48 protein-coding genes, 1 tRNA gene and 1 pseudogene are annotated in these 55,975 nt (G+C 62.8%); 18 read left to right on the forward strand and 32 right to left on the reverse strand.

Translation table 11 applies throughout. The annotated features are described in order from the left end of the window. Positions 1-8,207 precede the first annotated feature (8,207 nt). Both ACFSQT_RS32330 and ACFSQT_RS32335 read right to left on the reverse strand, forming a co-directional pair. Positions 8,208-8,486, reverse strand: coding sequence for a hypothetical protein (locus ACFSQT_RS32330; RefSeq protein WP_379025720.1), 279 nt, complete (start codon positions 8,484-8,486; stop codon positions 8,208-8,210). A 3,055-nt stretch (positions 8,487-11,541) separates the two neighbouring features. Then, positions 11,542-11,751, reverse strand: coding sequence for a hypothetical protein (locus ACFSQT_RS32335; protein WP_379025722.1), 210 nt, complete (start codon positions 11,749-11,751; stop codon positions 11,542-11,544). 663 nt (positions 11,752-12,414) lie between these two features. On the opposite strand from ACFSQT_RS32335, the gene ACFSQT_RS32345 reads away from it, so the two are divergent. After that, positions 12,415-13,602, forward strand: a complete 1,188-nt coding sequence (locus ACFSQT_RS32345) for an aminomethyl transferase family protein (RefSeq protein ID WP_379025726.1) — start codon at positions 12,415-12,417, stop codon at positions 13,600-13,602. A gap of 2 nt (positions 13,603-13,604) precedes the next feature. Continuing rightward, positions 13,605-13,865 carry a hypothetical protein gene (locus ACFSQT_RS32350; RefSeq protein WP_379025728.1) on the forward strand — a complete coding sequence of 87 codons (261 nt, stop codon included), beginning with the start codon at positions 13,605-13,607 and terminating at the stop codon, positions 13,863-13,865. Positions 13,866-13,871: 6 nt separating this feature from the next. Here the strand turns inward: ACFSQT_RS32350 and ACFSQT_RS32355 are convergent, their stop codons facing one another. The 4 genes from ACFSQT_RS32355 to ACFSQT_RS32370 all read right to left on the reverse strand — a co-directional run bounded on the left by ACFSQT_RS32355 (position 13,872) and on the right by ACFSQT_RS32370 (position 16,941). Next, the gene (locus ACFSQT_RS32355) at positions 13,872-14,930 is read right to left on the reverse strand and encodes a dipeptidase (RefSeq protein ID WP_379025730.1); all 1,059 of its coding nucleotides are present in this window, start codon (positions 14,928-14,930) and stop codon (positions 13,872-13,874) included. A gap of 151 nt (positions 14,931-15,081) precedes the next feature. Beyond that, complete coding sequence (locus ACFSQT_RS32360) at positions 15,082-15,381, reverse strand: GNAT family N-acetyltransferase (protein WP_013892679.1); 300 nt, start codon at positions 15,379-15,381, stop codon at positions 15,082-15,084. Further along, positions 15,381-16,004 (reverse strand): alpha/beta hydrolase, encoded by a 624-nt coding sequence (locus ACFSQT_RS32365; RefSeq protein WP_379025732.1) that lies wholly within the window; start codon positions 16,002-16,004, stop codon positions 15,381-15,383. The genes ACFSQT_RS32360 and ACFSQT_RS32365 overlap by 1 nt, the downstream gene beginning before the upstream one ends. Before the next feature lie 4 nt (positions 16,005-16,008). Then, positions 16,009-16,941: a VOC family protein gene (locus ACFSQT_RS32370; RefSeq protein WP_379025734.1), complete on the reverse strand. Its 933-nt coding sequence runs from the start codon at positions 16,939-16,941 to the stop codon at positions 16,009-16,011. 225 nt (positions 16,942-17,166) lie between these two features. On the opposite strand from ACFSQT_RS32370, the gene ACFSQT_RS32375 reads away from it, so the two are divergent. Then, on the forward strand, positions 17,167-18,756 hold the full coding sequence (locus ACFSQT_RS32375) for an alkaline phosphatase family protein (protein WP_379025736.1): 1,590 nt from the start codon (positions 17,167-17,169) through the stop codon (positions 18,754-18,756). An 85-nt stretch (positions 18,757-18,841) separates the two neighbouring features. Here the strand turns inward: ACFSQT_RS32375 and ACFSQT_RS32380 are convergent, their stop codons facing one another. After that, entirely contained in the window at positions 18,842-20,167 is a 1,326-nt protein-coding gene (locus ACFSQT_RS32380; RefSeq protein ID WP_379025738.1) for a PRC-barrel domain-containing protein, read from the reverse strand. A gap of 279 nt (positions 20,168-20,446) precedes the next feature. Between ACFSQT_RS32380 and ACFSQT_RS32385 the strand changes: the two genes are divergently transcribed. Beyond that, positions 20,447-21,367, forward strand: coding sequence for a diacylglycerol/lipid kinase family protein (locus ACFSQT_RS32385; protein WP_379025740.1), 921 nt, complete (start codon positions 20,447-20,449; stop codon positions 21,365-21,367). Positions 21,368-21,396: 29 nt separating this feature from the next. On the opposite strand, the gene ACFSQT_RS32390 is transcribed toward ACFSQT_RS32385, so the two are convergent. Then, positions 21,397-21,570 carry a hypothetical protein gene (locus ACFSQT_RS32390; protein ID WP_379025742.1) on the reverse strand — a complete coding sequence of 58 codons (174 nt, stop codon included), beginning with the start codon at positions 21,568-21,570 and terminating at the stop codon, positions 21,397-21,399. Positions 21,571-21,740: 170 nt separating this feature from the next. Between ACFSQT_RS32390 and ACFSQT_RS32395 the strand changes: the two genes are divergently transcribed. After that, positions 21,741-23,252 (forward strand): sensor histidine kinase, encoded by a 1,512-nt coding sequence (locus ACFSQT_RS32395; protein WP_379025806.1) that lies wholly within the window; start codon positions 21,741-21,743, stop codon positions 23,250-23,252. A gap of 79 nt (positions 23,253-23,331) precedes the next feature. Here ACFSQT_RS32395 and ACFSQT_RS32400 read toward each other — a convergent pair whose 3' ends face one another. The 3 genes from ACFSQT_RS32400 to ACFSQT_RS32410 all read right to left on the reverse strand — a co-directional run bounded on the left by ACFSQT_RS32400 (position 23,332) and on the right by ACFSQT_RS32410 (position 25,019). Next, positions 23,332-23,790 carry a hypothetical protein gene (locus tag ACFSQT_RS32400; protein ID WP_379025744.1) on the reverse strand — a complete coding sequence of 153 codons (459 nt, stop codon included), beginning with the start codon at positions 23,788-23,790 and terminating at the stop codon, positions 23,332-23,334. A gap of 11 nt (positions 23,791-23,801) precedes the next feature. Continuing rightward, positions 23,802-24,128, reverse strand: coding sequence for an ElaB/YgaM/YqjD family protein (locus ACFSQT_RS32405; RefSeq protein WP_379025746.1), 327 nt, complete (start codon positions 24,126-24,128; stop codon positions 23,802-23,804). A 129-nt stretch (positions 24,129-24,257) separates the two neighbouring features. Beyond that, positions 24,258-25,019, reverse strand: coding sequence for a Crp/Fnr family transcriptional regulator (locus ACFSQT_RS32410; protein WP_379025748.1), 762 nt, complete (start codon positions 25,017-25,019; stop codon positions 24,258-24,260). A 130-nt stretch (positions 25,020-25,149) separates the two neighbouring features. Here ACFSQT_RS32410 and ACFSQT_RS32415 point away from each other — a divergent pair, with 130 nt between their 5' ends. After that, positions 25,150-25,662, forward strand: a complete 513-nt coding sequence (locus ACFSQT_RS32415) for a response regulator (RefSeq protein ID WP_379025750.1) — start codon at positions 25,150-25,152, stop codon at positions 25,660-25,662. A gap of 42 nt (positions 25,663-25,704) precedes the next feature. Here ACFSQT_RS32415 and ACFSQT_RS32420 read toward each other — a convergent pair whose 3' ends face one another. Both ACFSQT_RS32420 and ACFSQT_RS32425 read right to left on the reverse strand, forming a co-directional pair. Next, positions 25,705-26,256 (reverse strand): RNA polymerase sigma factor, encoded by a 552-nt coding sequence (locus ACFSQT_RS32420; protein WP_379025752.1) that lies wholly within the window; start codon positions 26,254-26,256, stop codon positions 25,705-25,707. Positions 26,257-26,259: 3 nt separating this feature from the next. After that, positions 26,260-26,463, reverse strand: coding sequence for a NepR family anti-sigma factor (locus ACFSQT_RS32425; protein WP_379025754.1), 204 nt, complete (start codon positions 26,461-26,463; stop codon positions 26,260-26,262). Positions 26,464-26,685: 222 nt separating this feature from the next. Here ACFSQT_RS32425 and ACFSQT_RS32430 point away from each other — a divergent pair, with 222 nt between their 5' ends. The 6 genes from ACFSQT_RS32430 to ACFSQT_RS32455 all read left to right on the forward strand — a co-directional run bounded on the left by ACFSQT_RS32430 (position 26,686) and on the right by ACFSQT_RS32455 (position 30,166). Next, positions 26,686-27,480 (forward strand): response regulator, encoded by a 795-nt coding sequence (locus ACFSQT_RS32430; RefSeq protein WP_379025756.1) that lies wholly within the window; start codon positions 26,686-26,688, stop codon positions 27,478-27,480. A gap of 199 nt (positions 27,481-27,679) precedes the next feature. Next, the gene (locus ACFSQT_RS32435; protein ID WP_010911886.1) at positions 27,680-27,844 is read left to right on the forward strand and encodes a DUF1328 domain-containing protein; all 165 of its coding nucleotides are present in this window, start codon (positions 27,680-27,682) and stop codon (positions 27,842-27,844) included. 185 nt (positions 27,845-28,029) lie between these two features. Then, positions 28,030-29,067 carry a sensor histidine kinase gene (locus tag ACFSQT_RS32440; RefSeq protein ID WP_379025759.1) on the forward strand — a complete coding sequence of 346 codons (1,038 nt, stop codon included), beginning with the start codon at positions 28,030-28,032 and terminating at the stop codon, positions 29,065-29,067. A 143-nt stretch (positions 29,068-29,210) separates the two neighbouring features. Further along, positions 29,211-29,387 (forward strand): hypothetical protein, encoded by a 177-nt coding sequence (locus tag ACFSQT_RS32445; RefSeq protein WP_379025761.1) that lies wholly within the window; start codon positions 29,211-29,213, stop codon positions 29,385-29,387. A gap of 135 nt (positions 29,388-29,522) precedes the next feature. After that, positions 29,523-29,837: a hypothetical protein gene (locus tag ACFSQT_RS32450; RefSeq protein ID WP_379025763.1), complete on the forward strand. Its 315-nt coding sequence runs from the start codon at positions 29,523-29,525 to the stop codon at positions 29,835-29,837. An 83-nt stretch (positions 29,838-29,920) separates the two neighbouring features. Continuing rightward, complete coding sequence (locus tag ACFSQT_RS32455; RefSeq protein WP_258590249.1) at positions 29,921-30,166, forward strand: YMGG-like glycine zipper-containing protein; 246 nt, start codon at positions 29,921-29,923, stop codon at positions 30,164-30,166. A gap of 100 nt (positions 30,167-30,266) precedes the next feature. On the opposite strand, the gene ACFSQT_RS32460 is transcribed toward ACFSQT_RS32455, so the two are convergent. The 4 genes from ACFSQT_RS32460 to xylF all read right to left on the reverse strand — a co-directional run bounded on the left by ACFSQT_RS32460 (position 30,267) and on the right by xylF (position 35,354). Further along, positions 30,267-31,889 carry a CHASE domain-containing protein gene (locus ACFSQT_RS32460; RefSeq protein ID WP_379025765.1) on the reverse strand — a complete coding sequence of 541 codons (1,623 nt, stop codon included), beginning with the start codon at positions 31,887-31,889 and terminating at the stop codon, positions 30,267-30,269. 128 nt (positions 31,890-32,017) lie between these two features. Beyond that, complete coding sequence (locus ACFSQT_RS32465) at positions 32,018-32,818, reverse strand: ATP-binding cassette domain-containing protein (RefSeq protein WP_379025767.1); 801 nt, start codon at positions 32,816-32,818, stop codon at positions 32,018-32,020. A 15-nt stretch (positions 32,819-32,833) separates the two neighbouring features. Beyond that, complete coding sequence (locus tag ACFSQT_RS32470; RefSeq protein ID WP_379025769.1) at positions 32,834-34,165, reverse strand: sugar ABC transporter permease; 1,332 nt, start codon at positions 34,163-34,165, stop codon at positions 32,834-32,836. A gap of 148 nt (positions 34,166-34,313) precedes the next feature. Beyond that, positions 34,314-35,354: a D-xylose ABC transporter substrate-binding protein gene (xylF, locus tag ACFSQT_RS32475; RefSeq protein WP_379025771.1), complete on the reverse strand. Its 1,041-nt coding sequence runs from the start codon at positions 35,352-35,354 to the stop codon at positions 34,314-34,316. A gap of 354 nt (positions 35,355-35,708) precedes the next feature. Here xylF and ACFSQT_RS32480 point away from each other — a divergent pair, with 354 nt between their 5' ends. Next, positions 35,709-36,953, forward strand: a complete 1,245-nt coding sequence (locus ACFSQT_RS32480; protein ID WP_379025773.1) for an ROK family protein — start codon at positions 35,709-35,711, stop codon at positions 36,951-36,953. A gap of 90 nt (positions 36,954-37,043) precedes the next feature. After that, a complete protein-coding gene (locus ACFSQT_RS32485) occupies positions 37,044-37,307 on the forward strand; it encodes a hypothetical protein (RefSeq protein ID WP_379025775.1) in 264 nt (87 codons plus the stop codon). Positions 37,308-37,395: 88 nt separating this feature from the next. On the opposite strand, the gene phoB is transcribed toward ACFSQT_RS32485, so the two are convergent. The 7 genes from phoB to ACFSQT_RS32520 all read right to left on the reverse strand — a co-directional run bounded on the left by phoB (position 37,396) and on the right by ACFSQT_RS32520 (position 48,637). Then, positions 37,396-38,085: a phosphate regulon transcriptional regulator PhoB gene (gene phoB, locus ACFSQT_RS32490; protein WP_010911896.1), complete on the reverse strand. Its 690-nt coding sequence runs from the start codon at positions 38,083-38,085 to the stop codon at positions 37,396-37,398. Positions 38,086-38,104: 19 nt separating this feature from the next. Continuing rightward, positions 38,105-38,812 carry a phosphate signaling complex protein PhoU gene (gene phoU / locus ACFSQT_RS32495; RefSeq protein ID WP_379025777.1) on the reverse strand — a complete coding sequence of 236 codons (708 nt, stop codon included), beginning with the start codon at positions 38,810-38,812 and terminating at the stop codon, positions 38,105-38,107. A gap of 25 nt (positions 38,813-38,837) precedes the next feature. After that, positions 38,838-39,662, reverse strand: coding sequence for a phosphate ABC transporter ATP-binding protein PstB (gene pstB / locus ACFSQT_RS32500; RefSeq protein ID WP_379025779.1), 825 nt, complete (start codon positions 39,660-39,662; stop codon positions 38,838-38,840). 17 nt (positions 39,663-39,679) lie between these two features. Further along, complete coding sequence (pstA, locus tag ACFSQT_RS32505) at positions 39,680-40,996, reverse strand: phosphate ABC transporter permease PstA (protein WP_379025781.1); 1,317 nt, start codon at positions 40,994-40,996, stop codon at positions 39,680-39,682. Beyond that, entirely contained in the window at positions 40,993-42,459 is a 1,467-nt protein-coding gene (gene pstC, locus ACFSQT_RS32510) for a phosphate ABC transporter permease subunit PstC (protein ID WP_379025783.1), read from the reverse strand. Before pstC ends, pstA begins: the two co-directional genes overlap by 4 nt. Positions 42,460-42,558: 99 nt before the next feature. Next, entirely contained in the window at positions 42,559-43,587 is a 1,029-nt protein-coding gene (locus ACFSQT_RS32515) for a substrate-binding domain-containing protein (protein WP_379025785.1), read from the reverse strand. 508 nt (positions 43,588-44,095) lie between these two features. Continuing rightward, entirely contained in the window at positions 44,096-48,637 is a 4,542-nt protein-coding gene (locus ACFSQT_RS32520) for a PAS domain-containing protein (RefSeq protein WP_379025787.1), read from the reverse strand. A gap of 189 nt (positions 48,638-48,826) precedes the next feature. Here ACFSQT_RS32520 and ACFSQT_RS32525 point away from each other — a divergent pair, with 189 nt between their 5' ends. Beyond that, the gene (locus ACFSQT_RS32525; RefSeq protein WP_379025789.1) at positions 48,827-49,174 is read left to right on the forward strand and encodes a hypothetical protein; all 348 of its coding nucleotides are present in this window, start codon (positions 48,827-48,829) and stop codon (positions 49,172-49,174) included. Positions 49,175-49,295: 121 nt separating this feature from the next. On the opposite strand, the gene ACFSQT_RS32530 is transcribed toward ACFSQT_RS32525, so the two are convergent. Continuing rightward, on the reverse strand, positions 49,296-49,532 hold the full coding sequence (locus ACFSQT_RS32530) for a hypothetical protein (RefSeq protein WP_379025791.1): 237 nt from the start codon (positions 49,530-49,532) through the stop codon (positions 49,296-49,298). 156 nt (positions 49,533-49,688) lie between these two features. Between ACFSQT_RS32530 and ACFSQT_RS32535 the strand changes: the two genes are divergently transcribed. Further along, the gene (locus ACFSQT_RS32535; protein WP_379025793.1) at positions 49,689-49,904 is read left to right on the forward strand and encodes a hypothetical protein; all 216 of its coding nucleotides are present in this window, start codon (positions 49,689-49,691) and stop codon (positions 49,902-49,904) included. A gap of 284 nt (positions 49,905-50,188) precedes the next feature. Here the strand turns inward: ACFSQT_RS32535 and ACFSQT_RS32540 are convergent, their stop codons facing one another. The 5 genes from ACFSQT_RS32540 to ACFSQT_RS32560 all read right to left on the reverse strand — a co-directional run bounded on the left by ACFSQT_RS32540 (position 50,189) and on the right by ACFSQT_RS32560 (position 52,791). Beyond that, positions 50,189-51,022: a glutathione S-transferase family protein gene (locus ACFSQT_RS32540; RefSeq protein ID WP_379025795.1), complete on the reverse strand. Its 834-nt coding sequence runs from the start codon at positions 51,020-51,022 to the stop codon at positions 50,189-50,191. Positions 51,023-51,043: 21 nt separating this feature from the next. Further along, a complete protein-coding gene (locus ACFSQT_RS32545) occupies positions 51,044-51,625 on the reverse strand; it encodes a VOC family protein (RefSeq protein ID WP_379025797.1) in 582 nt (193 codons plus the stop codon). A 172-nt stretch (positions 51,626-51,797) separates the two neighbouring features. Next, a tRNA-Glu gene (locus ACFSQT_RS32550) sits at positions 51,798-51,872 on the reverse strand. 90 nt (positions 51,873-51,962) lie between these two features. Further along, entirely contained in the window at positions 51,963-52,370 is a 408-nt protein-coding gene (locus ACFSQT_RS32555) for a VOC family protein (protein WP_379025799.1), read from the reverse strand. 25 nt (positions 52,371-52,395) lie between these two features. Next, positions 52,396-52,791, reverse strand: coding sequence for a fimbrial protein (locus ACFSQT_RS32560; protein ID WP_379025800.1), 396 nt, complete (start codon positions 52,789-52,791; stop codon positions 52,396-52,398). Between the two features lie 26 nt (positions 52,792-52,817). Between ACFSQT_RS32560 and ACFSQT_RS32565 the strand changes: the two genes are divergently transcribed. Then, positions 52,818-53,867, forward strand: a complete 1,050-nt coding sequence (locus ACFSQT_RS32565; protein WP_379025802.1) for an RluA family pseudouridine synthase — start codon at positions 52,818-52,820, stop codon at positions 53,865-53,867. A gap of 189 nt (positions 53,868-54,056) precedes the next feature. Next, positions 54,057-54,968 (forward strand): RNA polymerase sigma factor RpoH, encoded by a 912-nt coding sequence (gene rpoH, locus ACFSQT_RS32570; protein ID WP_379025804.1) that lies wholly within the window; start codon positions 54,057-54,059, stop codon positions 54,966-54,968. A gap of 156 nt (positions 54,969-55,124) precedes the next feature. Here rpoH and ACFSQT_RS32575 read toward each other — a convergent pair whose 3' ends face one another. Both ACFSQT_RS32575 and ACFSQT_RS32580 read right to left on the reverse strand, forming a co-directional pair. Continuing rightward, complete coding sequence (locus ACFSQT_RS32575) at positions 55,125-55,709, reverse strand: MBL fold metallo-hydrolase (protein ID WP_379025808.1); 585 nt, start codon at positions 55,707-55,709, stop codon at positions 55,125-55,127. Between the two features lie 81 nt (positions 55,710-55,790). After that, positions 55,791-55,975, reverse strand: a pseudogene (locus tag ACFSQT_RS32580) (MBL fold metallo-hydrolase); the annotation flags it as partial.

Raw genomic sequence — 55,975 nt, forward strand, 5'->3', positions numbered from 1 at the left:
TCGTGCGAAAGGCGTGTTTCGGTCCTGGTAGACCGTCGCGCGGATCGATGGCGGGTGAGGATGTCGTCCGCGCACCCGCAGCCGGGCTTCGAGCCGCGGCAGGTTGAACAGCTCCGACAGGCGGACATGCATTCGATGTGATGACTCGGTGCGGATTGTCACACATGCCCAGCGGCAACGAAGGCCGCATCGAGCGCGATGTGCACGTGCGCTTTTTTTCCTCACGCACGGCAGCGCGCTGCCTGTCTCTGGCGTGATGGCGCCGCTGTAGTAGTCGCGTCCTTCAGTGTGAACAGCGGCGGGCGATACGCGCCGAGCGCCTTCAACTGGTCGAGCCTGGCGCGGGAGCGGAAGGCATTAATGCGCTTGCGGTCGAGCACGCACAGCGTGCCAATGGCGGGCGCCTGCCACCAACCATCGCGGCCGGCTGCGCCGGGTGGGTCGTCAAAGTACGGATGTGGTTCCTTTGATCTTGGAACCGGTGACCAGACGGAGTTTTGTCGCTCTCTCGGAAACGGATGTGGGATCCCGTGTGCGTTGGTGCGTCCCTGAATGCACCAACCATCGCTTCGTGGCCGGGGTGTCGTGCTATGCGGCATGGCGCCGAAAGGAGAGTGTCGATCTCCGTTTCGTCTCCTCGTCCCAGAGCACGACGCATGATTTGAACCATGCCCGTTCGCGTACGCCGAGTGTCCGACCAAGGCGAGTGTCGGCGCCTCAATCACCGGGGCCAGCTCAGTCGGTGCGCGGCAAGGCTTGGTAGCCGGATAGGGGGATGGGCGGTCGCAAGAGATCACGGATCGGCCGCCGTGTGTCGGCTAATACGACACTTCAAGAGCCCATGCAGATCACGGCCAGCCTGGGTCCTCCGGATCCCTTGAGGACCCGCTGGAGGTGCGCCGGGCAACTCGGTCCGGGTGACGAGAATCCGGCCCTGTTGTCCCGCCTTGCTATTCCACGCCGAAGTCCCCGATGCCCCGTCCCGGGGTCCTTGCCGGCTTCACGGACCGCGTCCCGCCGCGCCGGTAGCAGCCAGCGGCTTGACCCCGTGAACCTTCCTACCGTTAGGAACCGTTTACCCGACCGGTCGTCTTTTTTGCCTGCTCGCAGGCACAGTTGGCGGACAAGGATAGACGACCGGCCATCGCCAAAGATCTTCCGGAGACAAAAGCGCGTCAGGGGCCCGTCGTGCTGGCACGGCTTGCGTAGTCCTGATTGCCAGGTCGCTGGCTGTCGGTCTGGCCTTCGTTTTCCTGGGAACAAATCGCCGAAATCTATGGTAATGGCCAAGACGACCGCCGGGCGACAGAGCAAGGAGCGCGCCACAGCGGAACTAGATTTTCAGCCCTTCAAATTCATCGCCCCGACTCCATTGCATCAGCAGCCTTTGCCTCCTGGCGATGTCTGGCCGGACCCCAGTGTGACCATTCAGCGCAACGGGGGCTTCTTTGATTTGCTGAGATCGTCGTCCTCACAGGCTCAAAGTCCATGAACGCATGCTTTCACCATCCATCGACCCGGCTCGAGACCTCCTACCTCAGTATCCCGAATGGATATGCAGGACCGTCGGTCAGGTCCTGATTTGGAGTCTCCGTGTATCAGTTTAGTCCGCAGCCACTTGCCCGCGCCATCGTGTTAAAGAAGAATTTGACCAAATTCGGCAACGCTGTGCGCCACCAGTGACGATAGATACGCCGTGACAGCACGCACGCCCGCGCGGGTTGTGTCGTCGTAGGCAAGTGTGCCTTCGGCCGAACAGGTTTGTTCTATGATAGGAATTGGTGCCCGATGCCGTACAATGATTTGCGGTGCCGCCACTCACGTCCGTGCATTGCCGATGCTGAGCGTCACGTTCATTCACGCACAGTGGTGGTTGTTGATGCGTACGCCAAGCCGCCTGGCCGTCGGCGCCGGATCTCTTTCCCCGGCCGAGCCGAAAATAACGATCCCAATTTTTTTGGCCGCAGTTGCACCATTTTTCGCATGCTGCTCACCGATCGAGTAATCTGATATGCGACGAAGGTTCCCGGCCGTTGGCCGTGCCATTATCGTGAACCGCTGATGAATATTTCGCCGGTTCCCAGCAAGGATTTCAGCTGCGTCTCGAGGGTAACGTCCTTGCGGAAATCCCCAGTCCCCGCGCTGAAAAGGTTTCATGGTGCGGGGCCGGGCAATATGGCAAGCGCCTTTCCTAGGCTGCTCATAGTCGCGGTAGCGGCCAGCGGCACGAAATGGTTACCGTGTTCGCTCGTGTAACGCGCCAGCCACACGCACGACATCGACCGAGCGGCGCGATGTCAGGCCTGTCACGAGCGTCTCCAGACCTGCTCCGTTCCGCCCCAACAACATCTATTGCTGTATGTGGAGTGGCCTAGCGGTCCTCTAAGCGTCTGAGACGCATACCTGTTCGGAAAAAGTCGGGCCAGCAGCATCGTTCGTGGTTGCGCACATGTTGCCCCTTGTGCCCGATATCGCGTTTCAGCACGCCGGCTGTGCAAATTTTTCACTGGCCCCGCTTGTCGTCATATAATCGTTTGTGGGGCCGGGACAGACCGGCGCCGCGAGGCTGAAACGTGTGCGAAGCCGGTAGAACGGTTCCGTTTGTAAGAGCCAGCGAGTAAATCAGCCGGCGCATCTTGCGGCGCGCGTAATCCGCTCCGTGGTTTGCCGCGCTGCCAGGGGTATGCGCAGCGTTTTGTCGAACAACAGCATAGGTCACGACGTTGTTGAAGCGGTAGATGCCGCTCGATCATCCCTCACGACTCTGGTTCAAGCGGGCGCGGCGCTTACACGAAATCATGCATCGAGGAGAGTAACCATGAGCCCGCAACCTCTTCGCCCGGACGCCGCATTCGTTAGTGCGCTGGTCGCGACGCGGGGCCTATGGCGCAGAATGCGAACAACAGCCCCCGCGCCAGCGCAGACCCCCTGCCGCCATGAGCTCAGCCAGCCCGCCCTTGCCTGTGGCCCAAGACCAGACAGCCGAAGGCAGCATCGTCAACCAACGATATCGGTGCAAGCGCCGATAAAAGTACAGAGACATAAATAAGGAAGGGTCCGTCACAAACGTCACCGGCGCTGACGCCGAGGACATCGTGGGAGGTCAGTGATCCGTCCGGTTCGACAGAGGAGGCCAGGCGTCGCTAGATCCAGTCCAGATCATTGGCGGTCGTCTGATGGTGGGTGTTTGCATGGGTGGTGCGGAGCCGGAAGATATTGGGGTCGCGTGGTTCGTGCGCTGCTACAGCGGGAAAGGTCAATAGCCAATGGCCGAGAGAGTGGACGGCTACCGCTGGCATGGTTTCCCCGACGATACCAATCTGGACGATCGAACGTGACGGTTGCCACCGTGGAGTTCGACTGCAGTGCCTTGCGATTGGCTCCTTCGAACCATGGCCCGGCGTCGACCAAATGCAACGTGGGCCCGTCGCGGCGGCACCGCCGGCGACGACAGATACACTGCGCACAGAGCTGCGCCCGCTCGACCATGAGCGCTTAGCCGGCTGAGGCCGCTGTGAAGCGCGCTAACGCAATCTCTTCCACCACATCATCAAGTCGAAACCGTCTACACAAACGGTGTCAACAGTGATCAATGACGCGCAGAACTCGCAGGGTCAATGACAGTCGTTCTGAGCAAGGAAGGCAAGGGCCGGGGTTCTCTGATCTTGGAGTCGTTGTGCTGTTCTTGTGCCTCTGGGTCGCCAAGTATGTCGCTCTTATGAGTTCGGAGCAAGGCCTAGTGGGCGGGGTAGAAAACGTGCGAATGGAGCTTGGCTGGTGGCGCTCAGACCACCCTTGCAGGGTAGGAACTGCGGGCTCTGGCGCTCGGATTTCAACGCGCAAGCGCCTATGAGTCGCGGCAGCGCTCGGCGCGCCAGAGACGACGGTGCGTCCATGTGAGCCGTCGCGGCATTTATACGGCGCACGGCCGCCGTGGCCGGCTCCGACAGCGCGACCGCTCCTCAGCGATCGCTGCAGGCGGACAAGTACGGACGGCGGGCGAGTGCGCACGTACATCCGCAATGCCTCTGGTCTCCGACCAAACCGGCGTCAGATCGGCGGCTATCGAGGCAAGTGCGCGCACTGACCGAGTAATGCCGAGTTGGCGTGTAATAGGTCCGTAGGCGTTACGACCATGTGAGGGCTGCACGGCACGTCCGTCTACGGCTGCCAGATGAGCGGCTCTCGAGAGTCGGCGAAATGCGTGCACGTCGCTGCTGGCGCCGGTCGATACAAGCTAAGACGCGACACGCGAGTGTGTATCGTCGATGTCGGCGGCTTCGCTCGGCATCGGTGCAGAGCATAGGACAGTCGTCGGTCGGCAATGATTATACTGGCAAATTCATGACGGGCTGAGGCCATCGGATCTGCAAGAAGTACATGTACCTGTCACGCGAGCCTTGCGACCAAGAAGGAAGCAGCTCGATGGGCGGCGTCTACACTGCTACGACTAGGGCAGCTATGCCGAGAAACGGGAGATCATGGCCGTAGTGGCGCTCATGATCGTTGGTGCGGATCATACAAGGGTCATGTCGAGATTTAGGCAGTAGTGCTAGTAGGCAGTCCGGGGTTGGAGCTTCGTGTAGAAGTGCGGGCCTGACATTTCCTACTGCCGCTATTACTGCCAGCGAGGCTACATGCCTAGCTGCCTACTGCTGCTATTCGCTTCGGGTCCCTTGCACATAGCGAATAAGCGCCTGCTCGGTGTCGAGTTCGAGCAGAGCCGGCGTTCAAGGCGATCTGGTGTGCGAGATGTTGCGGCTCGCCAGGCACAGCAGCCTTTGCGGCGACTCCGAGCCGCAGCTAGATGGGCGGGATCAGGCACGGTGACGAGGTTGTTCAAGACTCGGCGCACTGTCTGTTCGGGCGCACGGTCGAAAGCAATATGCAGCGGCGTCGGCGCAGGGCTCCGCCGCCGAGACTGGGGCACTATAGTTGTATATTTTTCGTGGCGGGTAGACGGTGCTGAGGTTGCCACTGGTCGTTGAGGGCGATGGCGCTCGAAATGCCGTCGGGCATCGCCGGTTCGCTAGTCGTAGCGGGACATCGAGATTCTAATCCCATGTGTCGCTGTGTACATCTCGCCGCAGCCTGCAGTGGCTCTCGCCGACCGCTCTCGAGATACGGCTTCAGTGCGAGCATGCCGTGTCGTGATAGCGGTTGCGGGGCCTCAGCAGCTGGAACAGGTCGATGAGCCTCTGTGGCAAACTGTAGTCTACCAGCTTCGGTGAAGCGATCGACGCTGGCTCATCCGAGCCTGGCCTTGCCGTGGCTGGGGTCGCGGATTATGATGCCAGCGGATATAGATGGTAGCTGCCGTCGTAATGAGTATCGCCGCGCCTTGCCCAGCATGAAAGGTGGTCGCCCGCATCATCTCGCATGGTCGGCGTAGGTCAGCTACGATGATATGGTGTCGTCCGAGCGTCGCGCCGCGGGCCTGTTGTACCGCGTTGCCTAAGATTGCGGACCGGGGGCCTCGTGTCGTACGACGCCTCAGGAGATCTATGCGTGCGCGTAGCTAGATCGCGCGGGGCATGTCGGCGAAATGTCGTCATCGCTCCAGATCGTGCAGGCGGCTTGCCGGCGAGTCGCCGGACGGAAGTGTTGCCTTTTCTTTTCTGCCGCCGTGAGATCGATAGCAAGGTATAGGATGGCTTTTCCGCCTCGGCCTCGGCCGTTTTCGCCTCTAAAACCCCGCTACCGCTGGAAGAGCGGACCGTCGCTGATCATACAGGCTAGCGTGTTTGTACGGCGTCCCGGCGCGATGAAGGAGCGGGTGGGGGCGGATGAAGGAAGAAGCTGTCGCGAAGACCACGAGCGTGGCTTGTTCCTCGGGCTCACGCGCGAGTCGCAGCGTGCGTGAATTCGCCGTCAGGGCAAGGCCGCCGTGGCGTTTTGCGTCCTAGCTTGGAGATACGAGCGGCGGTGCGTTGCCACTGAGCGCGCCTCAACGCCTAAACGCGCGTCTCGTTCACGCGTCACTGCGCGCTGGATGTCGGGAGATCGGCGCTGATATCGCATGGCGACACGCGCTGCTTCTAGGGCCAGGACATGCTCACTGCTTGCTAGCATGCTCGGGAGCAGCTTAACTAGCTGTGCACCGTGAATACGCTGGCAGCGCTACGCGCCTCATAGCTATTGCAGCGGGCCGTGGGGTCGATCACGACTCACGGCACCTAAGGGTACTAGCGCGTCGGTCGAGCGGGAGGTATACGTTCGGTGTAGCCGCGAACTCGCGTCGTCGGATCATAGCCGAGCTGCGGGCTTGCAGCGCGATCGTATGGCCGATGTGACCGGGCATCGTCAGCGGTGCGTGCCTTGGCGGCGTACGTAACGCGGTTTGTTTGCATACACTGGTAGAGGCCGGTGTGTATGGCAGGTGGCGCGGCGGGCGGGCGAGCAGGGCTCGCGCGCACCCAAGGTAGTCTGCCTGAAGCGTCTGCCTACAACGCGACACCACGCCGTACGGTGGCCAGCGCTGTCGGCATTCGGACGTGTCTCAAACCACCGGTACCTGCGCGGCTAGCCTGTCAGCTAATCACGCGTGCGCCATTGTGGAGTCCGCGATGTGATCAGCAGAATGTTCGGGAAAGGGCGTCCTGGCTTTTCTCTGTCGATTTCTCCATGCGCGATACACACTTTGTTATCTCCTGCATGGCGCGACTTGCGCGCGCTCGCATCGGATATGCCGATTCGCCGTTGCGTGATGGCGCTAAGCCTGACGCATGTCATGTCTAAAGATCGGGATTGAATCAAATTGTCCGTTTTGTTGTTCACTTTAGCAGCAGCAGATCCGATGTCTGGTGTTTGCTCGCCTTTGCCAGCGAGGCGGATCCGTGTCCTCCTATTGGCGTGGAGGGGCAGCGCGTAGGGCCGCACATAGCACGCACAAGGTAAGGAGCATAGACAATGCGCTCGAGCGTCTAGACATTCAGGGCCTGCATCCACGTCACTCGCGATGGCAGAGGATGCCCGGCAGATCAGCATGACTTCTATCTTCATCGCAGGACACTCTGGTCAGTCGAGCGCGGCCGGTCACGTAAGACAGTCAATTCGACGCGCCAGTTTACCGTCTACGGCACCTCTATTATGGCGACGCAGGCGGCGGCGAGCGCCGGGCTCGGTGATCTCGACGCTATTACTTCCTTTCCGCTTGACATCGGCAAGGGCTCGCATGGCGTCCGCGAAGTCGCACCGCGACTGTGTGTCTATGTCGGTAGTCCGTAGTAGGCTCACATCGCCTATTGGGGAATATATGGGAGCGTTCGCTACGCATGTGAGGGCGTCACCGTGGCCTGTCGCGCGAAGTTGAGTACCTTTTGCTGTTGTGCCGGTGGCGAAAGGCGTCTGCGGCGCATCCTTTGCCGGATCGACGGCGTGATGGTTCGCCTGGTCTCGAGACAAGGCCGACAAGCAGCGCACTCGGGCGTTAAGTGTGCGGCTATCCCTGTTGACGAGGCGTATCCGCGCGACTTTCGCACGTTTCGCGTGTCGGCTCCTCTTGTGTGCGCTGAAGGTACTGCGCGCGGCCACGCGGGAGCTAGGCTGAAGCTTTCATGGGTTATCGAGGAATATCGAATAATGTGCCGGTAATCGGTCTATTGTGCTCTGGTTGTGTGATGCTTTGGAGAGAACGTGAGCATACGCGGCGCCGTGTATGTCCGAGTCGACATGCGATATCTGTTCTTTCGCTGCCGGGCGCGCGTTCTGGCTTCGCGCGTATCTCGCGGCCAGGCTCGTCGGGGCACCATGTCGTCGCTTCGTGTGCCGTCGTTAGTCAGCTCGCGCCAAGCAGACTCCGCGAAGTGCGCAGGCGTTGATGGATCACTCGTGGCTATGGGGTGTACGGGTCTGGCGGTGATCGATGTCGTGGCGACTTATACTTCTGAGGCATGTGCGTCGATAGTTTCCGCACGGAATAAGTAATGCGCGAGCAGATGTAGGTGTTCCTGTGCGTTCGTGCTGGTGGTGGTCGGAGTCGCCGCGACCGGTAGCGCTGGTGGTCGAATCAGCGCGCGATTGTGACGTGATGTAGTACGCTGCTCCTCTCGTGAGGTGGTAATTGCGTAAGTCGGGTGGCTGAGCGTGCCGACGCAGCTCATGCTAGCATCTGCGGGCTCAGCTATCTCGAACAGGGCATCTGCATGAGAGCTGGTAAGGCCATGGTTAGCGGACGTCATGAGCAAGTGTACGCTTACATCATCCTATCAGGTGCTGGCCCGTATCGGTTCGCGCCGGCGGTCGCGCTTGCTCTTCGTCTTCCATGGCACGGGGCCGATGAGAGCCAGCTTCTGTCGCGTGGCGTCGGCGATCGTCGCGCCCCAGGCACCATCATACTCGCCGCGCGCGCGATGTGTCGGAACAGGTGCTGCTGCGCGCTTCTTTCCGCCGCCTGGCGAGGCGTCTACGACATGGACGACCTGGCACGGGCCACGACCAAGATGGCGGGCTTCGTCAAGGCCCATGTCGAGGCTACGCGAAGCCATCGGCGGTGTTTGGCTTGGCTATTCCAACGGCGCCAACATCCTGGCTTCGGTGATGTTTGCGGCACCGGCGCAGTTTTGACGCCACGGTGCTGATGCATACCGCTGATCCCGTTCGACAACCGGAGATCAGGGGCAGCCTCGCCGGCCGCCATATTCTGGTTACCGCCGGCAGCGCGATCCGATCTGCCCGCCGAACCTGACCACGCGGCCTCGAAGCCTATTTTGCGTGCCGACGGCGCCGATGTAACAGTGGCGTGGCATGATGGCGGGCTCGATGTCCGAGTGACCGCTGCACGAGATCGCAGAGCGGCGCGTGCTGTCGAGTCTTTGCCTGGGTGTCGACCTCCAAGGTAGTGACATTGTGATGTTTGTCCCTGACTCACTGCCTGAAATCGTGAAGCTGGAGGATGCGCTGTTCCAAGGGTCGACTCATGTCGCTAGACGCGGAGGGACTGGGGTGGTGGCGCTCGTAGGCCGAGTGTGATGACTCTTCTGCTGCAAGATCGAGCATTGTAGTCACGCCCAGATCTTATCATCTGCGACGCCACTCGGGATCCGATAGTGGCGCCGACCAGTCTTCCAGGCGCGTCAGGGTGCGCCGGCCTTCGCTCGTCTCGTCACCGCGTCGTAGCGACGCGAGTCTTGGAGTATGTCGTCTGCGTGCTAGCGGCGGGGTCCAGAGTGAAGTTCATCGCTGCGCTCTGCCCTTTTTGTGCCTGTCGTTGCGCGCACTGCTCAGCTCCGCCGCCACAGGAACTCGTGCGAGCTGGATCGTGCTGAAGCAGGTCGGATCGGCCGCATTTGGTCTATCGAGCGGGTCGACATCAGTCGCTGTCGTCCGCTGGGCCTGGATGGCTTTGGGGGCTATTTGCACGGGTAGCGCATCTTGCCTAAGTGGATTATGATTAAAAGTCAGCAGTCCACCGCGCGCGACACAGCGAACGCGAATGATGCCGCCCAATGACGGCGACACCTGACGCTCGTTCCAGTCTTCGGGACTGACGGGCTCACAACATACGCCGTACGTGTGCTCAGACACTCTAGCGGCTAGTACAAAGAGACGATGCCGGATGTCTGCACACACGCTGTTCGTCGAGGGGGAATTGCGGCGTGTCTGTCGACTGGTCGATATATCTAGCCTGCGCGCGGTCAACAGAGCCTGCGGGTGGCTTTGCAGCGCGCCTGCGCTCTCGCGTCTGTATCTCCATCTCGCGCTGCTCTCGAGAAATCTCGGCGCAGCGTCCGGGGACGATGCCGTTGGCGCCGATCGCGCTCCACATGCTCATAAGACACGTCTGCTGTACGTGCGCCGAGGTCCGGACGCTCTTTGCGCGCGCCGATGCGTTGAACTCCAGAGAACGGTCTGCGTGCGATGCGCTCGATCGCTGTGTTTCGGGTCGGCGTGGAAGCGAGCGCGCGGGGCGCTGCGAGCGCGTCTGCGCAGTGCCGGTCGATGTGCGCGACTGCGAGCATGGCGTCAAGCATCGTATCGGCGGCGGCGTCGCATTGATCGAGAGGGTCAGCGGCGATCGAGTCCCGAGCTCACCATAGCTCGACTGGATGCTGCATCGCGCCGCGGCTGCGCGTCGCATCGCATCGTCTGGTAGCGCCAGGCCGAACGCCTATCGGCCACGTGCTCGTGCGCGTTCCGATCTTCTTCGCGTCTCGCCCGACACGCGGCCCCGGGCTGACCGATGCCTGGCACAAGGCGCTGGTGCGACGGCGTGGCAACAGCTGAAGATCAGGATGGCGAATTGCCTGTCGCATTCTCATCATCGCGATAAGAGGCTTTCGCGATGTCGTTCTGCGCTCTACAGCGATACGGTGCTGGCCGCTGGTCGCCACCCCATTTCCAGACGTGCGATTCCGATCTGTGGCCATTCGGCGCAACCTCAGCCGAAGGACTGGCTAGCGTCAGTGTGCGATCGGACGCGAGGTTCCGGTCGGCTTATGGTCGGGCTGTCAACTTGCGTCGCCAATACCAGGTATGGCGCTGTTTGCGCGAGCACGGCCGGGTGAATGCCTCAGCACACGTCTACGCTCTCGCTCACGACATCATGGTGCGTCATGTGGCGTAATTCTGTCCTACGGTTTGCTGCCAGGCGCTGGTGGAAGACGTTGCGGCGTCGGCGCTCGCGCTCTGCGAGTTTTGACAGACGGTGCCGCATGGTATCGCTCCGGCTCGTCATGCTCGTCGCGACGTCGCCGGGCGCATGCCGAGCTGATCGATGCGCTGTACATTCGGCTACGCGGTATATCTCGGCGTGCGTCGGGTTATCGAAAACGATCGCGCTAATCGCACTGGCTGAGCATGCATCTGAGAGAAGACGATAGTTAGCGAATCGACTTATTGAGATGTCCCGATGCGTGCTTGCTAGCCAGTCCTTCGCTCGGACAGCCGGAGCACGCTAGTGCGAGTCGCTGCGATGATCGCAGGGTCTCGTTATGTCCGATGTACGATCGCGTAGCCTTGTGTGTCGTCCGCATCTTAGAGTTGCCGGTAGAAGTACTGCTCGAGGTCGTCATTCGTGCGGCTCATCTCGGTCCGCGCTAGTAGATAGAAGAACTAATGGCGGCGGCATATGCGCCGTAGCGGGCCGGACCATTTTTTCGCCGAGCTGGCTGTCGTTGACGCGAGCTCCCACTGTTCGGCTGCTATCGTCCCCATCTTCCTGCTGCTTGATCGCTTCGTCCGTCGTACTGGTCCGAATGTGCCGCCGGCCGATTGGCGTGCGCGGCGTGTCGGCTGTATGAAGGGCGTGCCGCGCCACGCCACCGTATTGGCCGTCGCTTGCATCCAGCTCTGATGACTGCGCTCTCGCGCATGTGCGTATTATAGTATCTCGATCCCCGAGGTCCTGCGGACTTCGTATGTGCTATGCTATATCGACCTGTAGGGCGCGCGCCCGAGGAGCGATGGCGGATGTTGCACTTGGCCATCGGTGTACCCACATGGCGGCGCTGACTCAGCCGGTCGACGGCTCCTGGCTTTTCTTGTAGTAGTACGTATGGCGTGTCGCCGGGATGTTGCCGTTCGATCTCACGCAGTCGATGCTCATGACATGGCGCGCCTGCGTCTGGTCGCGAGCCTGGCGAGGATGTGCGCGCGCGCGTGCCGTTGTGAAATGGCCTGCTTTTCCAGGTTATCGATCATGAAGCCGAGAGCCCGATCTCGTCTGGCATGCGCATGGCGGTGCTGCGACGCGCGGATGGGCGTGCTGCCGGAGCGGTGGTGAAGTCGCAGTTCGGCTAACTCGATCAGCACGCGCCGCTCGAGGAGGCGAGCGCGGTTGAGCGCGGTGTAGCGCGATGGTGGCGGATAGCCGCGCGTGTATCGCCTGTATGTCAGTCACAGAGCCGGTGCGCGCACGAGAGCTCAGTCAGCGTCTGTCGTGCGGCGACACGAACAGTTCGTAGCCGAGATCTAGCCGTGAAGCCGGTCCGCGAAATGTTGACGGTGCCGCCTCCATGGCGGGAAGTCGGCGAGGTCGAATTATCTTCAGCCTGTCGACGCCGGCGAGCCCCGGCATCGCGCAGCACGGCGAAGGATGTCGGTCTCCCCTGCAAGGCTAGGCGAGGCGACCGCCTCTGTCTCTCTCTCTCTTTCTCTTCTTCGATCGTCACATCGAAACCGATTCGCGCTGTCAAGAAGCCTGCAGATGCCGCTCCTGCGAACACGCCGAAGCGCGTCGGCGACAGCCGGAACAGCGTGCCGTCGTCGAGAACGAACCCTCGTCGTCGCACCACGCACGCCGTATAGTGGACGCGGCCGGCCTGAGCTTGTGCAATCGCGCCAAGGTGACGCGGTTGAGGAAGGCTGTCGGCGTCCGGCACTCGATCGGTATTTGGTCATCGGCGAAATGTCGTAACAGCGCCGCTGGCTGCGGTGGCGAAATATTCGAGCTCTCCTCGTCCCACAGCGAATGCGGTGCGCGGTAGCCGGCCCAATTGTACCAGTCTGGGTCTTGGCCAGCGCATCGATGCGCTGGCCAAGACCCAGGACTGGTACAATTGGGCCGGCTACCGCGCACCGCATTCGCTGTGGGACGAGGAGCTCGAATATTTCGCCATCCGCAGCCAGGCGGCGCTGTTCGACATTTCGCCGATGACCAAATACCGGATCGAGGGGCCGGACGCCGAAGCCTTCCTCAACCGCGTCACCTTGCGCGATGTCACCAAGCTCAGGCCGGGCCGCGTCCACTATACGGCGTGGTGCGACGACGAGGGTTTCGTTCTCGACGACGGCACGCTGTTCCGGCTGTCGCCGACGCGCTTCCGGCTGTGTTCGCAGGAGCGGCATCTGCCATGGCTTCTTGACAGCGCGATCGGTTTCGATGTGACGATCGAAGAAGAGACAGAGGCGGTCGCTGGCCTCGCCTTGCAGGGGCCGACATCCTTCGCCGTGCTGCGCGATGCCGGCTTCGCCGGCGTCGACAGGCTGAAGATATTCGACCTCGCCGACTTCCCGCATGACGGCGGCACCGTCAACATTTCGCGGACCGGCTTCACCGGCGATCTCGGCTACGAACTGTTCGTGTCGGCCGACAGGGCGCTGAGCCTGTGGGACCGGCTGATGACATCAGGCGAACCGCGCGGTATCCGCACCATCGGCTACACCGCGCTCAACCGCGCTCGCCTCGAGGCCGGGCTGATCGTTGCCAATGCCGACTTCACCACCGCCGAGCACGCCATCCGCGCCGACCGCCTGCGCATGCCAGACGAGATCGGGCTCGGCTTCATGATCGATCTGGAAAAGGGCCATTTCAACGGCCGCCGCGCCATCCTCGAGGCTCGCGCCAGACGCAGGCTGCGCCATGTCCTGGTCGGACTGGAGATCGAAGGCAACATCCCGGCCGAACACGCCATCGTCTACTACAAGAAAAGCCAGGAGGTCGGGCTGGTCAGCGCCGCCATGTGGTCACCGATGGCCAAGTGCAACATCGCCATCGCCTCGCTGGCGCGGCCCTACGGTGATACCATGGTCGAGGACCTCTGGGTCGAGATCTACGCCATGCGCGAGCTGCAGTATCAGAAGCTGATGAAGCGGGCCAAGGTGGTGGCGCGGCCCTTCATCAGGCTCGACCGCCGCACCGCCAATCCGCCGGCGGACTTCTGACCATGACGGACGAAGCCGACAAGCAGCAGGAAGATGGGGAAGCAGCCGAACAGTGGGAGCTGGTCAACACGCCGCTCGGCGAAAAATGGTCCGGCCGCACGCGCTATGCCGCCGCCATGTTCTTCTACAAGCGCGGCGAGATGAGCGCCGAGACGCTCGAGGTCTACCGCATCTGCGCGCGGCTCGATTCGGAAGATCCACTGCCGATCATCCGCGATCGCGGCGTCGGCAAGGACTGGCTGAAGCGCATCGGCTTCCAATAAGTCGTTCTAACCTATCGTTTTCTCGAGCATGCTCAGCCAGTTGCGATAGGCGATCTTTTCGATAAGCGCACGGCCGAAACCGCGTGCCGCCAGCGCATCGATCAGCTTCGGCAGGCCGGCGACGTCGCCGATGACGGCCGGGATCATGGCACCGTCGAAATCGGAGCCGAGGCCGACGCCGTCTTCACCCAGCGCCTGCAGCAGGGAATCGACATGACGCACCATGATGTCGAGGCTGGTGTCGGCATTCATCCGGCCGTCCTCGCGCAGGAATCCGGTGGCGAAGTTCAGCCCGACCATGCCGCCGGACTCGCGGATCGCACCGAGCTGCCAGTCGGTGAGGTTGCGCGAATGGCCACAGATCGCATGCACGTTGGAATGGGTGGCGACCAGCGGCGCGTCGCTGAGCGCGACGACATCGCGAAAGCCCTTCTCGTTGAGATGCGACAGGTCGATCATGATCTTCAGCTGGTTGCACGCCTTGACCAGCGCCTTGCCGGCATCGGTCAGCCCGGGGCCGGTGTCGGGCGAGGACGGAAAGCGGAACGGCACGCCGTGGCCGAAGGCGTTCGGCCGGCTCCAGACGATGCCGAGCGAGCGCAGGCCGGCGGCGTGCAGCACGTCGAGCATGGTGAGCTCGGGATCGATCGCCTCGACCCCTTCGATATGGAACACCGCCGCGATCGAGCCTTGCGCCATGGCGTTGCGCACATCGCCGGCACTGCGGCAGACGGTGAGCGCCCCGGCTCGTTCCAGCCGAAACAGGATCGAGGCCATCGCGATCGTCGAGTTCAACGCATCGGCGCGCGGGACCTCGGGCGGCAGCGGCTCGGCATCGCTCGGCGCCAACGGCACGGCGCTGCGCCGGGATTTCTCGACAGGCGGCGGGAAAATGGCGAACATGCCGCCTGCAAAGCCACCGGCTTTTGCGCGCGGCAGGTCGATATGGCCGCCCGAATTCCCCTCGACGAACAGCTTTTCGACATCCGTGTCTTTTGACTGGTAGAGTCTGAGCAACGTGTCGTTGTGGCCGTCGAAGACGGGAACGAGGTCGGTTTCGGTCATTGGGGGATCATTCGGTTCGTTTGTCGGCGCGGTGGCTGCGATTTATCATAACCACTTAGGCAAGATGCGCTACCCGTGCAAATGCCAAAGCCATCCCAGCGGGACGACAGCCTGATGTCGCCCGCTCCGATAGACCAAATGCCGGCCGATCCTACTGCTTCAGCACGTCGGCCCATTCCTTGTGGCGGCGGAACTGGGCGTTGGCGAACGGGCAGAGCGGGATGATCTTCTTGCCCGCCGCGCGCGCATCCTCGACGGCGCGGGTGACGAGCCGAAGCCCGGCACCCTGACCGCGGAAGACGTCCGGCACTTCGGTGTGGTCGATGATGATCTGGTGCTCGCCGATCTTGGTGAAGGTCATCTCGGCCTCGGCGCCACCGGGTCCGCGCAGGACATAGCGACCCTTGGAACCGCGATCCTCCAGTTCGATTTCAGGCAGTTGGTCAGGCATCACTGTACTCCTTGGGTGACACCGGCAAAGAGAAGCCGCGCCGCCTCGATCTCGTTCGGCCGGACCTCGTGCCCGCCATCATGCCACGCCACTGTTACATCGGCGCCGTCGGCACGCAAATAGGCTTCGAGCCGCGTGGTCAGGTTCGGCGGGCAGATCGGATCGCGCCTGCCGGCGGTAACCAGAATATGGCGGCCGGCGAGGCTGCCCCTGATCTCCGGTTCGAACGGGATCAGCGGATGCATCAGCACCGTGGCGTCAAACTGCGCCGGTGCCGCAAACATCACCGAAGCCAGGATGTTGGCGCCGTTGGAATAGCCAAGGCCAAACACCGCCGATGGCTTCGCTGCCTCGACATGGGCCTTGACGAAGCCCGCCATCTTGGTCGTGGCCCGTGCCAGGTCGTCCATGTCGTAGACGCCCTCGCCAGTGCGGCGGAAGAAGCGCGCAGCACCTTGTTCCGACACATCGCCGCGCGGCGAGATGATGGTTGCCTGGGGCGCGAGATCGCGCCCCAGCGACAGAAGCTGGCTCTCATCGGCCCCCGTGCCATGGAAGACGAAGAGCAGCGGACCGCCCGGCGAACCGGGCAGCACCTTGTGGATGTAAGCGTCCTTGCTCATGGTCTCAGCCTTCCAGCTTCTGCAGATGCTGTTCGAGATAGGGCCGCAGATGCTGATGCTGCGTCGGCAGCTTCAGCGCCTCACCGAGATGAGCGGTATCCTCATCGCGGTCGAAACCCGGCTCGTTGGTGGCGACTTCGAACAGCACGCCACCCGGCGTGCGGAAATAGATCGCCCAGAAGTAGTCGCGATCGATCACCGGCGTCACCCCATAGCCGGTGTCCATCAATGCCTTGCGCACTTCGAGCTGCTTGGCGCGGTTCTCGACGGCGAAGGCGACATGGTGGACGGAGCCGGCGCCGAGATCGGCGAAGGCCGCGCCCGGCAGCGATTCGATGTCGACGACATCGGCGCCGTTGCCGTTCTTCAAAGCCAAACGCCTGACATTACCGGACTTTTCGATTTCCTCGTAACCCATGAACTTCAGCAGCTCCCCGGTGGCGCCGCCGTCCTTCAGCCTGAGCGACACGGAGTGAAAGCCGCGGATCGCCTCGTCAACAGGGATGCCGCCTTTCGCCCATGGCGCCCTGCTGTCGGCCTTGTCCTCGACCAGGGCGAAACCATCGCCGTCCGATCCGGCAAAGGCCAGACGCTTTTCGCCGAAGGTCTCTTCGCGCGACAGGCCGGTGACGCCCTCATCGGCGAACCGCTTTTCCCAATAGGCGAGTGTGCCTTCCGGTACCGAATAGACCGTGGTGCCGACTTCGCCGACGCCATGCCGGCCCTTGCCGATGTCGGGAAAAGGAAAATAGGTCATCACCGAGCCCGGCGTGCCGGCCTCGTCGCCATAATAGAGGTGGTAGACGTCTGGCGCGTCGAAATTGACTGTCTTCTTGACCCGGCGCTGACCGAGTTTCCTGGTGAAGAAATCATTGTTCTGCCGGGCATCCCTGGCCATCGAGGTGACGTGATGCAGGCCCTTGATCTGGTCGAGCATTTCTTGCTCCTTCCTTTGGTGCTTGTGCGGCCCTCGCCGCTGTCCACGCCAATATGAGGACACGACCGCTCGCGGCAAAGGCGGCAAACACAGAATGGACTGTGCTGTAAAAGTGAACAACAAAACGGAATTTGTTCACCGATTGACTGACATGTCAGGCTTGCGCCATCGCCGGAATTCGGTTCCATGAGCGGCGTCGGCCATGCAGGGATAAGGGTATCGCGAGTGACAGGAAAAGCCAGGCGCCCGAACATTCTGCTGATCACATGCGACCAATGGCGCGGTGATTGCCTGTCGGCTGCCGGCCATCCGGTTGTGAAGACGCCGAATGCCGACGCGCTGGCCACCGAGGGTGTGCTGTTCAGGCGGCACTACGGTGGCGCGGCGCCCTGCTCGCCGGCCCGCGCCTGCCTCTACACCGGCCTCTACCAGATGAACAACCGCGTCTGCCGCAATGGCACGCCGCTCGATGCCCGTCACGGCAACATCGCGCTGCAAGCCCGCAGCCTCGGCTATGATCCGACGCTGTTCGGCTACACCGACGTATCGCTCGACCCGCGCCTGCTGGTGCCGGGTGACCCACGGCTGCAAAGCTATGAGGGCGTGCTGCCAGGATTCACGGTGCGCCAGTTGCTGCCCGAGCATCAGAAGCAGTGGCTGTCCTGGCTGAAGCAGCGGGGCATCGATATCAGCGCCGGATCTCCCGACATCCATCGCCCGGTGAACGACGGCGGTAGGGTTGAGGCCTCAGTTGGCAACGCACCGCCCGTCTACTCCGTGGACGAAACGCCGGCGGCCTTCCTGACCGGCGAATTCACGCGCTGGCTCGGCGAGCAGGAACAAGCCACGCCGTGGTTCGCGCATCTTTCCTTCATCAGCCCCCACCCGCCCTTCATCGTGCCGGAGCCGTACAACACGCTGTATGATCCAGCCGACGGTCCGCTCTTCCAGCGTGCGGAAAACTGGCAGGCCGAGGCGGAAAGCCATCCTTACCTTGCCTATGATCTCGGCCGGCAGAAACAGGCAAACTTCCGTCCCGGCGCCGCCGGCAAGGTGCACGACTGGAGCGATGACGACTTTCGCCGCATCCGCGCGATCTACTACGGCATGATCTCCGAGGTCGACGCACAGCTCGGCCGCATCTGGCAAGCGGTCAAGGCCGCGGGCGCGTGGGACGACACCATCATCGTGCTGACCTCGGACCATGCCGAGATGATGGGCGACCATTTCATGCTGGGCAAGGGCGGCTACTTCGACGGCAGCTACCATATTCCGCTGATCATCCGCGACCCCAGCCACGGCAAGGCGGCCGGAAGCAGCGTCGATCGCTTCACCGAAGCGGTGGACATTTTGCCGACGCTTCTCGACCTGTTCGGCGAGGCCCCGCAACCGCATCTCGACGGATGCTCGCTGAAGCCGTTCCTGAGCGGTGGGAGCCCTGCAGGCTGGCGCGATGCCGCGCACTGGGAATTCGATTTCCGCTCGATTGCCGAAGGCGAGGCCGAACGGCATTTCGGCATCGCCTCACGCCAGTGCAACCTCGCCGTCATCCGCACCGAAAAATTCAAATATGTGCATTTCGGCGGCGGCCTGCCGCCGCTGCTGTTCGACCTGCGGAACGACGTGGCCGAGTTGAACAACCTCGCCGCTGATCCCGCCCATCTGGGTGTGCGGCTGGAGTTCGCCGAAAGGCTGCTTGCCTGGCGAGCCGAACATCTCGACCAGTCGCTGGCCCTGGCCGAACTGACCGAGCAAGGCGTTATTGGCTATGTGCAAGGGACCAAGGGAATAGGCAGTAGGGCAGTAGGGCAGTAGGGCAGTAGGGCAGTAGGGAAATGGCCGCACTTCTACGAAGCTCCAACCCTACTGCCTACTGCCTACTGCCTACTGCCTGCCCTTGTTACCGCACGATCATGCGCTGCTGATCCCGTTTCTCGGCATAGCTGCCCTTGTCGTAGGCAGGTTGCGCCTCGAGCTGTTCCTTGGTGAAGGTCGTGTACAGGTACTTCTTGCCGTCCTTGTCGGTCATGAATTTGAGATTATCCATGCCGACCGCGACTTCCTTCTCGCCGATGCCGAGGAAGCCGCCGACATCGACGATCACCGCGTCGGTCTTGTTGTCGGGCGCCAGCACGACGTCACCGATTTCGCCGACCTTGGCGTCATTGGCGCCGTAGACGGTGGTGCCCTTCAGGTCGTCGCCTCGGATTTCGCCAACCGGCATCTCGGTCAGTGCCGACTTGTCGATAGCCGCCGTCTGGGTTTGGTCCGGAGCCGAGGCATTGGGTGTCGTCGCCTCCGCCGTCTTGTCCGCCGGAGCGACGGCAGGAGCGGTGGTGTCGGACGGCACGGCGGCCGGCGCCGTTGCCGCCGGCTCATTGGACGCCGTCGTCGGCGGTGCCGGATCATAGGCCTTGCGGTTGAAATCCGGCAGCGCCTGCAGTTCCTCCTGGGTGGTCTGGGCCACCAGCCAGCGGTCGCCGTTTTTCTCCGCCCACTGGGCCTTGTCGAACTCATAGGCGACATTCTTGGCGCCGAGGCCAAGGAAGCCACCGACTCCGATGATCAGAGACTCGGCCTTGCCTTCCTTTGTCAGAACGATGTCATTGACGCTGCCGATGTTCTGCGCGTCATCACCGGTGCCGTTGTAGACGGTTTCGCCGATGATGTTGGTGGCGAGATTGCCGTCGGCGCGCTTCACCGGCTCAGCCGGAGCGGCATTCATGTCGACGGGCGCCTGCGCGGTATCTGTCGTCGCCGGTGCCGTCGGCCCCGTTGCATTGGTCGACGCGGCAGGCGCAGGAGAATAAGGCTTGCTGTCGAACTCCGGTTGCGCCGTCAGTTCGTCCTTGGTCGTCGGGGCAACCAGCCAGCGGTCGCCGTCCTTCTCGGCCCATTGCAGCTTGCTGTAGTCGAAAGCGACATTCTTCGCTCCCACACCCAGAAAACCACCGACGCCAATGACGACGGATTTGGCCTGGCCTTCCTTGTCGAAGACGACGTCACTGACCTTGCCGATGTCCTCGGCGTCAGCGCCGGTGCCGTTGTAGACGGATTCACCGATGATGTTGGTGACGATGCTGCCTTCGGCGCGCGGCACCGGAGCGGCGGCTGGCTCCTGGACGGCAGGGGTCTGCGCTGGCGCCGGGGCTGTCGCATTCTGCGCATAGGCCCCGGTCGCGACCAGCGCTACGAATGCGGTCGTGGCTAAGAGGTTGCGGGTCATGGTACTCTCCTCGTGCATGATTTCGTGTACGCCGCGCCCGCTTGAACCATCGCTGAGGGAGATCGGACGCGGCATCTACAGCTTCACAACGTCGTGACCATGCTGTTGTTCCGACAAAACGCTGCGCATCCCTGGCGAAAACCACGGAGCGGATACGCGGCGGCCGCAAGATGCGCCGGCGATTTTCGCTGCTCTCAAAACGGAACCTTTCCCGCTTCGTCACGTTTCAGCCTGCGGCTGGGTCTGTCCCGGCCCAACGATTGAATGACGGAGCGGGGCATGAAATTTGCAGCGGTGCTGAACCGCGACGGCGGCACCTTGCGCACCACGGACCTTGCCGCTTTTTCCGACAGGATGCGTCAGACGCTGGAGACCGCTGGCCACTCCCTCAGCATTGATGTTGTTGCCGGCAAGGACGTGGTGGAGACGCTCGACAGCGCCGCATCGCGCCGCTCGGTCGATGTCGTGCTGGCTGGCGGCGGCGACGGAACCATTTCTGCCGCGGCCGCCCGGCTGATGGGCACCAGGAAGGCGCTTGCCATATTGCCGGCCGGCACCATGAACCTTTTCGCGCGCGGCCTGGGTATTCCGCAGTCCCTCGATGCCGCGCTGAAATCCTTCGCTGACGGCGAAATCATCGCGGTCGATATGGCCACGGCCAACGGCCGGCCCTTCGTCCATCAGTTCTCGATCGGTATGCATGCGAAAATGGTGCAACTGCGCCAAAAAATGGAATTCGGCTCGCGCCTGGGAAAGATCCGCGCCACGGCCAAGGCGGCTTGGGCGACGATCAACAATCCACCGGCGATGAACGTGACGCTCAGCATCGGCAATGCCGAGATGGCGGCCCGCATTACCGGCATCGGCATCACCAACAACCTGTTCGGCGAAGGCCACCTGCCCTACGCCGACAACCCGGCGGGCGGCGTGCTCGGCGTCTATGTCACGGTGGCGCAACAGCGTGCCGAATTGGTCAAATTCTTCTTCAACATGGCGCGCGGCAAGTGGCGCGACAACGAACACGTGGAGATCCATCAGGCCGACCGAACGGTCCTGAAAATCCATTCGGGCAGTAGGAGGTTCCGAGCGGTCATGGATGGTGAACTGGTCAGGCTTGACCGTGAGACGACGATCGAAATCAAGCCCCGTGCGCTGAATGTCCTGGTGCCGGCCAGCATCGCCGAGGCAAAGGCTGCCTGATGCGATCTCGGGCGATGAAGGCTGAAAATCTAGCCGCTTGGCGCGCTTCCTTGCTCTGTCGCCGGCGTCTTGGCCACTTCACCATAGATTTCGGCGATGCCCCAGGCAACGAAGGCCAGCAGCAGCGCGGCAATCAGGATACGCAAGCCGTGCCAGCCCCACCGCCCCTGACGCGCTTTGTCTCCGGGAATGATCTTGGCCATGGCCGGTCTCCTTTCGCGCCAACTGGCGCGCGCGGCAAAACACGGTCGGGTAACGGTTCCTCGCTAGGATGGTTCCGGGGAAGCCGGCTGGCTGTAGGCCGGCGGATCCGTGAAGCCGGCAAGACCGGGACGGGGCATCGGGGACTTGGGTGAATAGCAAGGCGGGAACAGTGCCGGATCTGCCGGCCGAAGTTGCGCGCGCGGTCAAGGACGAGGACCGGCTGGCCGTGCTGCATGGGCTGAAGGTGCTGGACACGGCGGCCGATCCGGATTTCGACCGCATAGGCAGCCTTGCCGCGGCGGTGATGAAGGCGCCGATCGCCTTGGTGACACTCGTCGACCGCGAACGGCAATGGTTCAAATCCTGCGTCGGCTTGGACGAGACCGAAACCGTGACCGACATCTCCTTCTGCGCCCATGCGATAGCCGCCGGCGACGAGCCGATGGTGGTGACGGACGCAACGACGGACCCACGTTTCAAGGCCAACCCGCTGGTCACCGGCAAGAACCACATCCGCTTTTACGCCGGCGCGCCGATGGTGGTGGCAGGCGCCCGCATTGGCACGCTGTGCGTGCTCGACCGCAAGCCGCATGCCTTTCCGTCCCGCGCCAGGCTCGACCAGTTGAAGGCGCTCGCCGGTCTCGCCGCCAGTCTGTTCACCTTGAAGGACGCGACCCACAGCGGCGCCATCGCCCAGGCAGCGCTGGTGCGTGAGGAAAAGCGGCGTGCCATCGCGCTCGATGCGGCCTCGCTTGCCAGCTGGGCCTGGGACATCCGCACCGACATCATCGAATGCGATGTCCGCCTGTCGGAGCTGTTCAACCTGCCGCGCTCGAACCGGCTGCGGGCGCGCGACATCCTCACCGCCATCGATCCGCGCGACGTCTACCAGACCGAAACCCGCTTTCGCGACGCCTTGACCGGCAGCGACGACTATTTCGGCGAATACCGGGTGAAGGGCTTTCATCCGCCGCGCTGGCTCGCCACGCGCGGCCGCGTCATCGAGCGCGACGGCGACGGCAGGCCGACGCTGATCTTCGGCGTCAACTACGACATCTCCGAGCGCAAGCTTGGCGACGAGCGGCAACGTCTGCTGCTGCGCGAGCTCAACCACCGCGTCAAGAACACGCTGGCGACCGTCCAGGCGCTGGCGACGCAGACCGTGCGCCATGCCCGCCAGCCGAGCGAATTCCTCGAAGCCTTCGGCGCCCGGCTTCAGGCCCTGGGCATCGCCCACAATCTGTTGTCCGACCGCGAGTGGCGCGGCATCGGCATCCGTGAACTCGTCCAGATCGAGGTCATGCCTTTCGACAGCGCCGAACAGCCGCGCATGACGATCTCCGGCGACGATGTGCTGCTGTCGCCGGACCAGGCCGTCGGGCTTGGCCTGATCCTGCATGAGCTGGCCAGCAATGCGCTGCAATATGGCTCGCTGTCGGTGGCGTCCGGCAAGGTTGATCTCGACTGGAAGACGCAAGGCAGGAAGGGTGCCCGACGCCTTGTGCTGACCTGGCGCGAAAGCGGCGGCCCGCAAGTCGCCCCGCCGGAGCGACACGGCTTCGGCTCGATCCTCATCCGCCGCAGCCTCGCCAAGGTCATCTCAAGCGAAGTGACGCATGAGTTCCGGCCGGAAGGCGTGTTTGCCGAAATATCGATGCCGCTGGAAGATCTGTCGAAGTGACCGACATGTTCCCGGACCGAAGGTCAACGAAACGAGCGGAAGCCGGTTTTCGAAGATCATGGTCAAAGAGAAAACGACCTTATTTATGCTCGCCATCATCCGGATCGTCGGGCTTCATGTTTTCGCGGTAGATGGCGTAAGCGGCCAACGCCACGGCCGGGCTCAGAATGACGCTGAGACCGCCTTTGCCCTTGAGCAGCGTCGGCAGCACGGCGAGCGCCGCGGCGATGCCTATCGCCTTCATGTCGGCATTGCGCTGTTGCGCCCTGCGCCGGGCCCGCGAACCTGCGGATATCCGGTAAATCAGCAGGATCAGCCCGGCAAGCACCAGGAAACCAGCGCCAAAGCCTAGCGCGGTCGCAAGCGACCCGTAGCGGGTCGCCGTCCAGATATAGGCTGCCCCGATCAGAAAGCCGAGCCCGCAGAGCGCTGCTGCCATGGCGAGCCCATAGACGATTGCCGCCGTGCGCGCCCGGCGCATGGCGGCAACGGTTTCGCCCGATGCCAGACCGGAAATCAGGGATGCGAGTATTCCCATCTTGAATGCGACTAGCGACGCGCGAGAAGCGCGAAGAGAAAGCCGACGCCGGCAGCGATCGCCAGCGACGTCACCGGCTTTTCGCGCACGCTGGCCATCATCTGCGCCTCGATATCCTTGGCATTGCTGCGCAGATTGTCAAAGGCGGCTTCGCCCTGCGCACGCAGTTGCTCGACCCCTTCCGTGGCCGCACGGCGCGCGGTGCCATAGCCATGCTCGCCGGTCTTGGCCAACTGCTTGGTGAGCTTGTCGATATCGGCCTTCAATTGCCTGATATCGGCTTCGAGGTCTGAATTCGACCGGCCCTCGTTTGCGGCCTTCCCTGCGGCAGTTGCCATTGCTTAACTCCTTGTGATTGCTCGATTTCAAACGCGCCGCATGGCTCAAAGGTTCCGGCATCAGGCACAAGTACAAGAAAACGCGTGCGCGCGCACCCGATCCGCCGGCCCTGGCAAAAAGGCGCTTCGTCAGATCAGCGGCCGGCGCGCCTCGCCCAGCCCCTCCCAGCCGGCGAGTTGCTTGAGCCTTTCATTGTCGGTGACCTCGCAACCGCCGTCGCGCCAGACAATCAGCTTGCGATCCATCAGCTTGCGGATCGTCTTGTTGGTATGGACCAGCGACAGGCCAAGCGTGTCGGCTATGTGCTGTTGGGTGATCGGGATCTGGACGGATTGCTTGCCATTCAGCCCAACGACCTTGGCCCGGCTGCCGATGAAGGCGATAAGATAGGCGGCGCGCTCGATTGCGCTGCGCCGCCCGAGGCTGAGCAGATTCTCGTCCAGCATGCGCTCTTCGCGCGATGCGATCCAGGTGATGTCGTAGGCCAATCCAGGGTGATTGCGGTAGAGCTCGTGGAGAGACTCACGTTCGAAAACGCACAGCAGCATCGGCGACAAGGCCTCGACGGAATGCTGCATCTCACCCATCACACTGCCTTGCAGTCCGATCAGGTCGCCAGGCATGAGATAGTTGAGGATCTGGCGGCGGCCATCCCGCAACAGCTTGTAGCGAAACGCCCAGCCGGAGAGCACGGTGTAGAGATGGGCGCTGTGGCTTCCTTCCACCAGGACCGTGGCGCCCTTGTCGACGGCGAGCTCGCCCTTCTTGAATTCGCTGATGAAGGCCAGTTCCTGTTTTTCGAAGTCGCGGAAAATCGGTAACGGCCGCAACGGGCAGTTCTCGCAAGGGTACTGGCGGCTGGAGAAAACACGACCGTTCTGGCCTGACATTTCGACCCCTCTTCGAAACCCCGCTCCTTTGGAGCCCATTCCAGGAAAAGTCCGTAACGGCGTTCCGTCCGGAATCGCGTCAAAACAAAGAGATAGAGCAGTTCGCCGTTTCCGTGATTTCCGTGAAACGATGAAACGCTCCAGAAGGCTGCGTCTCAACGCGTTGCGCGGATCGAGGTTCCGGAACGGACACATGTCTTTTTTAAATGACAGCTCACCAAATAACGATCATGACTCGGTGCGTTTCACGGAGTCCTTGCCTGTGCCCCCTTTGCTTGACGGATTGCGGATTCTGGTCCTGGAGGATGAATTTCTCATCGCCATGGATGTCGAGCAGCTGTGCCGTGACCATGGCGCCGGCGAGGTGGTGATCGCCCGCGATCTGACCGAGATCGACGGCCGGCAGGTCGCCACGCACTTCGACGCCGCCATTGTCGACCTCATGCTGGGTGGCGCCTCAACACTCGATTTCGCCTCTGGCCTGCGCGCCGCAGGCGTCCCGTTCGTGTTTGCCTCGGGTCATTCGGACCCCGATGAAATCAAGGCATCGTTTCCGGGCGTCAGGCTGGTCGGCAAGCCCTATTCGGGTGAAGACCTCATGCAGGCGGTGGCGACGGCCTGCGGGCGCGCATCTCCCGATTGAGACGCGATCCCAGCTCCTGCTGATCGCGCCTTCCATCGCAGGTCAGCCGACCGGCGACCCCGTTACCTGAGCCGAAATTGCATCCGGACCATACTCATCTTCCCCGGAGATCTTCAGGATCTCCTGCAATCGCGTGCGGGCCCGGCTGACGCGGCTCTTGATCGTCCCGACCGCGCAACCGCAGATTTCGGCGGCCTCCTCGTAGGAGAAGCCCGACGCGCCGATGAGGATGATGGCTTCGCGCTGGTCCTCCGGCAACTGTTCGAGGGCGCTGCGAAAATCCTTCAGGTCGAGCTGGCCATGCTGGGCCGGATGAACGGCAAGTCTGGCCGTCATGATGCCGTCGCTGTCCTGCACCTCACGCCCGCGCTTGCGCATCTGCGAATAGAATTCATTGCGCAGGATGGTGAAAAGCCACGCCTTGAGATTGGTGCCGGGCTGGAAGCTCTCATGCTTGTCCCACGCCTTGACCAGTGTTTCCTGGACGAGGTCGTCCGCCTTGTCGGCATTTTGCGTCAGCGACACGGCAAAGGCGCGCAGGCTTGGGATTGCCCCAAGCAGATCGGTCTTGAAGCCTTGTGAGACCGCTGCCATGCCTCATTCCTTTTTCTGTGCGGGTTCGGCCTGTTCCAGCTGACTGAGCAACTGGGAGAAGCGATCCGGCACATCGTCAGAGACCAGCTCGTCGTAATATTGTTTGAGTTTGCGTCCGATTTCGGAATTCGGCCCGAGTGCGTCACCGGAACCGTTCCGGCGCCTGCCCGCGACGCCAGCCAGAATATCTTTCGTCATATCCTTCATTTCGCCCTTGTATACCCAGCGCCCAAGCCGCTCACAATATTACTCAACACAACGCAAGCGTCACCCTCGTCCGGTCGCCCATCCCGACTTCAAACGCAGCCCCGGCGCATTAGTTCCATCAGGCCGGAACTTTTTCTCAGTATCGGCGTTGTTTGTCGGGGCTTGCAATCAGCTTGACCTGCAATCTATGCAATCACGTCATTCTGAGGGAGACGTCTTACCATGAGCTTATCCGCCACCATCGCACCACACCTGCCGTTCCTGCGCCGCTTCTCGCGGGCCGTTTCCGGATCGCAGGAGAGTGGCGACGCGCTGGTCGCCGCGATGCTCGAGGCCATCATCGCCGATGTCGACATCTTTCCCGAGGCATCGAGCGACCGCATCGCGCTGTACAAGGTTTTCGCCAAGCTGTTCACGTCGATCGCCATCCGCGTTCCGCAGGAGCATGCGCAATCGGCCTGGGAGCAGCGCGCCGCCGCCAATCTGAATGCGATTGCGCCACGTCCCCGCCAGGCCTTCCTGCTGGTTGCCGTCGAAGGCTTCAGCGAGGACGAGGCGGCCGAGATCCTCGATGTCGGCGACCAGGAATTTTCCGAATTGCTCGCCGAGGCAAGCAACGAGATATCCCGCCAGGTGGCGACGGACGTGCTGATCATCGAGGATGAACCGCTGATCGCCATGGATATAGAGGAAATGGTCGAGAGCCTCGGGCACCGCGTCGTCGGAACGGCGCGCACCCATGCCGAGGCGGTGACGATGTTCGGCAAGATGCGGCCGAAGATGGTGCTGGCCGACATCCAGCTTGCCGACGGCAGCTCGGGCATCGAGGCCGTGAACGAGATCCTGTCGTCGACATCGGTGCCGGTGATCTTCATCACCGCCTTCCCCGAGCGTCTCTTGACCGGCGAACGCCCCGAGCCGGCCTTTCTGGTCACCAAGCCGTTCAACCCCGACATGGTCAAGGCGCTGATCAGCCAGGCGCTGTTCTTCGATCGCCAGGCGAAAGCCGCCGCGTAAGGGTCTCGGCACTTCCTGACGGTACGACACCACACAAAAGGCCGCCTCAGGCGGCCTTTTGGCATGCCGGACCGGTCATCGGCGAATTCCCGGCGCCACCCTTGCCCAGAACGATTTGCAAGCATCGTCTTTTTCGGCAAATGGTGGAACAAACCGCATCTACCCACGTTTTTATCACACCATTCGAAGGAGATGGATCATGCTTTACTGGGCGCTCGTATTTCTCGTCGTGGCAATCATAGCCGGCGCGCTTGGTTTCGGCGGCATCGCTGGCACCTCTGCCGGCATCGCGCAGATCTTGTTTTTCATCTTTCTCGCTTTCCTGGTCATTTCGCTTCTTGCCGGCCTGTTCAGACGGGCGTGAGAACTGAGTGATCATCCGAGCGAACACTGGAAGCCGCACCCCTCAAACGGTTTCCAGCCACCGCCGGGCGGTGTCCTTCAACGGACACCGCCCGGCGGACCGCTTTTGGAGGCCGGTTTTCGAGGAAACTCTCTTTGGGAACCCATTTGACAGTGAGCCGTTCAGCCTAATGGGTGGACAGGTCGATGCGTTCCAGGACCGGAGACAGGAAAGACGACGTGCCAAGCGATGAAGTCATCGCCCTGCATCCCGCCGAAAGTGGCATGCAACTTGGCCGAGCTCTTCTTCACGCGCTGCACAATGCCGGCATTTCCGTTCTCTATCAGGATCGCGAGTTGAAAACGGTATGGGCGCGCAACATGCGTGCGCCCTGGGTTTCCGACACCGCGGACGCCAACGGTATCCTGCCGGCGGTGCAGGTCGACCGCATCGGTGCGGCCAAGCGCGACGTCATCGCATCCGGCAATCCGCAACGCCTTGAAATCAGTGTTCCAACCGAAGACGGTTTTCGCTGGTTTCAGGTCTGGGTCGACGCCGACCATGGCGATGGCTGCACGGTCCAAGGTGTTGTCACCACGATGGTCGAAACGACCGATCAGAAGCGCCGTGAGCAGACCCTGACGACGCTGTTGCGCGAAGTCAGCCATCGCTCGAAGAACCTCCTAGCGATCATTCAAAGCATAGCCACCCAGACCGGGCGCTATTCCGATGGCATCGCTGATTTCCTGACGCGCTTTCGTGGCCGGCTGCAATCGCTGGCCTCGTCCCAGGATCTGGTGACCTCCTCGAACTGGCGAGGCGCGGCACTTCGTGAGCTGGTGTCGGGCCAGGTCGGTCGCAACGGGGTGGATCCGTCGCACGGCCTGCGCTTCCGCGGGGCAAATCCCTATCTCAATCCCAACGCCGCGCTGCACATCGGCCTTGCCATGCACGAACTCGCCGTCAATTCGGTCAGCTATGGCGCCCTTTCGCGTGCGGACGGCGTCGTTGATGTAACGGCTGATCTTGACGTCGCTGCCGGCAGCCTCGCGCTGTCACTGATATGGGCCGAAGCGATACCGGCGAGCGACATCGACATCGAGCGCAGCCAGAAGCGCTTTGGCAGTGTCGCGCTCGAGCGGGTCGTGCCCGCCTCCCTGAACGGAACGGCGAAGCTTGAGATAATGCCCGGCCGCCTTGAATACCGCCTTGTCGTTCCGCACGGCAATTTCGAGCCGGAGTAAGCGCCGCGCCTTCGCCAGTCCTTAACCGGCTATTCACCATAAAAGCGGATGCTGGTTTTCCCAGATACCCACTGGAGCCTTCCGCAGTGGCGAACAGTGCCGCGGCAGGACTTGCAGCATGGTGCGGGAGGAATGGCGGCTTGATGGCTGGCGACTTGAACAGGCTGGAGCAGGCCGCTCGGATGTCGATGGGCGGGTTTCAGGACCAAGAGGCGCCCGCGTCACCACTGCCTGCTGCTCCTCACGCCTCACTGCGCCTTGCCGGCCTGGGTCTGACCGCCGTGATCATCGCGGTCGTCCTGTTCCAGCTGGTCTCCTGACGTCCATCGCACCACGCCTGCCATCGCGGCGGCGCCGGACTTGCCCGTTGCGCCGCGTTATTTCGCTGGTCGGCGCTGGCAGCCCAGGAACTTTGGCGACTACGGACCGTTACTATGGCGAGAGGACATGTCGCCATGGAACACATCGCTGCATTGCTGCTGGTCATCGGCTGCTCGAACACGATGGCCGACTGCCATGAGCTCCAGGTGCCGGTAAGCGTTTTCGAGACCGCAGATCAATGCGTCGCCGAACGGCCGTTCGCCCTGGGCGACGTGCAGGGGCAGGCCCAGCACATCGTTGCCAAATGCCTTGCCGTCGATCCGGCGCTGGAAGACGACTATGATCAAATCGTCTGGAAGGTGCGCCCGGATGGCAGCCTCGACGCTTCGCTGGCGATTTCCAGCGTCGTCATGGCGTCAAATATGGCACGCCCAGAAAAAGAACAATAGATTCGAGCGGCAAAGGCCGTTTTTTCGTGCTAAACGACGGTTGGAGCTTACCAAAGTGTGGACACAAAGTGAGGAGTGACTCTATGCGGAAGATGATTATTGCCATGATTGCGGTGGCTGCCCTTAGCGGCTGCACCAGCACCGAGCAGGATGTCGTTGGCGGCGGCTTGATTGGCGCCGGTATCGGCGGCCTGGTTGGCGGCGGCAAGGGCGCGCTGATCGGTGCGGCTGTGGGTGCCGGGTCTGGCCTGCTGGTTCGCAGGCTGCAGAACGGCTATTGCCAGTATCGCGATCATCGCGGCCGGATCTACACGGCCCGCTGCAACTAGTCGGCGATAATAGTCGAAACATCGATCCGGAGACCGGTCCGCCGGTCTCCGGATTTGCATGCGTGGGGCGCTGTGGTCGTGACGCCAGCCAACAGGTGTTTCAGCCCGTCAGCGGAATTCTGATTTCCACCCTCAGACCATCGGCCTGATAATCGCGATGGATCGTGCCGCGCAATTCGCGTGTGACGTTGAGGTCGATCAGCTTGGTGCCGAATCCGGTCTTGGCAGGCGCTTCGAGTTTCTTCTGCCCGGTTTCCCGCCAGTTGAGAACCAGTGCCCTGTCGCTTCCGCGCCCTTCGAGCGACCAGTCGACCTTGAGCGCGACAACCGAATTGCCGGCTTCGCCATATTTCAACGCATTCGTCGCCAGTTCGTGAAAGGTCAGGCCGAGCGCCTGCGTCGTGGTTTCGTCGAGCAGCACCTGCGGCCCCGACAAAAGCCCTTCGGGCAGCTCCTTGCCGAACACCTGGCCGAGCTCTATGCGCAGCAGATCGCCAAGATCGGCCTTCTGCCAGCGCGAGCGCGTCAGCATGTCCTGGGACGCCGCCATCGCCTGCAGCCTGGCCGAGAAGGACGAGGAGAATTCGTTGATGTCGGTCGCCCGCGAAGCCGTCTGGCGCGCGATCGCCAGCACCCTGGTGATCGAATTCTTGATGCGATGCTTCATCTCCTGCAGCATCAGGTCTTTTTCAAGCAGGCTCTTTTCCGTCGTTTCGTGCAAACGCGACGCCGCTTCATAGGCCCGCTCCTGGTAGCGCGCCACCAGCGCGATGGCGCCCGCCAGCAGCAGGCCGAGCAGCCCCAGCATCACCGGAATGGCGCGCGACGACGGCTGCGAGAAGGCGCTGGTCGGCCGGAACAGGACCGTCCATGGCCGGCCGGCCACCGTGATCTTGCGGGTGACCAGCAGCCTGTCCCCGAAGGATGAGGCCGGCGGCGTCTCCGATCGGAACAAGAGATTGTCGCCATTCACCTCGCCGTCGTAGATTTCGGTGTTGACCGGCAGCAGCGGCGACCGGCTGAGCGCTATCTGGAACAGGTCCCGGGCCCTGAAAGCCGCATAGAGAAAGCCGGCCGTGGATGATCTGGACGCATTGATGACATCGGGTGCGGTTTCGACATTGAGCCGCACGAGGACGAGGAAGCCGGTGAACGTCTGCGCGGTGCCCGTGTTCTGGCCCAGTTGCACCAGCCCGCTGGCGTGCTGCTGGTCGTCGGACATTGCCTTTTCGATGGCCGCGCGCCGCACCGGTTCGCTGAACATGTCGTAGCCGATGCTGGCCTGGTTGGACGGATCAAGCGGCGCGAACAGCACGATGGGCGCGCGCCAGGGTTGCTTGCTGTCCGGATAGATCGGATGGCTGACGCCATCGTCATGCAGCATATCGCGTTCGACCGCCGCCTCGTCTCCGGCCTTCACCAGCCTGAGGAAGCCGATACCGCGCAAGCCGGCGAAATTGTTGTCGACATCGAGTGCGTTGAAGAACGCCTTGAATTCGTTTTGGGAGATATCGCCGTTGCGGGCATCGAACAGGGCCCGTGTCGACCGCAGCAGCGACAGATGCAGGTCGATGCGGCTCTCGATCCGGTTGAGTGCGTCGTCGGCCGTCGCTTCGAATTTGATGCGGGCCGCCTCCTGGGTTGCGAAATAGGCAAACCCCGCCATCGTCATGCTGATCAGCGCAACGGCGATGAACGCGACGATTGGAAAAAGCTTCTTCAACGGATGATGCGGTCCATGGGCAATGTCGGACCTTTATGCGCAAGTCGCCGTGCCAACACAATGGCAAGGCCAAGCCATCATGACAGCTGGCACATCACATGACCGGCAATGCGCCGAGGCGGCAAACCCTAGGCGGCGATCTTCAACGCGCCTGGCCCGGGAATGGCGCCGGGCGGGCATTTGCCCAGAATGATCATGCCGAGCACCTCGTCCTGGGTCACATCGGTGGTGCGCGCGGTGCCGACGACCTGGCCGTTCTTCATGACGCAGACCCGGTCGGCAAGCTCGAACACGTCGTGGATGTCGTGACTGATCAGGAAGATGCCGATGCCGTCGGACTTGAGCTGCTTGACCAGTTCGCCGACCTGCGCCGTTTCCTGCGGACCAAGTGCCGCCGTCGGCTCGTCCATGATCAGGATGCGCGCGTTGAACAGGATCGCGCGCGCGATCGCCACCGACTGCCGCTGTCCGCCCGACAGCTTGATCACCGGATCCTTGAAGCGCTGGAAGCGGGGATTGAGCCGGCCCATCACCTTGCGCGCCTCGGCCTCCATCGCAACGTCGTCGAGCGTGCCCCAGGCGGTCATCAGTTCGCGGCCGAGAAACAGGTTGGCGGCGGCATCGACATTGTCGGCCAACGCCAGCGTCTGGTAGATCGTCTCGATGCCATATTTCTTGGCGTCGCGCGGGTTTGAGATCGATGCCTCCTCGCCGTTGACGAAGATATGGCCCGCGTCGCGCTTGTAGGCGCCGGACAGGATCTTGATCAGCGTCGACTTGCCGGCGCCGTTGTGGCCGAGCAGCGCCACGACCTCACCGGGGAAAAGATCGATCGAGGCGTCGTCGACGGCGCGGATGCCGCCAAAGGCGATCGAGATGTTCCTCATGTCGATCAGCGCGGTGGCTGCGGGAGCGGTTTTGTCTGTCATGATCCTTGTCCTCCCCTAGACGCGCTTGCGATAGACGGTGTCGAGCCAGACCGCGACGACGAGCACTGCGCCGACGACGATGCTCTGCAGCGGCGAGTCGATGCCGAGCAGCACCATGCCGGACTGGAGCGACTGCATCAGCAGTGCGCCGAGCATGGCGCCGAGCACCGTTCCGGAGCCGCCGGCAAGCGAGGTGCCGCCGATCACGGCGGCGGCGATCACCAGCAGCTCGTCCAGCGTGCCCAGCGCATTGGTCGCCGCGTTGAGGCGGGCCGACGAGATCGCCGCGCTGATCGCGGCCAGCACGCCCATGATCATGAACACCTTCATGGTCACCCAGCGGGTGTTGATGCCGGCGAGATTGGCGGCCTCCGGATTGCCGCCGATGGCAAAGACATAGCGGCCGAAACGGGTGCGCTTGGTGATGAAGGTCATGACGATACCGACCGCGACCGCCATCAGTACCGGTATGGCGATGCCGTGGGCGATGAACAGCCCGCCTTCGGGAATGGTGATGCCGTTCTGCTGTGCATACTGGCGCACGATGCCGATTGGCCATGGATAGGAATTGGCGATCCAGACGGCCCCAAGGATGGCAGCGCAACTGACCACCCCGAGAAAGGTTTCCGCCCAGACGGGGCGCAGTGGAAAGTTGAACCGTTTGCGCTGCGACCGGCCGTTGAGCAGCGCGAAAGCGACAGCCGCGCAGGCGACGATGCCGACGATCCAGCTGGCGCTGGCGCCGATCGAGCCCCGTGGTCCGCCGCCCATCAGCTGGAACGTAGCGTCGAGCGGCGCGACCGTGCGCCCATTGGTGATCAGCCATGCCATGCCGCGCCAGACCAACAGACCGCCCAGCGTCACGATGAAGGCAGGAACGTCGAGATAGGCGATGATGAAGCCCTGGAAGGCGCCGATCACCAGACCAAGCACCACGCCGGCGGCCAGTGCGATGATCCAGAGCCAGGGATTTCCAAGCTGGAAACCGATGACGCGAATGAGGAATTCTGCTTGCGCCACACCCATGATCATGCCGATCACGCCTTCGACGGAGCCAACCGAAAGGTCGATGTTGCGCATGACGATGACCAGCACCATGCCGGTCGCCATGATTGCGACCGACGAGGTCTGCACCGACAGGTTCCAGAGGTTGCGCGGCGTCAGGAAAAGTCCGCCCGACAGGATGTGAATGCCGACCCAGATGACCAGCAACGCACCGACCATGCCAAGCATGCGCGTATCGAGTTCGGTTGCCTTGAGGAAGCGTCCGACGGCGCTTAGTTCGGACGCACGCGCCCGGTCTGCGGGCGGATTTGCGGCAGGCCCGTTAGAGGTCGTGTCGGTCATGATATCCTCCCACCGGTTTGCCGTCTGGCGCGGATGCCGGAAACACGATGCTATTTGCTTTCCGCGGTCATTTGAAGCGGAATGCCTCTTGAGAAACGCCGCGGCCCTGGGGCCGCGGCGCCGAGATCGAACCGGGATCGGTTCGGTTTTAGTTGCAGGCCGCGACGGCACCGGCGGCGACGCCCGCGCAGACTTCGTCCTTCTTGATCCAGCCGGCGTCGATGACGACGTTGAGATTGTCCTTGGTGATGGCAACCGGGGTCAGGAACAGCGACTTGACGGTGTTGCCGCCAGGCGTCGTGAAGTCCTTGACGCCGGCGATGTCGGTCATCTTCTTGCCGTCGGCCAGCTGCGTGGCGATCTCGGCGGCATTCTTGCCGAGCTCGCGCGCGTCCTTCCACACCGACACGGTCTGCGTGCCGAGCGCGATGCGGTTCAGCGCGGCGTGGTCGCCGTCCTGGCCCGAGACCGGCACGGCGCCGGCAAGGCCCTGCGCCGTCAGCGCCGCGACGACCCCACCGGCGGTGCCGTCATTGGCCGCGACCACGGCGTCGACCTTGTTGTCGTTGGCGGTGAGGAACTGTTCCATGTTCTTCTGGGCGTTGGCGGGCAGCCAGCCGTCCGTATAGGCCTCGCCGACATTCTTGATCTTGCCGCTGTCGATCGCGTCCTTGAGCACTTCCATGGAGCCGGCGAACAGGAAATCGGCATTCGGGTCGGCGCCGGAGCCCTTGATGAAGACATAGTTGCCTTCCGGCTTGACCTTGAACACTTCGCGGGCCTGCATGCGGCCGACTTCCTTGTTGTCGAAGGTCAGGTAGAAGACGTCCTTGTTCTCGATCAGCCGGTCATAGCCGACGACCGGAATGCCTTCGTCCAGCGCCTTCTGCACCGCCGGACCGATGGCCGAGGCATCCTGCGCCAGGATGATCAGCGAGTTGGCGCCCTGCGAGATCAGGCTCTCGACATCGGTGAGCTGTTTGCCGGGATTGGATTGCGCGTCGGCGGAGATGTACTTGTCGCCGGCTGCCTCGATCGCCGTCTTCATGGCGGCCTCATCGGTCTTCCAGCGTTCTTCCTGGAAGTTGGACCACGAAACGCCGATGACCTTGTCCTTCGCCTGCGCGACCGACGCGAGCGTCAGCGACATGGCGACACCCGCCAGGATGGCGGCTGTGAATCTTTTCATATTATCCTCCCTGCGCCGCGTATGGCGCGACCAAACTGGCCCGAAGGCCGGCACAGAGGCTCTATTTTTTCGAGCCTCGAAAAAATACTGATCTAACACCCGAACGCTGTCAACATCGATTCTGGTGGATTTTGATGTCCCTCTGAATTTTTTTCGAGCTCCGGAATAAATAATGACAGGATGGTGGCCTTCTGCCAGAATTTGTCTGGCGCATGTCGCCCCAAAGGTGCGCAGTGGTTTGGGGACAACGACACGCGCGGAAACAAGTGCCTGAAGCGCCTCGCGCTTTCAGGCTTCGCTGATGGCCTTCGGGAGGCAACGAGAGGCCGCGGCGACCGGGAGGATGTGAAAAGCATGTCGGTCGGAATCCGCCACGACGATCTGCGCCGCCGCAACCGGGCGATGGTGATTGCGGCCGTGCGCCGCGCCGGACAGCCGTCCCGCACCGAGATCGCCGCGACCACGGGCCTCAGCCATTCGACCATATCGGCGATCTCCGCCGACCTCATCGGCGAAGGCATCCTGACCGAGAGCAAGCCGAGCGAGGCCGGCTCGCTCAAACGCGGCCGGCCGCAGGTCGGCCTCGGCCTCAATCCGGAAGCGGCGGCGGTGATGACCGTGGTGCTGTCGCTGAACTTCCTCTCGGTCGCCGTCATCGACTATGCAGGCCAGGTGATCGCCGAGGAACAGCGCCGGCTGGACACGCTGACCATGTCGCGCGACGCGCTGATCGACGAATGCGTCGCCATCGTGCGGCGCCGCATCGAGGATCCCGATCTCGACGTCCGCAGCGTCGCCCGCATCGCGCTGGCGATCCAGGGCATCACCGACACGCGTGCCCGCGCCATGCTGTGGTCGCCGATCACGCCACACACCGATATCGCCTTCGCCGACATACTCGAAGACGAGTTCGGCATCCCCGCCACCATGGAGAACGACTGCAACATGATGGCGGTGGCGCTGCGCTGGCGCGATCCGCAGCGCTACCGTGACGATTTCATCGCCATCCTCTTGTCGCACGGCATCGGCATGGGCCTGGTGCTGAAGGGCGAGCTGTTCACCGGCACCCATTCCTCGGGCGGCGAGTTCGGCCACATGATCCATCGGCCGAACGGCGCGCTGTGCCGGTGCGGACGGCGCGGCTGCGTCGAGGCCTATGCCGGCAACTACGCGATCTGGCGCAATGCAAGGCAGCTGGGCGAGGACACCGAGCCGGTCGCCGATGTCAGTGACGCTGACATGCGCGCCCTGGCGACCGCGGCGCGCGAAAGGGATGGACCCGAGCGCGAGGCCTATCGCAAGGCCGGCGAGGCGCTCGGCTACGGTCTCGGCAGCCTGTTCGCGCTGATCGATCCGGCGCCCGTCGCAATGGTCGGCGTCAGCGCCGCGGCCTTCGACCTGATCGAGCCTGCCTTGCGCGAGGCGATAGCCCAGACCGCCGGCGGCCAGCACTCGAAATCGATTTCCTTCGACACCGAGCCGAACGAACTGCCGCTGATCCGCGAAGGCTGCGCCATGCGCGCGCTGACCTTCGTCGACCAGGAGATTTTCGCGCCGGGCGCGCAGGCAAGAACGGGTGCCGGAAAGAACGTTGCCTGACGGTCAGGGCGAAACTCAATCATTCTGAACGACCGAGTTCGACCCATTGCGGACATCAATTGGCAATGTGTCTGCCTGTATGATCTGCTGATGTCCCGTTCGTTGGTGATCAACTTCAACATAGATCAGGCCGAGCTTTACGGCCTCATCCATCGTGTTCGCAACTTCGGTGAGGACGTCTACCGCTTCCTACGAACCAACGGCTGGGGCGAAATTGATATCGGCGAGGTCGATGCGGCCACAACGCAACTGATCATGCGAGACATCAAACATTCAAAGCTCCGGCGCGTTACTGCCTGGGTCGAAGAGGAGATGAGGCGGCAACATCTGTTGGGAGAAGTCGAAGTCCGCTAACCACCCTCTTCACGGCATTGGCGACTGCCTGCTGACTGGAGTTTTGATCTTGGAGTCCCATCCCGTTCTTATCGGGATGGGACAAGCTCTAGTCTTCGCGGATCGCGTATCCCGCCCCCCGGATGGTGCGGATGACGTCGGGCATGCGGCCATTGTTGACCGCCTTGCGCAGCCGGCCGACGTGGACGTCCACCGTACGCTCGTCGATATAGATCGTCTCGCCCCAGACATTGTCGAGCAGCTGACTGCGCGAAAACACGCGACCGGGATGGCGCATCATGAATTCGAGCAGGCGGAATTCGGTAGGTCCGAGCCGGATCTCGCTCTTCTTGCGATAGACCCGGTGCGATTCACGATCGAGCACGATGTCGCCGACCTTGAGCACGCTGGACAGCACTTCCGGCTTGGCGCGGCGCAGCAGCGCCTTGACCCTGGCCATGAACTCCGGCGTCGAGAACGGCTTGACCAGATAATCGTCGGCCCCGGTGGAGAGGCCGCGCACACGATCGCTTTCCTCGCCGCGCGCGGTCAGCATGATGATCGGCAGCCGCTCCGTCTCGGGACGCATTCTTAGCCGGCGACAGAGTTCGATGCCGGAAACCGCGGGCACCATCCAGTCGAGCACCAGAAGGTCGGGGACGTTCTCCTGCAGGCGAATTTCGGCCTCGTCGCCGCGCGTCACCACCTCGACCTGGTAACCCTCGGACTCCAGATTGTAGCGGAGCAGCACACCCAGCGGCTCCTCGTCCTCCACGACCATGATGCGTGGCGCGATCATCGACTGGTCACCCCTGTCGTCATGCCGCCGGCGCGGACATTGCCGTCTCGTCCTGCTTCGGACGATTGGCGGGCAACTGCTTGCCGGTCAAAACATAATACGCATTTTCCGCGATGTTCGTGACGTGATCGCCGATGCGCTCGAGGTTCTTGGCGCAGAACAAAAGATGCGTGCACGCGGTGATGTTGCGCGGGTCTTCCATCATGTAGGTCAGCAGTTCGCGGAACACGGAGGTGTACTTGACGTCGATGCGCTCGTCGGCGGCGCGCAGTTTCGCCAGGGCCTCGGCGTCGCGCGCCGCATATTCCTCGATGACGCCCTGCACCTGGATCAGCACCAGCTGCGCCATGGTGTCGATGGAGTGCGACAGGTCGCGCGGCGTGACGCTTAGGCCGACGGTGCCGACGCGTTTGGCGATGTTCTTGGCAAGGTCGCCAATGCGTTCAAGGTCGCCGGCCATGCGGATCGAACCGACGACATGGCGCAGATCGTCGGCCATCGGCTGCCGCTTGGCGATCAGTGTGATGGCGCGGTCGTCGAGCTCGCGCTGGCGCGCGTCCATGATCGCGTCGTCGGAGACGACGCGTTGGGCCATGGCGTTGTCGGAACTCAGCAGCGCCTTGGTGGCACCGCTGACCATCGAGCTGGCGAGATCGCCCATGTCGCTGATAAGCCTGCGGATCTGTCCGAGATCCTCGTCGAAAGAAGCGACGGTGTGTTCGCCCATGATCTTAGTCCTCGTATGCCTGAGCTCAGCCGAAGCGGCCAGTGATGTAGTCCTGGGTGCGCTTGTCGTCGGGGTTGGTGAACATCTTGTCGGTAGCGCCCTCCTCGACCAGATAGCCTAGATGGAACATCGCCGTGCGCTGCGACACGCGCGCCGCCTGCTGCATCGAGTGGGTGACGATGACGATCGTGTAGTTCTGGCGCAGTTCGTCGATCAGTTCCTCGACGCGAGCGGTGGCGATCGGGTCGAGCGCCGAGCAGGGCTCGTCCATCAGGATCACCTCGGGCGACACGGCGATGGCACGTGCGATGCACAGGCGTTGCTGCTGGCCGCCGGAAAGGCCGGTGCCGGGCTCCTGCAGGCGGTCCTTGACCTCGTTCCAGATCGCCGCCTTCTTCAGGCTCTGTTCAACGATCTGATCCATGTCGGCCTTACGCTTGGCCAACCCATGGATGCGCGGGCCATAGGCAACGTTCTCGTAGATCGACTTCGGGAACGGATTGGGCTTCTGGAACACCATGCCGACGCGCGCCCTGAGTTCGACGACATCGATGCTCTTGTCGTAGATATCCTCTTGGTCGAGCGTGATCTTGCCGGTCACCCGCGCCGAGTCGATGGTGTCGTTCATGCGGTTGAGGCAGCGCAGGAAGGTGGACTTGCCGCAGCCGGAAGGGCCGATCAACGCCGTCACCTGGTTCAGGCGGACGTCGAGATTGACGTCGAACAGCGCCTGCTTCTCGCCGTAGAACACGCCGACCTTGTCGCCGCGCATCTTGATGACTTCGTTCGATTTGGCGCTCATTTTATCGCCCACTGCGTTTTCAACAGACTGTTCGGTCATGATGTTCATACCAAAATGCCTTTTTTCTACCAGCGCCGCTCGAACCGACGCCGAAGCACGATCGCGGTGATGTTCATGGCCATGAGGAAGATGAGCAGGATTATGATGGCGCCCGACATGCGCTCGACGAAGGCGCGTTCGGCCTCGTTCGCCCACATGTAGATCTGCACCGGCAGCGCCGTCGCCGGATCGAAAGGCGTCTTCGGATAGTCGGCGACGAAGGCGACCATGCCGATCAGGAGCAGCGGCGCGGTTTCGCCCAGCGCCCGCGCCAGGCCGATGATCGTGCCGGTGAGAATGCCGGGTGCGGCCAGCGGCAGGATGTGCTGGAACACCATCTGCATCTTGGACGCGCCGAGGCCAAGCGCCGCCGCGCGGATCGACGGCGGCACGGCGGCAAGTGCTGCCCGTGTCGCGATGATGATCGTCGGCAGCGTCATCAGCGTCAGCACCAGGCCGCCGACGAAAGCGGCGGAGCGCGGCATGCCGAGGAAATTGATGAACACGGCAAGGCCGAGCAGGCCGAAGACGATCGACGGCACCGCGGCCAGATTGTTGATGTTGACCTCGATCAGGTCGGTGAAACGGTTCTTCTTGGCGAATTCCTCCAGATAGATGGAGGCGGCGACGCCGATCGGCAGTGCCAGGAGCAGCACGATCACCATCATGTAGAACGAGCCGATGATCGCCACGCCCATGCCCGAGGTTTCCGGACGGCTGGAAGCGCCATAGCTGAACAGGCCGGTGTTGAAATGTTCGGCCATCGCGCCGTCCGCCTTGAGCGTGTTCATCCAGGCGATCTGCTGGTCCGAGACCTTGCGGCGCGCTTCCTCGACGCTGAGGTCGATCTGGCCCTTGAAGGCCGAGTCGAGATTGGCAGCGGCAAGGATGTCGACATTGCGCGTCGTGCCGATCACCGACGGATCGGCGGCGACGATGTCGCGCAGCTGGACGCGGGCGCCTTCGGACAGGAAGCCCTTGAGCTTCTTGACGGTCGGCTTGTCGTCGGGATTGATGCCTAGCTTGGCGATCAGCGCCTTTTCCGCGAGCTTGGGATAGTTCGCCTTGACCAGCACGTTCGGATCGGTCGCGCGCATGTTGGAAGGATCGATTACCTTCTCGTCGAAGGTGATCGGCAGCGACACCGTCGTCTGCCAGAAGGCGGTGTAGCCCTTCGAGACGATGGTGATGAGCATGATGGCCAGGAAGGCGAGGCCGACGGAGATCGCCAGCACGCCGTAGATGCGGAAGCGGCGTTCGGCGGCATAGCGGGCCTTCAGGCCGATGTCGCGACGCGGATGGGCCGCGGCCCGGACCATCGTATCCATGGAGATGTCGGTCATTCGTACTGCTCCCGATACTTGCGCACGATGTAGAGCGCGACGATGTTCATCACCAGCGTCAATGCGAACAGCGTCAGGCCGAGCGCAAAGGCAACCAGCGTCTGCGGCGAATTGAACTCGAGATCGCCGGTGAGCTGGTTGACGATCTTGACGGTGATGGTCGTCATAGCCTCGAACGGGTTGATGGTAAGGTTGGCGGCGACGCCCGCCGCCAGCACGACGATCATCGTTTCGCCGATGGCGCGCGAGGCGGTCAGCAGGATGGCGCCGACGATACCGGGAAGTGCCGCCGGCAGGATGACGCGCTTGATCGTCTCCGAACGCGTCGCGCCGAGCCCGAGCGAGCCGTCGCGCATGGCACGTGGCACCGCGGTGATGATGTCGTCGGACAGCGAGGAAACGACCGGGATCAGCATGACGCCCATGACGAGACCGGCGGTGAAGATGCTCTGGCCCTGGATGAAGGGCGTACCGCCGGTGAGCGCCGCGGAGAGATCGCGCAAGAACGGCCCCAGCGTGACGACCGCAAAGATGCCGTAGACGATGGTCGGGATGCCGGCCAGCAGCTCAAGCGCCGGCTTGACCACCGACCGCACCCTGGGCGATGCGTATTCGGCCATGTAGACCGCCGACATCAGGCCGACCGGCACGGCGACCAGCAATGCGATCAAGGCTATGTAAAGGGTGCCGGCGAGAAGCGGGATCAGGCCGAACTGGCCCTGGCTGCCGCCCGAGCCGGCGGCGGCGAAGCGCGGATCCCAGACCGTGCCGAAGAAGAAGCTCATCGGCGACACGCTCTCGAAGAACTGGATCGTCTGGAACAGCATCGAAAGCACGATACCGACCGTGGTCAGGATGGCGATGGTCGAGGCCGCAATCAGTCCCCACAGCATCAGCCGCTCGACATTGTTGCGCGCCCTTGCACGCGGCGCGATTTGCCTGAGCGCATAGAAGGCGCCGGCAATCGAAAGGGCGAGGGCAATGACCGCGCCGAACAGGCCGAGCCTGTCCTGGACCTTGTTCGCCTCGACAGCGATCGGGATCATGTAGTCCTGGGTGTCGGTCGCCAGCGCCACACCCTTGGCGGCGAGCAGCGGCTGCAATTCGGCGAAAGTAGCGGGCAGCGCGGCCAGCGTGCCGGCATCGAGTTGGCGCAGGCCTTTGGCGAGGCTTTTTACCAGGCTGACATCAAGCGCTTCGCTGGCAACCGCGCTGTCGGCGGTGCGCTCGGGCAAGGCTGCGTGAACATGCCGGTCAAGGTAGATGGAAGAGCCGATGTTCCAGGCGGCAATCAGCAAAACGGCAGGCAGGACGGCGAGCAGGAAGGCCCACCAGCCGTGATAGTGGGCGCGCGAATGCGGCTTCACAGTGCCATTATCCTGCGCCGCGGCACGCTGCCGGCCTATGAAGAATGCAACCAGGCCAATGGCAACGACAATGGCGAGTACGAGTATGGACGACATGGACCCACCCCAGGGGAAACTCTAGTCGCAGCCGCCACTGCAGCGGGCGGCGAGAACCAGGGCGCGGACTTTGGCCCGCGCCCCGGTTTGTCAGTTTGATTACAGCGACTTTCCGGCGGCGAAAGCGTCGCGCTGGGCCTTGCGTTCGGCTTCCGGAGCAGCGACGAGGCCGTATTCGGCAAGCGGGCTTTCCGGGCCGATCATCTGGTCGTCAAGGAAAAACTCGACATATTCCTTGAGACCGGGGACGACGCCGAGATGTGCCTTCTTCACATAGAAGAACAGCGGGCGCGACACAGAGTACTTGCCGCTGGCGATGGTCTCGGTCGACGGCGTGACGCCTTCAACGGTGGCGACCTTCAGCTTGTCGGCATTGTTCTCGTAGAAGGCCAGGCCGAACACACCGACGCCAGTCTTGTTCGAGTCGATGCGGGCGAGCGTCTCGGTGTAGTCGCCGTCGATGTCGATGGCCTTGCCGTCCTTGCGGATGGCGACGCAGGTCTTGCCGATTTCCTTGTCGTCGGCGATGCCGGTAGCCTTTATGGCTGCCTTGTCGCAGCCGGCGTCGAGAAGCTTGGTCTCGAACACTTCGCGGGTGCCGTGCTTCTCGCCCGGAATGTAGGCCGCGATATCCCAGTCGGGCAGCTTCGGATTGACCTGGCTCCACTTGGTGTTCGGATTGTCGACGAGCTTGCCGTCGACCACCAGCTTGGCGGCCAGAGCCTTGTAGATGTCGGCGGGAACCAGCGCAAAGTCCGGACCCTTGATGTCGGTGGCGAAGACGATGCCGTCATAGCCGATGCGGACTTCCTGGATTTCCTTCACGCCAGCGTCGACGCAGGACTTGATCTCGTCCTTTTTGATCGGCCGCGAGGAGTTGGCGATATCGATCGTGTCTTCGCCGACGCCCTTGCAGAATTCCTTGATGCCGGCGCCGCTGCCGCCGGACTCGACGACCGGGGTCTTGAACTTGGTGAAGGCTTCGCCGAACTGCTCGGCGACGATCTTGGCATAGGGTAGCACGGTCGACGATCCGGCGACCTGGATCTGGTCGCGCGCGGCGGCGAAGCCGGACGACGCGGCGAGCGCAAGCGCTGCGGCCGACGCCGTGAGAAAGAGTTTGTTCATGTGGCCTGCTCCTGTTCGGAAGATGGTCTCTCGGCGCCATTCCTGTCGGCGCCCGCTGAGGCCAATAGCCTTCGATTATTACAGTTGCATGACAGTTTCATGTCACCCCGGTAACGCGTCAGCGGAGTGAGGGAAATGCCGGCCGGCCGGCGCTCACGACGGAATCCGGCTTTGCTCCCGGAATCAGGCACTTGCGCCGTTTCAGACCGAGAGCGACCCGCGGTTTCGGGATCGCCGCTTCGGCAAAGAAAATCCGGACGGGAGCGCGTTGCTCTCGGCCAGATGTAGTGGCCGGGCCATCGCCGAAAACAGGTCCGTTGGGGTAGGTTGACGCTGTCTCATGCCGGCGGTCGCTGCTCCCGCCCGTAACTGGAAGAGCGGAAATCGATGCGGGCATTGTCTCGGCTGGACGCCGCCTTTGATATGGTGCGATCGCGCCATAGTCTTGCGCCAGTGGGGGGGGTCGCGAATCTTCGCCGTCCCTCCCCGCGATCGGACAAGGCTGTTGCTACCCGGCGTTGCGCTGAGTCTGGCGGCTGGCGCCGACCCAGCGCTCGACCTTCTCGAGCAGGGCCCTTGGACTGATCGGCTTGGGCAGATAGTCGTCCATGCCGGCCTCCAGGCAGCGCTCGCGATCGCCCTTCAACGCATGCGCGGTGACGCCGACGATCGGCACATGCGTGCCGGTTTCTTCCTCCAGCCGGCGAATGGCGGCGGTCGCTTCGAGCCCATTCATTTCCGGCATCGAGACGTCCATCAGGATCATGCACGGATTGAGCCGGCCGAAGGCGTCGAGCGCCTTGCGGCCATTGCCGACGATCTCGAAACCATAGCCGGTCTCGCCGAGAATCTGGGTGAAGACCATCTGGTTCACCTCATTGTCCTCGGCCACCAGGATATCCAGCCTGTCGCCTCCGCCCGTCGCGGGTAGCCGGGGGCGAACCGGAGGCGGCTGCAGCAGCGCCCGTTGTTCCGACGGCTGTGGCCGTGCAACGTTGCGTTGAGGGACATCGGCCGCTTGCGGCTGGGCATCGGTCGTATTGTGGCGATGCCGCTGGATGGTGGCGACCAGCGTTTCGAGCAGCACCGACGACCGCGCCGGCTTGATCAGCTGGGCATCTATGCCGAGATCGCGATAGCTGGTGTTGGCGAGCGACTGGTCGACCGAGGTCAGCATGATGATCGGCGTGCCGGCAAGGCCGGCGGTGTTGCGCACGATCCGCGCCATTTCGGCGCCGCTCATGGCCGGCATCTGGTAGTCGAGCACGACGCAGTCGACCGGCACGCCGTAGGCGGCGGCGGCGATCAGCACCTTGAGACCCTCGGCGCCGCTTTCGGCAGCGCAGGAATCGAACGTCCACGATGTCATCTGCTCGGTCAGGATGGCCCGGTTGACGGCGTTGTCGTCGACGATCAGCACGCGCGCGCCGGTCACATCGACAGGCGTGATGCGTTGCCCGTTCTGCTGTCCGGCCCTCGGCAGCGTGACCGTGAACCAGAAGGTCGAGCCCTTGCCCTCGGCGCTCTCGACACCGATGTCGCCGCCCATCAGTTCGACGAGCCGCGAGGTGATGGCGAGACCGAGGCCGGTTCCCTCGTGCCGCCTCGTCGACGAGGTGTCGACCTGGCTGAATTTTTCGAACACCAGTTTCAGCTTTTCCTCGGGGATGCCTATGCCGGTGTCGGTGACCGAGATCGTCAGTTTCGTCCCGGCTGGAACTCTTTCGCCGGTGACGTCGACCAGCACATGGCCTTCATCGGTGAATTTCACCGCATTGCCGAGCAGGTTGGTGACGATCTGCCTGATGCGGCCGACATCGCCGACGAACACGCTCTCGAGACGAGGCTCGATGCGCACGATGAGCTCGAGATCCTTTTCCTTGGCGCGTGTCGACACCAGCGTCGCCACATCCTCGATCGCCTCGGCAAGGTTGAAGGGTGCCGGATCGAGCACCAGCTGGCCGGCGTCGATCTTGGAGAAATCCAGGATGTCGTTGATGATGGTGAGCAGCGCGTTACCCGATTTGACGATGATGTCGGTAAACGTCTTCTGTTTCAGGTCGAGGTCCGATTTGGCCAGCAGTTCGGCCATGCCGAGCACGCCGTTCATCGGCGTGCGGATCTCGTGGCTCATATTGGCGAGGAATTCCGACTTGGCGCGGTCGGCGAGCACGGCGCGCTGCCGCGCCTCGCGCAGCTCGGCCTCGCGCGTCTTCAGTTCGGTGATGTCGGTGGTCGAGCCGATCAGGTAGAGCGATCCGTCGGAGGCGATCATCGCGCCCTTGCGGGCAAACTGATGCCGCACGCTGCCGTCGGCGAGCGTCACCGTCTCTTCGACCTCCTGGGTCTCGCCGGTGCGTAGGACGGCAAGGTCGCTGTCGACGAAGGCCGCGCCGTCCGGCCCGAAGATCTCGATATCGGTCTTGCCGATGGCGTGGTCCTTGCTGAAGCCGGTCAGATCGCACCAGCCCTTGTTGACGTAGAACTGCCTGAGATCGGAGCGCTTGGCGTAGATCGACACCGGCACGTTGTCGATCAGGCTGCGGAACACCTCGTTCTCGCGCATGCTCTCTTCCAGCGCGCGCTCGCGCCCCTTGACGTCGGTGATGTCGGTGCTCGAACCGACCAGATGCACCGACCCGTCCAGCGCCACCAGGCGGCTCTTGCGCGTCATCAATTGCCGAACCGTGCCGTCGCGATGGGTGACGGGTTCCTCGACCTCCTTGACGGCGCCGGTCACCGCGACTTCGGTGTCGTCATCGCTGTAGCCGTCGGCGTCCTGCGCACCGAACAGCTGGCGGTCGGTGCGGCCGATGACCTCTTCCTTGGCGAGGCCGGTTATCGCGCACCAGGCCTTGTTGACGAACTCTATGCTCAGGTCCTGCGCCTTGATGAAGGCGGCCACCGGCAACTCGTCCAGCACGTGCCGGAACAGATCGATCTGGCGCATCGAGTCGCGCAACGCCTTCTCGCGGCTCTTGATCTCGGAGATGTCGACGCGAACGCCGATGAACGTGCCATCGTCGGTCCGCATGTCGTAGACCTGATACCAGCGGCCGTCGGGATTGAGACGCTCGAACGAGGAATTGGGCAAGCGGTAGCGGGCGAGGATCGCGTCCAGCCAGCGATCGGGGTCGTCGTCGTAGAGCGTGTCGACTTGCGGATCGCCGCTGTTGCGGAAATAGCCGGTCGAATGGCCGAGAACGAGCGCCTCGCGGAGTGTACAACCAGGCTGCCATACCGGCTTCAAGGCCGGCAGCGTATCCTGGATCTTGCGGTTGGCGAAGACGAACTTGTCGTCGCGGTCGTAGATGATCACGGCCGCCGGCAGGGATTCCAGCACGCTGGCGAGATGCTTGCGCGCATCCTCGGTCTCGGTCTCACGGCGCTTCATGTCGGAAATGTCGAACAGGAAACCGGCGACGTAGTTGCGGCCGCTGGCCATACCGACGCGGCTCTTCCTGACGATGCGCGAGCGGCTGGCGCCATCGGCCTCGAAATTTTCTTCCACTTCGTAAGCGCGCCCGCTGGCCAGCACGTCCCGTTCGCTCTGCTCGAAACGCGCGCCGTCGCTGCCTGAGACGAAATCGCCACCGGGCTTGCCAAGCATGGCTTGCGGCGTCTGGCCAAACAAGGCGGCGAACGCCTCGTTGACGAACACAAACCGCAGATGGTCGTCCTTGACGAAGATCGGATCCTTGACGGCGTTGATCACCGCTTCCGCCAGCCGCGCCTTCTCCAGCGCGTCGGCAAGTTCGGCTTCGCGATCCTTCATGTCGGTGACGTCGACATAGGAAATCAGCCGCTTGCCGCCGGCCAGCGGCGCCATCGACGAGATCAGCGTGCGGCCATCATTGCGCGGGAACTGCCGCGATCCGGCTGCGCCGGCCCTGATTTCCGCCTCGCGATCGGCGATATGCTGCTGCCATGTCGCTTCGTCGGAACCATACGGGTCGAAGTCGCGGCTGGCGTCCATCAGCTCGCGGAAGCTGCAGCCGATCTCGGCGCGCCGGGCATCGATCTGCCAGAAATCGTAGAAGGCACGGTTGATGACTTCGGCGCGCAAATCGGCATCGAGGACGAGGACACCGATCGGCATCTGGTCGACCATCGTACGAAGGCTGGCGAAGGTCTCGGCGGTCCTGGCATTGGCGTTCTCGACTTCGGCGTCGCGAAGCTTTAGCTCGGTGATGTCGTAGTAGGTCAGCAGGCGCTTGCCGCCGGACAGCGCGGTGACCGAGAACATCATGGTCCTGCCGTCAGCGTGGCGAAACTCGCGTGGCGCAACGGAGCCGGCGCGGATCTCCTCCATGCGGGTGGCGAGGTAGCGTTGCCATTGCTGTTCGTCGATATCGCCATAGATGCCGTTGCGGCGGTTGAGTTCCATCAACAGGCTGAACGGGGCGCCGACGGTCACGGCACCGTCCGGAATCCTGGAGAGGTCGCGATAGGCCTTGTTGACGATCAGCGTGTCGAGCCTCGCGTCCAGAAGCACGACGCCCATGTGCATGGCGTCCATCGTCCGCTCGAGATCGGCAAGATGCTGGACGGGTTCGCTGTCGGCGGACGGCTTCTGCCCCAGGGTTTCGAAGGCGGCGGCCAGCGCCGTGACATTGCGGCCGATGCCGCGATAGCCGGCAAATCTTCCCTCGCTATCGAACTTTGGAAAGCCCGTGGTCAAGATCCAGCGGCAATCGGCGCGGCCGCCTTTCAATTCATGGACGAAGTCGCGAAACGGCCGGTGCGCCTGCAGATCCGCCAGATGCGCGGCACCCCTGCTGTCGCCATTCACGTCCCGGTTGAGGAAGTCGAAGCGGAATCGGCCAAGCACATCAGCCGGATCGATGCCGGTGGCTGCCTGGTAGTTTTGCGAAAGCCAGGAGAAGCGCAGCTCGGCGTCGGTCTCCCAGACCCAGTCCGAGCCGGCTTCGACCAGTTGGCGAAGCGTATCGGGCGAATCCATGTCGGCAACGGACGACGATGCATCGTCCCCATGCGCCGCCGATCCGCGAGACCCGCGCTTGCCGATTGTGTCGTTCGCTTCCGCCATGCCGTCCCCACCCCGAAAACCAAGGCCGAACCCTCCCCCCGCGGTTCGTCGGCGGAATGTGCCCGAGAAGCATTAACGATCCGCTAACCTTAACGGGCGGTTAGATAGTCCCGCCGACACGGCCTGCGTTATTGCGCCGGGTTGTCGGCGGGGACGAAGCCGCTATATAAGCTCCAAGGGATATTGCGGATGTTTGGACGGATTTTGCCTTGCGTCATGGGGCTGACGCTGCTTTTCGGCGGCGGCTGCTCGCGCACCTATGATGGCACCGTGGTCATCCCGAGGCCGCTCGATGTCAGGCGTTTCTGGGATCGGCCGCCACCGCGGGTCGAATACGGGCAGGTCGAAGACGGCGCCTTTCCGGTGGCACCGCAGCCGCCGCAGCGATTTTCCGAGCGCAGGGTCGTGACCCGGGCCGCGCCAAGACGACACCGGACGAGGATCTCGGCACCACCCGCACCGTCTGGACCGGCGCGGCCGCTCGCGTGCAAGAACGTCAGCGAACCCGGCAAGAGAGTTCGCATGGTCTGCGAATAGCGATCGACCGACAGATACCTTTTCGGGGTGAGCTTGCCTTCAGAGCAATTCCAGGAAAGTGCGAAGCGGTTTTCTGTCCGGAATTTCGTAAAACAACGAGAGCGGTCAAACGCGACGCGCTTTAAAGCGAGGCGGCGCCCTTATTGGGCTCTTTCGCACCGAGCTTGTCGAGTGCGAGACGCACCTGACGCAAATCGTCCTGCCAGCCGTCATCGTCGCCCATCGGGCTCTCCGACGCGGCCCGCTGCAGCCCACGTGCCTCGGATTCGATCTCGCGCAGCTCAGCGATTTTCTGTTCGGTGGTCAGGGAGCCGTCTTCGACGATCTCCAGCACCCTCATTTCCTTGAACGTGGCCATAGCGTTTCTCCTGGCTGATGTCGATCACAACGCCGTGGGCTTCCCTCTGTTCCAGACCCCTCTGTTCCACACAGCCGCAATCAATCCGCCGTTACCGTCAGGGCTTTTGAAACCTTTGCCCGGCTTTCCGCGTTGAACGGCCAGAGGAGAACGCAGATGTCGATCCATTTCACGGTTTCAGACCTGACAAGGAACCTGTTTCACTCGCTGGGGCTGGATCACGAGCGCGCGCCAAGGCCTCTCAACGCCGAGCAAAACCTGCTGCTGGAATGCTATCTGGCCGGCCATGTCCCGGAATCGGCCTGGAACGACTACGTCTTCGAGACGCCTGACCTTGCCCGGCATGCCGAGGCAAGGCGCAACCACCACTGAGGCCGCGAATGCATGTCGCCCGACGCACTTGGAGCATGATGCCGAAAAGTGTGAAGCGGTTTTCGGACGACATCATGCTCTATCTCTTTGAGTTAGAGTCCAGACAAAAAGTTGGCTTGATCGCTGCTCGGTCACATCCCGGCGATAGCATGCGAAAGCAAAAAGGCCGGCATTGCGCCGACCTTTCCTTCCACCTCGGCGCCAGTACATCCGTGGTCGCGGGGTGAATTATCGGCAGTAGACAGGGCTTTGGTAAACGAAACCTTAACCTCGGGCCCCTTTCCTCAGGCCTTGGCCTGCGACTTCACATGGGCGATGTAGCCGCGCACGTCGCCGGCCGGCTCGGTGTAGGCCTTGCCGAGCGTCTTCTCGATCGCCGCCATATAGTCCTTCGTCCATTTGGGCAGGGGATAGTCGATGACGGCCAGGAATTCGAGCGTGGCCGCCAGGCGGATATCGGCGATAGACGGGTTCTTGCCGCCGATGAACGGCTTGCCGTCCCTGAAGAAGCTGTGGAAGACCTCAAGCGGCTCGGCGATCGCGGCCATCGCGGCCTTCTGTGCTTCGGACTTCCTGTCGGGGTGGGCGTCGCTGTGGCCGACCTCACCGGCATATTGCGGAAAGCCGAGGAACGGATAGGTGGCGCGCGCCACATAGGGGTAGAGCGTGCCGACCAGGTAGAACATGGCGCTGTCGATCATCGCCCGCTTGGCCGGCGCCTTGGGGTAGAATTTCTCCAGCCCGTGCTTGTTGGCGAGGTATTGCATGATGGCGCAGCTTTCCCACAACACGCCTCTGGGAAGGCCCTTGTCCTCGATCATTGGCGTCAGATGGGCGGGGTTTCGCGCCATGAATTCCGGCGAGCGGGTGTGGCCCCAGGCATCGGTCTCGTCGGCACCCAGCCCGGCCGCGCGCGCGAACACCCGGACGGTCATGTTGTTGACGCTGGGCTTCAGCATGCTGAGCTTCACGCCGGGTGTCTTCGCCGGCTTCGCCTTGGCCTTCGCAGCGGGCTTGGCGGCAGCCTTGACCGCCGGCTTTGCCGCCGCTTTCGCCGCCGGCTTGGCGGCTGCCTTGGCCGCGGGTTTCCTGGCGCTCTTCGTTGCTGTCTTGGCCATGTGTTCCTCCCTTCGGTTTGTTCAATAGGGGTTCTTGGGCCCCCGGTCGTCCGACAAGGTCGCGCGGGAACGCTCGACGAGCGCCTGGATCGCATCGGCGAGATGCACTTCCGCGATATTATAGTCGCCGCGCGCGACCCGCAGTCCGTGCGCTTCCATCAGCACGTCGGCATGGGTGAAGCCCGCCGGCGGCTCGAAGCGGTAGGATGCCAGTTCGATCAGCAGGCCGAGCGGATCCTCGAAATAAATCGAATCCATGAAGCCGCGATCCTTGACGCCGCTGTGCTTGATGCCGCGCTCGTCGAGCCGGGCGACCGCCTGCAGGAAGGTGACGCGAGACACCGCAAAAGCGATGTGGTGGACGCAACCCGGATCGGTCGGCGTGCGCCGCTTCTCCGGAGTGCGGCTCTCATCGGTGAAGACGGTGATCAGCCGGCCGTCGCCCGGATCGAAATAGAGGTGGCTCTCTTTTGCCTTGTCGAGGTTGGGCTGCTCGAAGATGAACGGCATGCCGAGCACGCCTTCCCAGAAATCGATCGAGGTCTGGCGCCCGGCGCCGACCAGCGTGATGTGATGCACGCCCTGCGCTTGCAGCTTATGCATTGGCTTTCCTCCCCGTGGCATCAACTGCCCGTCCAGAGCCCAGCACCCGGCGTTCCGCGCGCCGCTGGGGCCGTGCCTCAGGATCCATGACGCGATGCTAATGCAATCGGCCGCGTTGCGCCAGAAGCGACGAATGCAGCCAAGGGCGGACGATTGGTGGAGACGGAGAGAGTGGTACGCCCAAGGGGAATCGAACCCCTGTTCCCGCCGTGAGAGGGCGGTGTCCTGACCGCTAGACGATGGGCGCGTTCAAGAACCGGCGATATAGGCTGACGGCTGGGAAAAAGCAACTGGGGTTCGGCCGCTTTACCGCGTCGCGGAAAAACCGGCGGCAGGCCTAGCGTTTCGGCTCGATCAGGTCCCAGAGATTGCCGTAGAGATCAGCGAAAACCGCGACCGTGCCATAGGGCTCGAAGCGCGGCGCCTCGCGGAATTCGACGCCCTTCTCCAGCATCGCCGCATGGTCGCGGGCAAAGTCGTCGGTTTCGAGGAACAGGAAGACACGGCCGCCGGTCTGGTTCCCGATGCTTTTGCCTTGTGCCTCGTCGGAAGCCTCGGCCAGGAGCAGCCTGGCGCCCTGCCCGCGGGCCGGCGCCACCGTGACCCAGCGCTTGCCGCCGCCGAGATCGACATCCTCGACGAGCAGGAAGCCCAGCCGCTCGACATACCAGGCAATCGCCTCGTCATAATTGGCGACGACCAGCGCCACGGTCGCGACACGGCGGTGTTCGGCAAACCCGGTCATCCATTACCCATTTGTTGCGGCCCGCTCATTTGCGGATTGCAAAACGGCCGATCAGGCGGCGCTCGGCGATATCGTAGATGAAGATCGTGCGGCTGCCGTCGGCAAGCTCGGTGTCGATGGAGACGCGATTGCCGGACAGCGATTGGCTGATCACCTTGGCGCCGACCGGCAGCACGATGTCGCCGCTGACCGGCTCGCCGGCCGGCACCTGGATGTCACCCGCCAGCGGCGGTTTCGCCGGCGGTGCGTTGCGCGCTTTGTAGACAAGGGCACCGATCACCACCATAAGGGCGAGGAACAGCAGGCCGAGATTGATCCCGACGAAGCGCACGAGTTTCCTGCGCACCTTTTCGACCTCGGGGTCGAGCGGCTTTTCCCGGCCTTCAACAGCGGGGTCTTCGTCAGCGGTTGGGCTGGCCATGGCAAACAGTCCGGAACGGTTTTTCGATGAGCGCTCATAACGAAGAGGCCCCTGAATTGATAGAGGACCAATTCACGGAGCCCACCGTGCTGGTGGCGGGCGCGGATGCGGCCGGTCTGCGCCTCGACCAGTGGCTGGCGGCGAGCCTTGGCCCGGACATGTCGCGCAGCCGCGTGCAGATGCTGATCAGGCAGGGCGCGGTTTTGATCGACGGCAAGCCTGTCGACGAGACCAAACGCAAGATGACGCCGGGCGAAAGCGTCTCGGTGACCATGCCGGAGCCGGAACCGGCGGCGCCGCAGGGCGAGAACATCGCGCTTGATGTGCTCTATGAGGATGACGACCTGATCGTCATCAACAAGCCGGCTGGCCTTGTCGTGCACCCCGGCGCCGGCAACTGGACCGGCACGCTGGTCAACGCGCTGATCCATCATTGCGGCGACAGTCTTTCCGGCATTGGCGGCGTGCGGCGGCCGGGCATCGTTCACCGCCTCGACAAGGAGACCAGCGGCGTCATGGTGGTCGCCAAGACCGATCGCGCCCACAAGTCGCTATCCGAAGCCTTCGCCGATCATGGCCTGACCGGCGATCTCGAGCGCGCCTACCTGGCATTGGTCTGGGGCATACCGCAGCGGCCGACCGGCACGGTCGACGCGCCGCTCGGCCGCGCCGCCGACCGCGTGCGCCGCGCCGTGGTGCCGGAAGGACGCGACGACGCCCGCCATGCCGTCACCCACTTTGCCGTGCGGGAGCGCTTCGGCGTCGATCAGCAGGCGTTCGCCACGGCCAGCCTGGTCGAATGCCGGCTCGAGACCGGCCGCACCCACCAGATCCGCGTCCACATGGCGCATATCGGCCATCCGGTGATCGGCGACCCCGACTACGGCCAGGCCTTCCGCACCAAGGCCAACCGGCTGCCCGAACCGCTGAAAGGCCAGGTCAAGGCATTTTCCCGGCAAGCTTTGCATGCCTGGCTCCTTGCATTTCGCCATCCGGCTACCCATCTAACGATGAGGTTCGAGGCGCCGTTGCCGGGGGACATGGAGGAACTCGTCGGCGGCTTTCGCAAACTCTAAACCTGCCATCAAAAAACCTGAGTGGCATTGTTCACTTCAACGTGACACACTGTTTCGTGTTGAACGAATGCCTGTCTTTTCTGGTTTTGTTCCTGTATACATCTGATGTCGCGGGCGAGCCTTTTGGTGCTCGCGTCACATGCCCGCCGCGTTTCGGGGGCATCACTCCAATAGAGAGGGGGCGCTATCATGGCCCAGTCATTACCCAGTATCGTTTCCGGCGAAGGCGGCCTCAGCCGCTACCTGGAAGAAATCCGCCGCTTTCCCATGCTGCAGCCGCAGGAAGAGTACATGCTCGCCAAGCGTTACGCCGAGCATGAAGACACCTCTGCCGCGCACAAGCTCGTCACCAGCCACCTTCGGCTCGTTGCCAAGATCGCCATGGGCTATCGCGGCTATGGCCTGCCGATCGGCGAGGTAATCTCGGAAGGCAATGTCGGCCTCATGCAGGCCGTCAAGAAATTCGAACCCGAGCGCGGCTTCCGCCTCGCGACCTATGCCATGTGGTGGATCAAGGCCTCGATCCAGGAGTACATCCTGCGCTCGTGGAGCCTAGTCAAGATGGGCACGACCGCCAACCAGAAGCGCCTGTTCTTCAACCTGCGCAAGGTGAAGGGCAAGATCCAGGCGCTGGATGACGGCGACCTCAAGCCCGACCAGATCGCCGAGATCGCCACCAGGCTGAACGTTTCCGAGGCCGAAGTGGTGTCGATGAACCGCCGCCTGTCGGGCGACGCCTCGCTCAACGCCCCGATCCGGGCGAGCGAAGGCGAATCCGGCGAATGGCAGGATTGGCTGGTCGACGACCACGAAAGCCAGGAAGAGATGCTGATCGAGCAGGACGAGCTGGAAAACCGGCGCGGCATGCTGTCGGGCGCTCTTGCCGTGCTCAACGAGCGCGAGCGGCGCATCTTCGAGGCCCGTCGCCTCGCCGAGGAGCCGCTGACCCTGGAAGAGCTGTCGGCCGAGTTCGACATCAGCCGCGAGCGCGTGCGCCAGATCGAAGTGCGCGCCTTCGAAAAGGTGCAGGACGCCGTCAAGGCCGCCGCCAAGCGCCAGACCCAGGCGCTGCGCACCATCGAAGTACAGCCGGCGACGTAAAGCCAGCTTCGGCAACGAAACACAAAGGCGGCGTCAGGAAACTGACGCCGCCGTTTTTTGTCTAACGGTTGCCGGCAATTTGGTGATAAAGGGGGACATCCGATCAGAGCAATCGCCATTGGCGATTGCCCCCTGAGGCAGACATCCGCAGTCTCTTTACAACCCATCTAGCGGAAACTTCAGATACCGGCGGCCATTGGCTTCCGGGTCCGGCAGCCGTCCGCCATTCATGTTGACCTGCAGCGCATGCAGGATCAGCCTCGGCATCGGCAGTGTCCTGTCGCGGGTTTCGCGAAGGGCGACGAACTCGGCTTCGGTGCGCGCGGCAACGAGATGGATGTTGCCAGTCTTCTGCGCCGCGACCGTGCTTTCCCACAACGGCTCGCGCCCACCGGCCTGATAGTCATGGCCGACGAACAGGCGGGTTTCGTCCGGCAGCGCCAGGATGTCCTGGATCGAACGCCAGAGCCGCGCGGCGCTGCCGCCAGGAAAGTCCGCCCTCGCCGAGCCGCTGTCGGGCACGAACAGCGTATCGTGGACGAAGGCGGCATCGCCGATCACATAGGTGATCGAGGCCAGCGTGTGCCCGGGTGAGAACAGCACCTTGACCGGAAGGTGCCGATCCGGACAGGTCTCTGCCTCCGCCAAACAGGCTGTCCCACTGCGAACCGTCGGTGGGAAAATCCGGCCAGTGTAGATCGCCTTCCACAGTTTCTGGACGTCGACGATCCTGTCGCCGATCGCCGTGGCGCTCCGGTCTTCTGCTTCAGATAGTGAGCCGCCGAGAAATGGTCGGCATGCGGATGTGTATCGAGAATCCACTCAACGCTCAGACCCTGCTCGCTGATAAAGTCGAGCAAGGCATCGGCGCTCTTCGTTTGCCGTGGCGCCGGACCTCTCGTCGAAGTCGAGGATCGGATCGATGATGGCGCATTGCTTCGTCGCCTGGTCGGCGACGACATACTGGATGGCCCCAGTCGGCTTGTCGTAGAAGCCGCTGACCTGCG

The sequence above is a fragment of the Mesorhizobium calcicola genome, from assembly GCF_042682105.1.
Classification (GTDB): Bacteria; Pseudomonadota; Alphaproteobacteria; order Rhizobiales; family Rhizobiaceae; genus Mesorhizobium; species Mesorhizobium calcicola.

What these genes read in the sequence shown, in the direction of transcription:
- ACFSQT_RS32330 (WP_379025720.1), bottom strand. Translation starts at nt 8,486, where the DNA reads ATGGCTTCGCGTAGCCTCGACATGGGCCTTGACGAAGCCCGCCATCTT.
- ACFSQT_RS32440 (WP_379025759.1), top strand. Translation starts at nt 28,030, where the DNA reads ATGCGTTCCAGGACCGGAGACAGGAAAGACGACGTGCCAAGCGATGAA.
- ACFSQT_RS32535 (WP_379025793.1), top strand. Translation starts at nt 49,689, where the DNA reads ATGTCGATCCATTTCACGGTTTCAGACCTGACAAGGAACCTGTTTCAC.
- ACFSQT_RS32365 (WP_379025732.1), bottom strand. Translation starts at nt 16,004, where the DNA reads ATGAGCAAGGACGCTTACATCCACAAGGTGCTGCCCGGTTCGCCGGGC.
- ACFSQT_RS32450 (WP_379025763.1), top strand. Translation starts at nt 29,523, where the DNA reads ATGGAACACATCGCTGCATTGCTGCTGGTCATCGGCTGCTCGAACACG.
- ACFSQT_RS32485 (WP_379025775.1), top strand. Translation starts at nt 37,044, where the DNA reads ATGTCCCGTTCGTTGGTGATCAACTTCAACATAGATCAGGCCGAGCTT.
- ACFSQT_RS32540 (WP_379025795.1), bottom strand. Translation starts at nt 51,022, where the DNA reads ATGGCCAAGACAGCAACGAAGAGCGCCAGGAAACCCGCGGCCAAGGCA.
- ACFSQT_RS32415 (WP_379025750.1), top strand. Translation starts at nt 25,150, where the DNA reads ATGAAACGCTCCAGAAGGCTGCGTCTCAACGCGTTGCGCGGATCGAGG.
- ACFSQT_RS32565 (WP_379025802.1), top strand. Translation starts at nt 52,818, where the DNA reads ATGAGCGCTCATAACGAAGAGGCCCCTGAATTGATAGAGGACCAATTC.
- ACFSQT_RS32530 (WP_379025791.1), bottom strand. Translation starts at nt 49,532, where the DNA reads ATGGCCACGTTCAAGGAAATGAGGGTGCTGGAGATCGTCGAAGACGGC.
- ACFSQT_RS32360 (WP_013892679.1), bottom strand. Translation starts at nt 15,381, where the DNA reads ATGCCTGACCAACTGCCTGAAATCGAACTGGAGGATCGCGGTTCCAAG.
- ACFSQT_RS32560 (WP_379025800.1), bottom strand. Translation starts at nt 52,791, where the DNA reads ATGGCCAGCCCAACCGCTGACGAAGACCCCGCTGTTGAAGGCCGGGAA.
- ACFSQT_RS32380 (WP_379025738.1), bottom strand. Translation starts at nt 20,167, where the DNA reads ATGACCCGCAACCTCTTAGCCACGACCGCATTCGTAGCGCTGGTCGCG.
- ACFSQT_RS32350 (WP_379025728.1), top strand. Translation starts at nt 13,605, where the DNA reads ATGACGGACGAAGCCGACAAGCAGCAGGAAGATGGGGAAGCAGCCGAA.
- ACFSQT_RS32555 (WP_379025799.1), bottom strand. Translation starts at nt 52,370, where the DNA reads ATGACCGGGTTTGCCGAACACCGCCGTGTCGCGACCGTGGCGCTGGTC.
- ACFSQT_RS32370 (WP_379025734.1), bottom strand. Translation starts at nt 16,941, where the DNA reads ATGCTCGACCAGATCAAGGGCCTGCATCACGTCACCTCGATGGCCAGG.
- ACFSQT_RS32355 (WP_379025730.1), bottom strand. Translation starts at nt 14,930, where the DNA reads ATGACCGAAACCGACCTCGTTCCCGTCTTCGACGGCCACAACGACACG.
- ACFSQT_RS32400 (WP_379025744.1), bottom strand. Translation starts at nt 23,790, where the DNA reads ATGGGAATACTCGCATCCCTGATTTCCGGTCTGGCATCGGGCGAAACC.
- ACFSQT_RS32455 (WP_258590249.1), top strand. Translation starts at nt 29,921, where the DNA reads ATGCGGAAGATGATTATTGCCATGATTGCGGTGGCTGCCCTTAGCGGC.
- ACFSQT_RS32385 (WP_379025740.1), top strand. Translation starts at nt 20,447, where the DNA reads ATGAAATTTGCAGCGGTGCTGAACCGCGACGGCGGCACCTTGCGCACC.
- ACFSQT_RS32430 (WP_379025756.1), top strand. Translation starts at nt 26,686, where the DNA reads ATGAGCTTATCCGCCACCATCGCACCACACCTGCCGTTCCTGCGCCGC.
- phoU (WP_379025777.1), bottom strand. Translation starts at nt 38,812, where the DNA reads ATGGGCGAACACACCGTCGCTTCTTTCGACGAGGATCTCGGACAGATC.
- ACFSQT_RS32465 (WP_379025767.1), bottom strand. Translation starts at nt 32,818, where the DNA reads ATGACAGACAAAACCGCTCCCGCAGCCACCGCGCTGATCGACATGAGG.
- ACFSQT_RS32545 (WP_379025797.1), bottom strand. Translation starts at nt 51,625, where the DNA reads ATGCATAAGCTGCAAGCGCAGGGCGTGCATCACATCACGCTGGTCGGC.
- phoB (WP_010911896.1), bottom strand. Translation starts at nt 38,085, where the DNA reads ATGATCGCGCCACGCATCATGGTCGTGGAGGACGAGGAGCCGCTGGGT.
- ACFSQT_RS32480 (WP_379025773.1), top strand. Translation starts at nt 35,709, where the DNA reads ATGTCGGTCGGAATCCGCCACGACGATCTGCGCCGCCGCAACCGGGCG.
- ACFSQT_RS32520 (WP_379025787.1), bottom strand. Translation starts at nt 48,637, where the DNA reads ATGGCGGAAGCGAACGACACAATCGGCAAGCGCGGGTCTCGCGGATCG.
- pstA (WP_379025781.1), bottom strand. Translation starts at nt 40,996, where the DNA reads ATGACCGACATCTCCATGGATACGATGGTCCGGGCCGCGGCCCATCCG.
- xylF (WP_379025771.1), bottom strand. Translation starts at nt 35,354, where the DNA reads ATGAAAAGATTCACAGCCGCCATCCTGGCGGGTGTCGCCATGTCGCTG.
- pstB (WP_379025779.1), bottom strand. Translation starts at nt 39,662, where the DNA reads ATGAACATCATGACCGAACAGTCTGTTGAAAACGCAGTGGGCGATAAA.
- ACFSQT_RS32435 (WP_010911886.1), top strand. Translation starts at nt 27,680, where the DNA reads ATGCTTTACTGGGCGCTCGTATTTCTCGTCGTGGCAATCATAGCCGGC.
- rpoH (WP_379025804.1), top strand. Translation starts at nt 54,057, where the DNA reads ATGGCCCAGTCATTACCCAGTATCGTTTCCGGCGAAGGCGGCCTCAGC.
- ACFSQT_RS32425 (WP_379025754.1), bottom strand. Translation starts at nt 26,463, where the DNA reads ATGAAGGATATGACGAAAGATATTCTGGCTGGCGTCGCGGGCAGGCGC.
- ACFSQT_RS32405 (WP_379025746.1), bottom strand. Translation starts at nt 24,128, where the DNA reads ATGGCAACTGCCGCAGGGAAGGCCGCAAACGAGGGCCGGTCGAATTCA.
- ACFSQT_RS32420 (WP_379025752.1), bottom strand. Translation starts at nt 26,256, where the DNA reads ATGGCAGCGGTCTCACAAGGCTTCAAGACCGATCTGCTTGGGGCAATC.
- ACFSQT_RS32410 (WP_379025748.1), bottom strand. Translation starts at nt 25,019, where the DNA reads ATGTCAGGCCAGAACGGTCGTGTTTTCTCCAGCCGCCAGTACCCTTGC.
- ACFSQT_RS32445 (WP_379025761.1), top strand. Translation starts at nt 29,211, where the DNA reads ATGGCTGGCGACTTGAACAGGCTGGAGCAGGCCGCTCGGATGTCGATG.
- ACFSQT_RS32390 (WP_379025742.1), bottom strand. Translation starts at nt 21,570, where the DNA reads ATGGCCAAGATCATTCCCGGAGACAAAGCGCGTCAGGGGCGGTGGGGC.
- ACFSQT_RS32515 (WP_379025785.1), bottom strand. Translation starts at nt 43,587, where the DNA reads ATGAACAAACTCTTTCTCACGGCGTCGGCCGCAGCGCTTGCGCTCGCC.
- ACFSQT_RS32470 (WP_379025769.1), bottom strand. Translation starts at nt 34,165, where the DNA reads ATGACCGACACGACCTCTAACGGGCCTGCCGCAAATCCGCCCGCAGAC.
- pstC (WP_379025783.1), bottom strand. Translation starts at nt 42,459, where the DNA reads ATGTCGTCCATACTCGTACTCGCCATTGTCGTTGCCATTGGCCTGGTT.
- ACFSQT_RS32525 (WP_379025789.1), top strand. Translation starts at nt 48,827, where the DNA reads ATGTTTGGACGGATTTTGCCTTGCGTCATGGGGCTGACGCTGCTTTTC.